Below are 47,462 nucleotides of genomic sequence, written 5' to 3' on the forward strand. Positions count from 1 at the left end.
CTTCGCCCAGGTTACCGGTGAGGGTGAGTTTGCCGTTGCCTTTGCTGATACTACTTTCCACAAACAGAATTTCGCCACCGGCGGCCGTCCATGCCAGGCCGGTGACCACCCCGGCAAAGTCGTTGCTGAGCCATTTGTCCTTATTGAATCGAGGGGCACCCAACAATTCCTTAATGGCTTCGGTAGTTACGCTTTTTTTAATTGGCACGTCGGTGGCAATTTTGAGGGCGATTTTTCGGCAGATGCGCGAGAGTACTTTGTCGAGTTCTCGAACGCCGGCCTCGCGGGTGTACCCGTCAATAATGGCGGCCAGTACCGGCTTGCTGATGGTGAAAGTGCCCGGGGTAATGCCATGGTTTTCCATGGCTTTGGGCAGCAGATGGTTGCGTGATATTTCTATCTTCTCTTCTAGTAAATAGCTGCTTACTTCAATCACTTCCATGCGGTCGAGCAGGGGAGGAGAGATGGTCGAGAGCGAGTTGGCTGTGGCGATGAACATCACCTTCGACAGGTCGAAGTCGATGTCGAGGTAGTTGTCGTGGAAGGTTTCGTTTTGCTCGGGGTCGAGCACTTCGAGCAATGCTGAAGCCGGATCGCCATGAAAGCTGTTGCTGATTTTGTCAATCTCGTCGAGAATGAAAACGGGGTTGGCAGCACCGGCTTTTTTGATGTTTTGGATGATGCGTCCGGGCATGGCTCCGATGTAGGTGCGGCGGTGTCCGCGTATCTCGGCTTCGTCGTGCAGCCCCCCCAGTGACATGCGCACATATTGGCGCCCTAGGGCTTCGGCCACCGAGCGTCCCAGTGAGGTTTTGCCCACACCCGGAGGGCCCGTCAGACATAGGATGGGTGATTTGAGGTCGCCCTTGAGTTTGAGTACGGCCAGGTGTTCCAAGATGCGTTCTTTCACTTTGTCGAGACCATGGTGGTCGCGATCCAGGATGCGTCGGGCCTGTTTCAGGTCGAAGTTGTCGGTGGTGTATTCGTTCCAGGGCAGTTCGGTGAGCGTTTGCAGGTAGGTGAGTTGCACCGAAAATTCACCTGTCATGGGGTTGATGCGTTGAAGCTTCCCGATTTCTTTCTCGAATATTTCGTTGAGTTCGGCACCCCAGTTTTTTGTAGCGGCTTTTTTTCGTAGTTCTTCAGCTTCCTGTTCGGCCGGGTTGCCACCCAGTTCGTTTTGGATGGTTTTAATTTGTTGCTGAAGCAAATATTCGCGTTGCTGTTGGTCGATGTCCACCTTCACCTTCGACTGAATGTCTTTTTTAAGTTCCAGCAGTTGCAGTTCCTTGACGAGCATTTCCAATAAGTCCATGCCTCGTTTGAGCAATTCGTTGGTGCCAAGGAGGTTTTGCTTTTCGGGAATGGTTGCATCGGTGTTTGAGCACACGAAATTGATGAGGAAGTCGCGGCTTTCGATGTTTTTGATTGAGAAAATGGCTTCCGGCGGATAGTTGGCCGATGTTTTGATGATGCGCAAGGCCATGTCCTTGATGGATCCGGCCACGGCTTCGTATTCACGTTGTTGTTCTTCGGTGGGTTCTATGTCGGTGAGTTCCATCACGTCGGCAACCAGATAGGGATCCGAGCTGACGGGGTAGGTCATGACAAATCTTTTTTTACCCTGTATGATGACCGAGGTGGTGCCGTCGGGCATTTCGAGGACTTTGATGATTTTAGCCATGGTGCCCACGTCGTAAAGGGAGCGGAAGTCGGGGTTGTCTTCGCGGGCATCGCGCTGTGCCACTGCGCCAAAGTAGCCTTTGGCATCTTGCAGGTCGCGAATCAGGCGTAATGATTTTTGGCGTCCGAGGGTAATGGGCATAATTACGCCTGGAAACAGCACCGTGTTGCGCAGCGGTAAGATGGGCAACGTTTCGGGCATGGGGACGTCGTCGTTATTCATCATCAGGTCTTCGCCAATGATGGGAATCATGCCTTCGTTGTTTGATTCTTCGTTGTCGAGATCTTCGGGGGGCAGTAAAAAGTTATTCATGTCCATGGGCATCCGGGTGCATTGCGGTCGTGAGCCGGCGGGGTGATACTTAGTAATGTGAAACATCATTCCCGACCAAATGTTATTGCAAAGTGGGTTGAAAATGTCATTAATCAAAAAAAGCCCCGGATTATCCGAAGCTTTTTTTGTATTAGGTTGGTTCGACAGCAATTATTTGCGATTGTCGAAGTGTTTTTGGTAGCGGTTCATGAACTTGTCTACGCGACCGGCAGTGTCAACCAGTTTCATCTTACCGGTGAAGAAGGGGTGCGAGGTGTTTGAGATTTCGAGTTTTACAACCGGATACTCTACGCCGTCAACTACTTCTGTATCTTTTGTGTTTACAGTAGAACGTGAAATGAAAACCTCTCCGTTCGACATGTCTTTAAATGCGACCAATCTGTAGTTGGCCGGATGAATTCCCTGTTTCATTATCTTGATTTTTTTGTCTGTTTCAATAATTTTCGGACTGCAAAGGTATAGATAAAAATGAATCTTGCAACAGAAAAAGGTTAAATTTTTGGTCTAAAGGGGTTCGGTAGTGTCGTCATGGTGAGTGGGTTGGCTCAGCGATGGGTGTTTGTGGGCTTGCCCATGGGGATGATGGGGGATCGGTGAGCTTGTTTTTGGTTTTCAAATAGATATCGCCATGTGATGTGCCTTTTGCCGAAGTCGGCCTCCATGGCTTCCATCAATGCTCGCATTTTGGGATTGAAGTCGCCTACCCACGACAGCTCCAGTTGCGACAGTGAAGGATGCTGTGCCACCACGTCTTTAAACTGACGAAACAGTGCTGACTCAATGCCCATTCGCTGATAGTGAGGTTTGACCCCCAGCACTGTGACGCGAGCCCGGGTGAGGGGTTGCATGTGGCGATACCACAAGAAGCGCAGCTTGTTGAGGAACCCCATTTTGCCATTGAGGTGGCGGATGATTTGATTGGCGTCGGGAAACATCACCAAAAAACCGATGGGTTCCCCTTGCCAATAGGCGTACCAAATGAAATTTTCCCGCAAAAAAGGTTTGGCTTTTTGTAGCGTGGCGTGCAGGTAAGCCGGTTGCATGGGGGTGAAATTTTCGTGAAACTGCCAGGCATCGTTGTAGATGTTGATGAAATCGTCCGCAAACCGGGGGGCTTCTTTCCATGTAAAATGACGGAAGGTGAGTTCCGGTTTTGCCATCACGCGTTCGGCGATTTTCCAGAAACGTTCCGGGAATGGTTTTTTTAGGTTCAGATGGCTGGTGATTTGTTCGTAATAGGGCTGGAAGCCGTATTCTTCAAACAGTTGTCTGTAATAAGGCGGGTTGTATGGCATTCCAAAACCGGGTGGCGTGAAGCCGTCGACCAGTAAACCCCAAAAATTATCGTTTTCACCAAAGTTGATGGGGCCATCCATGGCTTGCATGCCTCGTTGCGCTAACCAAGCTTTGGCCGTGTCGAAAAGGCGTGTGGCGGCTGATGGTTCGTTGATGCATTCAAAAAAGCCTATGCCACCGGTCGGTTGTTCGTAGCCATAGGCTTTGTTGCGGTTGATGAAGGCCGCTATTCTCCCGATGGGGTGCATTGCTGCATCAAAAAGGACAAAACGAGTGGCTTCGCCGTTGGCAAACAATGGATTGGTGGTTGGATTAAATATTTCGTCAATCATCACATCCAAAGGACGGATGTAATTGGGGTCGCTCTTATAAATGATGTCCACCAGGTTGAGGAATGTTTCTTTAAGGCTCGTGGTGTTGACTTCCTGTATGATCATTTTCGGTTGGTTTAGTTTTGAGAGGCGAGGTGATTCAAATTTAGTTAAAAACACCGAAAAGTCAAGCTTGACAAGTATTATGATTGGGTTGACCCGTTATTTTGCAAAAACTTAAACTGAAATCAAGGTTGGTTTTAGAGGTTTTGTTAAGTTTGCATCTTAAATAATTCAATAATTTGTGTAGTTGTGTTAATGTGGAGATGGTTTTTGTGTAGTGTCGTCTGTGTGTGCTTGTGTCAGTCGGTGTGTTGCAAGGTGCTGAGCGATGGTGAATTTGATGTATTCCGTTTGTCTTCGTTGCATTTGGCGTTCACCCGAGAGAGCGATGTTAGTGTTCGTTTGGATTCATCAATGGTGCCGCTTGCGTCGGTCATGGTGAGGGATGATGCTGCAAAGGGATGTTGGCAGCAATGTCGGGCAGTACGTTCGGCTGTGGTGCCGGCGTTGTTTTTCGCGGGAAGCGCCCTGTCGTGGCCCTATCGGGAGGATTATAGGGAGAGCCGAAACCGCTATGTAAACGATTTTGAAAACCATTACGATGATTTTTTGCAGCACGTACCCACATTGGGGGTGGTGGGGCTCAATTTGGCAGGCGTCAAAGGGCGGCATACGCTCTCAAGAGCTGCTGTGAATATGGCCTATAGTAATTTGCTGATGATTGCTTTTGTGAATGTACTCAAATATAACACCCACGTGATGCGTCCCGATAATACCACCGATAACTCTTTTCCGTCGGGGCACACAGCCACAGCCTTCGTGGGGGCTACGGCCTTGCACAAAGAGTACGGCACGTATCGCGATCCCATGTACAGTGTTTTTGCCTACTCCATGGCGTTGGGCACGGGCATGGGTCGTCAACTCAATAATCGTCATTGGATTTCGGATGTGCTGGCTGGAGCCGGCATCGGCATTCTCTCTACCGAACTGGGTTATTGGCTGGCCGAGAAGCTGCACGGCAATTGGGGGTTGAATGGGGCTCCAGTAAAAAACGGATTTGTGAGCAATAATTATCGACCCTCATTTATTGAAATGAAACTAGGGATGGCGCATGCACTCAGCAATTCAATTAATGGACAGGAGTGTCAGTTTACCGGCAGGGGTTTTGTGACCGGTATGGAGGGGGCGTGGTTTTGGAACCGATACTTTGGGGTTGGCGGGCAGTTTATGGTCTCCAATTTTCCCTTTAAGGAAAAAGGGCTGGAGGCCGTGAGCAATCGGTTTTTGTTGATTTCCGATGGTGCCGAAACGCAAGCGCTTGGTGTGAAGGCGGTTTGTGTGGGGCCTTATGCCGATTATCCCCTCAATGAGAAGTGGGCGCTGATGGGTAAAGTGAATATTGGATATGCACAAGGGTTTAAGGGGAAGCATTTTGTTAGTGTTAAACCAGATTATCAAAAGTTGTTTGGCGAGCGCATGGAGGTGGCCGAGTTCAATCCCGGGCAGTCGTGGATGCTTAACGGGGGGCTGGCTTTGCGCCGTATCATCAGTCAAACGGTTAGTGCCAAATTTTTTATCGAAAGTGGTTATAGCAATGTCGATTGGCAGGTAGCTCGCATGGAGAGTGTCAATGTTGATACCGGTGAGCGAGTGTGGTCTGAGAGTGAAAGTAAAGGGAATATCCGGTCTTTGTTTTTGGCTTATGGATTTGCCTTGTCGGCCATCATTTGGTAAGGACGCGGTTCCTCTCGATGCGGGTCTTTTGGGGGTGTTGCATAATGACGAATAGGGCGGGTATGACCCCACTTTAATGGGGTTGACATTGTGAGGCGTTTGTACGTACTTGATTTCCGCTTGAATGGCCGGAGAATGACGTGTGTTCGTGCTGATTATTTTTTTGATGTTCATGCCCTGCATAGCCGGTTGTTGAGCCCCTAAACCTTACCCGGATGGAACGTCAATTGAAAGAAATTGTAAGGGTCGATGCCGATAAATGCGTCAATTGTCATGCATGCATTGCGGTGTGCCCCGTTAAGTTTTGTAACGATGGCAGTAGCGATCATGTGAGCATCAATGCCGATTTGTGCCTGGCCTGTGGCAATTGCATCGATGCCTGCACGCACGAAGCGCGTTATTTTGTGGATGATAGCGAGGCGTTTTTTGATGCTCTCAAGGCAAAGACTCCCATGGTGGCCGTGGTGGCTCCCGCTGTGGCTGCTAATTTCCCCAACCGTTATCTCAAAATTAATGCCCTGCTCAAAAAACTGGGGGTTAAGCCGTGTTCGATGTGAGTTTTGGAGCCGAGCTCACGGTGAAATCGTATCTGCATCATTTAAAAACGGAGCATCCCCAATGCATCATTGCTCAGCCCTGCCCGGTGTTGGTGACTTATGTGGAAGTGTATCGTCCCGAGCTCATTCCTTATTTGGCGCCGGCTGATAGTCCCATGGTACACACCATGAAGATGATTCGAACCTACTACCCGCAATATGCTCATCACCAAATTGCCGTGTTGTCGCCCTGCATCGCCAAGCGGCGCGAGTTCGATGCCGTAGGCATTGGCGATTACAATGTCACCATGGCATCGCTTCAACAAGTGATGGACTTTAACCACCTTCAGCTCGATTCGTTTCCCGATGTCGTTTACGATAACCCGCCGGCTGAGCGAGCTGTGCTGTTTTCTTCGCCCGGAGGCTTGCTGGAGACGGCCCGGCGTGAAATGCCCGGCATCGAAAACTTAGCCCGAAAAATTGAGGGGCGGGAGATGATTTACCCCTATTTCAATCGTTTGCACGACGAAATTCAGCAAGGCAATGCTCCTCTGTTGGTCGATTGTTTGAATTGCCACATGGGCTGCAATGGTGGCCCGGGAACCCCATCGCGTCATGCTTCTGTTGATCATTTGGAAGCGTTGGTGCGACATCGTAGCGAGGCTCTCAAGCACGAGTACCGGCAGGATGCCCTGGCGACCGAGCGAGAGTATTCGGTGGTGCTCAACGATTACTGGCAAGAGGGTCTTTATGAACGACAATACGTGGATCGTTCGTCGCTCAATCGACTCAGGATTCCCGACGATAACCAGCTGGCGAAGGTATATGCCGACATGAAAAAGTTCTCCGATGAGGATTTGATTAACTGTGCTTCCTGTGGTTATGGGAATTGTCGTGACATGGCCATCGCCATTTTCAACGGGCTCAACCGTAAAGAGAATTGCCACCATTACAAAGGCACCGTTATTACCGATGTGGCCGTGAACCTTAGCAATGCCATCGGTCAGATGACACAGTTTAACGATGCCATTCACCAAATGATGCAGGATCTCTCGCGGATGAGCGTGATGATGCAAAACGATTTTACGACGCTCAATGGCCGCATTGATAAGGATAAACAATTATTGGACGAGTTTGATGCCATTGCCCAATCCATTGCCACCATTGCCGATAAGACCGATATTCTGGCCATTAACGCGGCCATTGAGGCTGCCCGTGCCGGCGAGGCCGGGCGGGGCTTTAATATTGTGGCCGGAGAGGTGCGCAAACTCTCGGAGCAGTCATCGGATGAGACCGAGAAAATAAAGCCTCGCCTCAAGCTGATTGAACAGCTCTTTGTTGACATCTGCCAAAAAATTGAAACCGCTTTGCCTCACTTTGCGCAAACCAACCGGCTCACCGGTGAAGCCGCTGAGATGATAAGGCAATCGAATCAGATTCAAATGGAGAAGCTGCGCAGCATTGGCGACGAATTCAAGGGATTGGTGAAAGGACGTGACGAAGTGGTGGCCGATGAGGAACTGGAGGATTTTACGGAACGGTTTTGATGGGTGATTTCAAGTATCAAGACGCAAGTATCAAGATGCAAGACGTTGGAGTTCGTTTTTCAATCAATCGTTGGATGAGACACGAAACCCCGAAGCATTTAAATAAAGGTTTCGGGGTTTTTTGATGTGTTGGTGGCAGTCATTAGTTTTTCCCAGCCCGCTCAATCTCGCGCAGGTTCTCCATCTTTTTCTTGGCCAGGAAACCTTTGATGTCTTCGAGGTGTTCTTTGACTTTTTGGTTGCCAAATTCAAAGACTTTGTGTGCCAGACCGTCGAGGAAGTCGCGGTCGTGCGACACCAAAATGAGGGTGCCATCATAATCGTTGAGGGCGCTCTTGAGGATGTCTTTGGTTTTGAGGTCGAGGTGGTTGGTGGGCTCATCGAGGATGAGCAGGTTCACCGGCTCGAGCAACAACTTGATCATGGCCAGGCGGGTGCGTTCGCCTCCAGAGAGCACTTTGACCTTTTTTTGAATGTCGTCGCCGCTAAACATAAAGGCGCCCAGGATATCTTTGATTTTGGTGCGGATTTCGCCCACGGCCACATCGTCGATGGTTTGGAATACCGTGGCTTCGCCGTCGAGCATGGCTGCCTGGTTTTGGGCAAAGTAACCGATTTGCACATTGTGACCCACGGTGAGTTTCCCCTCGTGGTCAATCTCTTTCATGATGCACTTTACCAGCGTGGATTTTCCTTCGCCGTTGCGTCCCACAAAGGCTACTTTTTCGCCACGGGCAATGGTGATGGAGGCATCTTTAAACACCACGTGCTGGTCGTAGGTTTTGCCCACGCTTTCGAGAATCACAGGGTAGCTGCCCGACCGGGGCGAGGGTGGGAATCGCAGTTTCAGAGCCGAGTTATCCTCTTCGTCCACCTCCACCAGTTCGAGCTTTTCGAGCATACGCACGCGGCTTTGCACCTGGTTGGTTTTGGAGTAGGTTCCTTTAAAGCGTTCGATGAAATCCTTGTTGTCGGCAATCATCTTTTGCTGGTCTTCGTACTGGCGCTGTTGCTGTTCGCGGCGCTCCTGACGCAGTTCCAGATATTTGGTGTAGTTCACCTTGTAATCATATATGCGACCCATGGTCACCTCGATGGTGCGGTTGGTGATGTTGTCCACAAAAGCGCGGTCGTGCGAGATGACCATTACCGCCTTGGCGCTGTTGATGAGGAAGTCCTCGAGCCACTGGATGGACTCGATGTCGAGGTGGTTGGTGGGCTCATCCAATAAAATGAGGTCGGGCTTTTGAAGCAGAATTTTGGCCAGCTCGATGCGCATGCGCCATCCCCCGCTGAAATCGGTGGTGGGTTTGGCAAAGTCCTCGCGTTTGAATCCCAGTCCCAAAAGTATTTTTTCCACTTCGGCTTCGTAGTTGATGTCCTCAATGGCGTAAAACTTCTCACTCAGGGTCGAGACCCGTTCAATGAGGGCGTAATAGCTGTCCGATTCGTAGTCGGTGCGGGTAGAGAGTTCGTTGTTGAGGGCTTCTATTTCGTGCTGCATTTCAAAGATGCGGGCAAAAGCCTGCGACGTTTCTTCAAACACGGTGCGGTTGTTTTCGGTGAGCAGGTGCTGGGGCAGGTAGGCAATCACCGAGTCTTTGGGCGCCGAAATACGTCCGGCCGAGGGAGCGCGTTCCCCGGCAATGATTTTCAGCATGGTCGATTTGCCTGCTCCGTTTTTGCCCATCAGGGCGATTCTGTCCTTTTCGTTAATGGCAAACGAAATGTCCTTAAATAAAGTCGTCCCTCCAAACTCAACCGTCAATCCGTCAACTGAAATCATTGTGCTATATCGTTATATATTTTGCGCCGCAAATATAGTCAGTTATTTGTCCAAATTGATTTCCGGGGGTGATTAATCTGTTGTTGAGTTTTAAGGAATAGTAATAGTGGGATGTTGTTTTTTATGCTGAAACCATTCAGGTCGATAAAACCTGGATGGTTGGGAGAAATATTGTTTTTTAAGACAAATCAGCCTTGATGAATTTTTTTAGTCAAATGTCTAGGCTGTTTTAAACTCGTCTGTTTTCGCCATCAGCCCCAGCTTTCCTTTACCACACTGCCCGTTTCCTCGAGGTTGGTCACCAGCAGATAGGTGTCGATTTCCTGCTGCATCTCTTCGACGTGTGAGATCACGCCTACGATGCGATTTTCTTTGCGTAGCGATTTGAGGGTGTCGAACACCATGTTGAGCGCCTCCTTGTCGAGGGTGCCAAAGCCTTCGTCGAGGAAGAAGAAGTTTTCGGAGCCGGGCGTTTTGTGCTGAATGCTGTCGGCCAGCGCCAACGCCAATGAGAGGGCGGCCTGAAAGGTCTGTCCGCCCGAGAGGGTTTTGACGCTGCGGGTTTTGCCCTCATTCATGTAGTCGCGCACCACAAAGGTGTTGTCACTCGCCAGTTCCAGTGCCAGGCGCTGGCGGGTGAGGTGAAAGAAGCGTTCGTTGGCACGGTCGGCCAGGTTTTGCAGGTACACGGTCGAGACATAGTTGACGAAGCCGCTGCCCCGAAACAGGTTTTTGAGTGTGGCCAGGTTGGTGGCACGCTTTTCTAATCGGTCGATTTCCTGCCGCAGTGTACCTTGTTTGGCCAAATGCGTTTCTGTTTGGGCAATTTGTGTGGTGATCGTGCCCAGTTGGCGGTTTTGTTCCTCCAGTTGGCGGGTGAGGGTGTCCTGTTGGGTCACAAGGGCGGCGTGTTCTGCCGCATTGTAATGGCGGTCGCCAATGTCGAGGCGTGTTTGGCGGACGAGTTCGCGGTGAGTGGCCACCTCGCGATGCCAATGGTCGATGCGCTGGCGGCTGGCAGCCACGTCGAGTTGCTTTTGCAGCACCGCTTCGACCTGCAACAGGGTGGTGCCGGGATGTTGCTGCAGCTTATCAGCGATGCGAGCCTCGGTTTGCTGCTGCTGTCGGGTTAGGGCGGCGAACTGCTGTTGGGTGGCTTCCAGTTGCCCCGTTATGCTGTGGCGGGTTTTTTCGAGTTCGATCTTTTGCGTGTCAAGCGCTTTATACTGTTCAGTCAATTGCGCGTGTTGATGTTTTAAATCCTCGGCACGGGCAGACAATTCTTGCGATGATAGGTGACCCATCGTTGCTGCATCGACCAACATTATCTGCCCCGACAGGGTTTCGATGAGGGTGGTGAGCTGCACCTGCTGTTGGGCAAGTTGGGCGATGGCTTCGGCATATTTCTCTTTTTCCTGTTCCGATTTTTCAATGGCTTTGTCGAGTGCTGCCAGGCGGGTGGCCTGCTCTTCGATGAGCTTGGTCAATAGGCGTGCCTGTTCGAAGGCATCTTCCAAAGCCTTTTCATTTTCTCTGGGATAGGCCGGCCATTGGTGAGCCGTTTGGTGTTGTTGCAGTTTTTGGCGGGCGGCGGCCAGTTGAGCGGCCAACAGGTCGTGCTGTTTTTGCGATGCCAGTGCCGAGGCCGTTAGTCCGGCCATCTGTTTTTCAACGGTCAGCAGGGTTTTGAGGCGGGCATCGACATCGTTCATTTCCCGGGTGAGCTGTGCCAATTGTTGCGACACGTCTTTGGCATCGGGGATGTGAGGGTGTTGGGTTGCGCCGCACAGCGGGCAGGGGGCGCCATCTTCGAGCGCGGTGGCGTATTGGTTGAGTTGCTGTTGCACCTGCAGATGGGTACGTGCTTCGGTGCGTTGTTGCTGTTGGAGGGCGATGCGTTGTTTTTCCTGGTCGATGCAATGGTTGAAGGCTGTCTCGGGATGTGTTTCGGATGGCTTGTGGTCGGGAAACGTTTGTTGTAATAAGGCGTGCATCTGCTCCGTCAGGTTGCGGCTCGACTCATCAGCCTGTGTCAATTGTTGTTCAATGTCGGTTACCGCCTGCGCGTAAAGGCGATGATGGGTAAACCACTCGCGGGCGGCCGTGAGCAGGTGCATGTCGGGCTGCGAGGCGCGGGTGGCCTGATGAGCCTGATGCAGTTGCTGGCGCTCGGTCTTGAGGCTGCTAAGTTGTTCAACCTTGTTGGTGAGGGCATCCTGACCTTTGGCGGTGCGTTGAGCCAGTTCGGTGAGCCGTTGTTGATGGTTGCGAATGTCAATGAGCTTGGCCAATTCGTCAGCCTGACGCAGCAGTTCGTCGCGTTTGTCGTAACGGGGCAGCAGTTCGGCGTGTTGCTGCACCACGAGGGTGTGGCGGGTTTTGTTTTTTTCGATGTCGCCCTGCAGGGTTGCCAATTGTTTCGCCGATTGGGCAATGGTTTCGCGCTGGTTTCGCAGCTGATCAATGTCCGATTGGAACTGGTACACCATCTGCTCATACTCCTTAAGTTCGTTGTTGAGCAACGTCATGTTTCCCTCCTGTTGCAGCAGTTGGTCGAGTTCTTTGGTGAGGATGTGCTGTCGTTCCGTCAGGTTTTTGAGTTGTTCGCAGGCTGCGACATGTTTTTGCAGCGCCTCCGATTGTTGTTTGCGGGTGTTGAGTTCGATGGCCAGGGCGGTTTGTTGTGCGCGCAACTGCATGAGTTGTTCGGGGGTGACGGTTGCCACGGCCTGCATTTGCCCCTGTAGATTTTGAAGGAGGGCGTTGTTGTCATTCTCCAGCGCCATCACTCTGCCGGAGAGTTCAAACCGTTCGAGGTTGAAGAGCTGCTTGAGCATGTCGGTGCGTTCCTTGCCGGTGAGTTGCAAAAACTCCTGAAACTTGCCCTGAGGGATGATAATGGTGCGCCTGAAGTTGTTGTACGACAACCCTGTGACCTGCTCGCCATCGGTGTGCGACAGGGGCATCCAGGTGCCGTCGAGGTATTTGTAGGCGGCACGATCGACCGACTTCACCTCTTCAAACTTCTTGCCGTTGCGACGTGCCGTTACGGTAAAGCGGTAACGGTGCTCCTGACCCACGCGAAACTCGAAGTCAATGAGCAGATCGTTCGACTTCAGGTTCATCATGTTGTAGTTGCGGCTGTCGCGAGCGTTGAGGCGTTCGCTCTCGCCATATAGGGCAAAGGTGATGGCTTCCAAAATGGTGCTTTTGCCACTGCCCACGCCGCCAAACAGGCCAAACAGCCCGGCGTTGGTAAGGGTGGCAAAGTCGATGGTTTGCGTGTGGCGGTACGAATAGAGGCCGCGCAGGGTCAGTTGTATGGGAATCATTTTGTTGGTTTGGGGTTGCGTCGTAGAGACAGGGCAAGCCCTGTCTCTACAAAAAAAAACGGAAAATCGGTTGGTTTTTATTCGTCCTTCGCCAGCACCTCTCGCAGCAGTCCCATCAGTTGTTCATTGGGTTCCTGCCCGTTGTTGCGCGAGCGGAAGTAGTCAATAAACAGGGCATCGGTGCTTTGGGCGGGGTCGATGGCCGCGCGCTGACCGGTGGGGTTGAGGGCTTGGTGACTCACTTCGGGAATGAGGGTGACGATGTGGGGATGGGCGGCGTAAAGGCGTTTGCGGTCGTCGGCCGTCAGGTAGGTGTCCGACACCAGGGTGAGCTCCACGTACACCTGCTGATGCTCGGCCAGCCAGGCCACGGCATCATCCACGCTGGTGAAGCGTTGGCGCAGCAGGCGTTTGCCCGATGTGAGGGGCAGGGGGGTGACCACGGCCTGCGCCCCCGGTTGCACATCCACCAGCATTGCGTATTTATCCTGATTGGCTTCGCTGAAGCTGTAGGCCAGCGGGCTGCCCGAATAAACCACGGGGCAGGGCGCCGTGTCGATGGTTTGTCGGCGGTGCAGGTGCCCCAGCGCCACGTATTGCACCCCTTGGGGCACATCGGCGGTGAACACAGGTTGCGCGCCTCCTACGTACAGAATGGGTTTTTCGTCGTCGGGCTCCTCGGGCAATGGGGCGCCCTGCTGAATCATAAACAGGTGCGTCATCAGCACGTTCACCCCATGGGCATCGCAGTGCGTTTGTGCCATGTCGAGCCAATGGCATCGCAGCACCTCGCGCAGCGCCTGCTCCTTGTCGTCGACGCCCAGACAGGTGCGCAGCCGCATCTCGTTGGCATAAGGGGTGAGCAGCAGTCGCAGCGGATGGTCGCACCCGGGGGTGGTCAGTTCCACAAATCCCGGCAGGCTACGGGTGATGCGCACGCCGTTGTCGGTTTCCAACGCCGGCACCGTGGAGTGGGGGTAGCCGGCCAAAACGATGCCGCACTCGCCTGCCAGCGGGTGGGGGGCTTCGATGCGGTCGGGCGAGTCGTGGTTGCCGGCGATGGCCACCACGGCGCGACGGCCATCGTGGGTGAGGCGCTTGAGGGTTTTGTACAGCAGGTGGGTGGCCTCGATGGGTGGGTTGATGGTGTCGAACAGGTCGCCGGCCACCAGCACGGCATCGACCTGATGCGTGTCGGCCAGGCGGACAATTTCGTCCATCACGGCCACCTGCTCGTCAAAGCGCGAGAGGGTGTCGAGGCGTTTGCCCAGGTGCCAGTCGGAGGTGTGGAGGATGCGCATGGGAGGGGTTGATAGAAATGTGAGTTGTCAGTGCAGTGTTGCTTTGTTATGATAAGAAGATGTCAGGCCATGAGACAGATGATGCGGTAATGCAAGACTTTGGATAAGGCCAAAGATATTTGAATATTTAGGGATTCTTGTTTTCTTTTTCTCAAATGAGCATGAGATGATGCATGTACATGCAAAAAAAAAAGGGGGCTATATGGCCAACAAGCAAGCGCATCTTCGGAAAAAGCTGTGGCAGGAGGAGTATGATGAATGTGTGAATTTGTACGGGTTTGGGGTTGTGAAGGGCTAAAGCCCGATGATCATTTCGTGGGATCGCCCCAGCCTGAAGGCTGGGGTTGAGAGTAGAGATGATCCTTAGCCCCAGCCTGAAGGCTGGGGTTAGAGTAGGGATGATCCTTGCCCCCAGCCTGAAGGGTGGGGTTGGGAGTAGAGATGATCTTTGGCCCCAGCCTGAAGGGTGGGGTTAGGAGTAGGGATGATCCTTAGACCCAGCCTGAAGGCTGGGGTTGATGGAAGAGCTGATCCTTGCCCCCAGCCTGAAGGGTGGGGTTGGGAGTAGAGCTGATCCTTGACCCCAGCCTGAAGGCTGGGGTTGATGGGAGAGCTGATTGTTGTTTGGCATAGCCTTTTTTCCTTACCTTCAGGTTTGGGGATATACGGCAAATAGATACCGTCATTCCTAACCCCGGCCTTCAGGCCGGGGCATCTGTCACAGCTTAACCCGGGCTTTAGCCCATAAGTTCATGAATATATGTCATATGTGCGTAATTGGCTCCATTGTGTATGGGGCACCAAAAGCCGATATCCTTTTTTGACACCGGATGTGAAGATCATACTTATCGAACACATCAGGCATAACGCCAAGACAAAGTCGATTTATATCGATTGCATCAATGGCGATGTGGATCATTTACACTGTTTGATCAATCTGCATCCTGATCAATCGTTGTCCAAAGTCATGCAGTTGATCAAGGGTGAGTCGTCGCATTGGGTCAATAAAACAGGGGCAGTGGGGAGTGATAAGTTTGAGTGGGCCGATGAATATTTTGCCGTTTCGGTGAGTGTGTCGCAACTTCAAAAAGTACGCGATTACATTGCCAACCAGGAAGCGCATCACCGGAAAAAGTCGTGGCAGGAGGAGTACGATGAATTTGTGAATCTGTATGGGTTTTGTGTTGTGAAGGGCTAAAGCCCGAGGATCATTCCGTGGGATCTGCCCCAGCCTGAAGGCTGGGGTTGGGAGTAGGGATGATCCTTAACCACAGCCTGAAGGGAGGGGTTAGGAGTAGGGATGATCCTAAGCCCCAGCCTGAAGGCTGGGGTTCATCACAGAGTTAGTCCTTAGCCCCAGCCTGAAGGCTGGGGTTGATGTTAGAGCTGATCCTTAACCCCGGCCTTAAGGCCGGGGTATCTGTCACTGTTGACTCTCATCTGTCAACGTAGTGTTAGTTCATCGACTCATGTTCGCCTTCAGCGATGTCGATGGATGCTTTCACGCTCACGTTTTGATGTGCTTGTTGTTCGAGTTTCTCCCGTTTTTTGCGGGCGCGACCTTTGCGCTGTGCCATGATGAGTTTCAGGCGGTCAATTTCGGTGTTGATGCATCGCACGGCATGTTCGTAAGGCTCGGGGCCGTTGAGCAGCATCAGGGCATGCAGGTAGTTGCGCACCTGGCGATAGCCCTCGTCCACCTCGTGGCGCAATTGTTGGGTGGTGTATTGGGGACGATAATTGAGGCGTTGTTGCTCCCGGAGGTCTTTTACCTGTTCAATTTCCTGATTCATTTGGTCGATGTGATCCATCCAGGGCTCCAGTTGCAGTTGCGACATGTGGTCGGCCAGTTTTTCGCGGGCATGCTTTACCATTAGAATCATCATGATGCTTTCGTCCAATTCGCCCCGTCGTTTGTTGCGATAACCGGCATAGGTGATGGCGTGCAAAAACAGGCGTGCGGCCTCGTGCTTGTCGGCGTCAAAGCCGTTGAGGTGCGACTGCAACGCGTGATGCAGCCCCCGGTAATGCTGTTGGCGTTGATGTCGGAGCTGCTGCAGCTGCTCTGCATAGTGACGGGTGCTTAATGGCTTGGGTTGCCATTTTTCGCGAGCTACCCATTCGATGTAGTTGGCCAACCGTGGGATATCGGGAAGATATTTTGCCTCTATTTTTTGGAGATTCTGCACCACGGTACAGTGGAAGCTGCAGTGTTGGGCGTTTTTTAGATGTCCGTGCTTAAGGTTTTCGAGTTGAGTCATGAGTCGAACATGGGGTTGAGGTGATTTTGGTCGGACGATGTCGTGATGCATCATTGCACACCACCATCGTCTTGCGACATAAAGATATAAAATCTTTGCATATCGTCATCGTCTTGCGACGAAGCTATTTAAGAGAACTGCATACTGTAATCGTCCGGGGACGAAGAGATGTTGCATCATTACACGCACTTTTCGTCCCGGGACGAAACAGGCGTGTAATGGTGCAGAACACTTTCGTCCCGGGACGAAATGCTTATGCATCGTTACATCTTACTTTCGTCCCGGGACGAAACGCTTGTGCATGGCTGCATCATACATTCGTCCCGGGACGAAATGGCTGTGCAGTGATGCACAACTCCTTCGTCCGACGTTTCCATCCTCCCGCAGGCTTGTGGCACCTTGTTGATGGGTGTTTCAGCGCTGCTGCCACATGCCGGCACCCGATTGTTGGGCGTTTTTGCAGCTGCGCGATAGTTGTTCCCGGTATTTTCCGTTGGGTTTGTAGTAAATGGCCTTTGCGTATCCCTTTTGCACCAGCAAATCGTTCACAAACGTGCCGTCTGCCAAATACACATAGGCCAGGGTTCGCCCGTAGCGATCGCGGGCTGATTTGTCGTAGGCCAGCCGCACGCGCTGGTTCATCAGCAGCCGGGTGAGGTAGGCCTTGGCCTCCTTGCCGTAAAATCCCTCGGGCTTGTGGCCCGTTTTTCGCGACTCGGGCGCATCTACGCCAATAAGCCGCACCTTGATGCGCTGTCCCCCGGCATCGGTGCCCCAAAAGGTGTCGCCATCCACCACCTGGGTCACGGTGAGGGTGGCGGGGTTCTCGGCCCTAAGCACGGCCGGCATCAGCATCATCAAAATTAAAAAGTGGAGGGTGCGCATGGGGATGATAAAAAGCCCCTCCCGGTCTCCTGCAAGGGGAGGGGGGAGGGGTGTGTTTCTGTTTAGTGAAGAAAAGAAGGCTTTATGACGAGGAGGCAGATGATGAGTTAAGAAACGATTTTTAGACCGGTCTCCTCACTCTTTTCTATCTGTCTAATCTCTTCTTTTCTTTATGATGCATCGTTTTGCTTGTCGATGAATGTCCGGTTCATCTACTATTCCAGTGCCTGATACACCAGGTTGCGGAACGTCTCGTGAATGCCGGGGCCGCGGTAGGGCTGCACGTTGGTGTAAAACAGCAGGATGAGGTTTTCGGCCGGGTCTATGACATAGTCGGTGTAGTACATGCCGCCCCAGCGGTAAGCATCTTGCGATACGGGGGTGCCGGTGGCGCCGGGGTGGTTAATGATTTCGAACCCAAGGCCAAACTTGTTGCCCTTGCCATTGATGGCCAGCGTGCCGATGTGGTTGGTGGTCATCATGTCAACGGTTTTGCGGCTCAATATCTTTGCCCCGTTAAAGGTGCCGTGGTTGAGCATCATTTGGCAAAAGCGGGCATAGTCTTCAATGGGGCCGCACAATCCGGCACCGCCCGACAGGAAGGTTTTGGCGCCATTCACCGGGTAGGTTTGGTACGAGGGGTTGCTATTGACCACCATCCCTTTGGGGGTCGATGAATACAGGGTCACCAGGCGGTTGGCCTCGCTTTGGGGCAAATAAAAGTAAGTGTCGTTCATGCCCAGCGGCCTGAGCACCCGCTCGGTGATGAACACATCCAGCTTTTTCCCCGACAGCACCTCAATGAGGTAGCCAATCACGTCGGTGTTCATGCCATATTGGTACTTGTCGCCCGGGTCGAACATCAAAGGCATTTTGGCGATGCGCTTCACGACTTCTTCGCAGGTGATGTTTTCGAGCGAGTTCACCGCCGGGATGTGTTCTTTGGCGTACATCATGCTGCCCTGTCCGCCGCCCAATATGCCGTAGTGAATGCCCGAAGTGTGCGTAAGCAGGTGGCGAATGGTGATGGATCGTTTGGCATCGCGGGAGGTGTAGGTGGTGTCGGCCTCGTTAAATGTTTCCAACACTTGCGGGTGCGCAAATTCGGGGATGTATCGTTCAATGGGGTCGTCGAGTAAAAACTTACCTTCTTCAAACAGGGTCATCAGCGCCACGCTGGTGATGGCTTTGGTTTGCGAAGCCATGCGGAAAATGTCATCCTTTTGAAGCGGAATTTGTTCTTCGATGTTGCGGTAGCCGTAGGCCTTGTGATGCACTATCTGGCCGTTGTGGGCGATAAAGGTCACGGCATTGGGCAGGAGGCCGGCCTTGATGGCCACCGGAATCAGAGAGTCGATGCGCGCCAGTCGTTTGGCATCGAAACCCGCCGCAGCCGCACTTTTGGGAGTGATGAAGGTTTTAGGCATTTGCGCCGTTGCGGCCAGCGCCATCAGGGCGAATAGTCCCGTCAATAATTGTTTGTTTCTCATGGATTGGTATTGTTGTAAATCCCCTCCATCCCCATCGGGCATGTTGAAGAATTGGATTAAAAAATTCAAGCGCATCAAAAATAAAAAAACCAAACCGGCTGGCCACGCGGTTTGGTTTCTGTGTTGCGAAATAAATCAAAATTGAATGGCTGTGGCGGATGATAATGCCACCCTTGTTTTTAGTCTAGGCTCCCTATTGGAGAGGGGCTTCACCCCTTGTCGAGCCATTTGAGCATCAGCCTCACGGCAAAATAACTCACCACAATGCTCAATGGCCACGACATGAAAAATAAAAATACGGCGGTATGTGACATGGTTCTAGTTTTTTTATGGATGATGGTAAATGAATGGTTCAATGTCGTTAAGTGAAGTCCCATTGGGGTTAACTAAACCACATTGATATCCGTTCTCTTCGTCTCTTCAGTCTAATCTATCTGTCTTTTGTCTAATCATCTTCTTGTCTCTTTCTATTATAACTCTTTTACCGAGTGGCACTGAGGCTTCTTCTCCTCACTGGTTCTCATCTTATCTCACTGCAACTCAGCGTTAGTTCTTTGTTAGTTAAGTAGAGGACGATGATTAAATGCTGAGTTATCTGCTTTCATATTTAAACGCAATCTATTTATCAAACCAACTCAGCGCCTACGCGCCTCAGCGTTTATTTTGACTCTGTGAATTGCTCTACTTAAACGACATTGAAACCGCCCCCCTTAATACACGTGCACATCGTCGGAGTGAATTTCTTTGCTGTCAATCTTGTTCCGGTTGATCGATCGCCAGGTAATCCAGATGTAGCCCAGCACCACCGGGATGAACAGCGACACGTAACTCATGGCCGTGAGGGTGAAGTGGCTCGATGACGCATTTTCGATGGTCAACGAACTTTGCAGATCCACCGTCGACGGGTAAAAGGAGGTGTGGTTGAGCCCCGCGATGAGGAACAGCGCCACCACCGTGAGCACCGTGCCCACGCCCGCGTACCAAATGCCCGACGTTTTCCTGCTCAGCAGACCGGTGCCAATGCCGTACAACACCGCCAGCACCCCGCCCAAAAACACCACCAGCACCACCGGCATGGCCAGCAGGTTGTTGAAGTATTTGAAGGCCTCCATGGTTACCTCTTTGGTGGTGGGATGCACGGCAAACCCCTCGCGCAGCATCAGCCACGTGACAAACGTGAGAAAGAGCACCACAAAGGGCACCGCGTTGTACCACAAGTGGCGACGGCAACGATCAATGAGTTCATGACTGTCGATGCTGTTGATGAAATAGAGCAGCCCCAGCGTGCGCGCCAGAAAAAATACCGTGAGCCCCAGCGTGAGGTTGTGCACGTTCAGCGCCAGTTCAAGCCCGTGTGTGGCGGCCTGCCACTTCGAGTGGTTCATGTCGGTGACGATGAAGGGTGACCCCGTGAAAAAGGTGGCCACCGCCGTTCCTATAAACAGGGTGCCGATGAGCCCGTTGATGAACAGGAATACCTCGTAGGTGCGCCCCCCCAACAGGTTGTTGGGCCGGCTGCGGAACTCATACGACACGGCCTGTACCACAAAGGCAAACAGGATGATCATCCACACCCAGTAAGCCCCGCCAAAGCTGGTGCTGTAAAACAGCGGGAACGAGGCGAAGAAGGCTCCGCCAAACGTCACCAGCGTGGTGAACGTGAATTCCCACTTGCGCCCCAGCGCGTTGATGAGCATGGTGCGTTCGTCGCGCGTTTTGCTCAGTGTGAAAAAGAGCGTTTGCCCGCCCTGCACGAACATCAAAAATACCAGCAGACCTCCCAATAGCGATATCAGGAACCACCAATATTGTTGCAGTGTTAAGTGTGATAGTGTTTCAAACATGGTCAGTGTCCTCCATCGTTAGGTCCGTTTTTAATTTGTTTTAGCATGATGCGGATTTCGGCCGTGACCAGTGCCGCAAAGGTGATGGCAAACAGCCAAAAGGTAATCATCACTGAGGTGGTGTCGATGTGCGATACGGCAGTCATGGTGCTCATCAAATCCTGAATCACCCAGGGTTGGCGTCCCACTTCGGCCACCACCCAGCCCGATTCGCTGGCCAGATAGGCCAATGGGATGGTCCACACGGCTGCCCATAGCAGCCAGCGGGTGCGGTCAATCTGCTGACGGTAAATGAACCACAGCACCAGTGCAAACAGCATCAGAAACCAAAATCCCAGCCCCACCATGATGTGAAAGGCGTAAAAGGTCATTGAAATGTTGGGCACCAGGCGGGTGATATTTTGCTTCAGCACCTCCGGGTTTTCATCGTAGTAGGCGCCGTATCCAAAATATTTAAAGGTACTTTGCATCCATGCCGGGTCTTCAAAGCGCGACCGTAGCTGTAGTGCCTGCAGTGTGTCGCCCGCCTGTTGGGCATCTTTGTATGCCCGCAGTGTTTGCTGGGCTTCGTAGCCCAGTTTTATTTTTTCAACGGCCGGCATCACGCCCTGCGCCTTATTGCCGTACAGCAAATCCTTGATGCCGGGAATGTAGGTGGTGCGGTCGCCATGGGTCATCAGCGACAGCAGTGCGGGGACTTCTATTTTAAATATCATGTCCTCCTGCGTGTCGGGTGTGATGGGTTGGCTGGTGTTAGGCCCCAGCACCCCAATGGCAATCAGGGGCACGTCGCTTCCCCCGTCGAGGTGGGCCTCCATGGCCGCGAACTTCATGGGCTGTATGCGTGACAATTCGCGCGACGACGTGTCGCCCGACCCGATGAGAATCACCGAAGCAATCACCCCAAAGGTGCCGGCCACAATCATGCTGCGGCGTGCCAGCAGTTGGTGCCTTTTTTTGAGTAAAAACCAGGCGCTGATGCCAATCACAAACACCGATGCCAGCACAAATCCCGATGTGGTGGTGTGTATGAATTTGTTGGCGGCCGTCTCTGACAGCAGCACATCCCAAAAATTCACCATCTCGTTGCGCGCTGTGTCGGGGTTGAAGCGCATGCCTTGCGGGTTCTGCATCCATGCGTTGGCCACCAATATCCACAGAGCTGACAGGTTGGCTCCAACGGCCGTCAGCCACGTGGCGATGAGGTGAAAACGTGGCGATACCTTGTTCCATCCAAAAAACATCACCGCAATAAAGGTGCTCTCCAAAAAGAAAGCCATGATGCCTTCGATGGCCAGTGGCGCTCCAAATATGTCACCCACAAACCATGAGTAGTTCGACCAGTTGGTGCCAAACTCAAATTCCAAAATGATGCCCGTGGCCACGCCAATGGCGAAGTTGATACCGAAGAGCTTCATCCAGAACTTGGTAATGGTTTTCCATTCCGGGTCGCGGGTTTTGTAATACATCGTTTCCATAAAGGCCAGGATGAATGCCAGACCCAGGGTGAGGGGGACGAATAGCCAGTGAACCATGGCCGTGAGCGCGAACTGCGCCCGCGACCAGTTCACCAGCGCGAAATCAATGTGCTCCATTGTTGTGATGATTTTTAGGTGTGGTAATTTGTTCTATGACGTGATTCGACCGCTCCTGGTCGGTGGGGAATCGGTTTTTGAGCGTGTCGCGGAAAAAAAACAGCTTAAATATGACAAACATGATGAACAGCTTGATGAGAATGATGGCCCACATGTTGCGCGCCCATGGCGACAGGGTTTTAAATCCGTCGGCGTAAAAGTCGTAGATGCGCCGGATGGTGCTTTTTTGTGTTGTCATCGTGCGTGGTGTGAAGTTCAGGTTTGTGGCTGTGAATGGGTCAATAAATATATATAAATCACCCCATTTGTGCCACTCCGTTTCATTAAACAATTTTTTCGTCATTTGGTTGAGGGGGTGTTTACATTTTTTTGCACTTGGTGTGATTTTTTATTTCGGAGTGATGTGTTTGTAATGTTCGGTTAGAGAGTTGTTTACGTGGGTTGACTAAAAAATAACACGAAAATGATGAACAGATGTTTGGTGTTTAAAAAAAACACTCTATATTTGAACAAGCAAAAAGGTAAACAAATACCAAAATAAACCAACACGGGATTTGCACCTTTCAAATGATGTTTAACCCAAAAACTCAAATGCCATGACTGCAGTACAATTCAACAGCCGGGTCATCGATATTCAACCCAAACTTATGCGTTACGCGATGACATTAACCTATAACTTGGATGATGCCAAGGATTTGTTGCAGGATTCCATTATTCGAGCCTTGAATTTCAGGGATAAATTTGCCGAGAATACCAATTTTAATGCCTGGATGCACGTGATTATGCGCAACACCTTTATCAACGACTATCGCCGCAAGGCTCGTACCTCCAAAAAAGATACGTCGATGGATGAAGTGCCTTATCTGAGTAATTTTCATTCTACCCGCGAAACGCCCGAGATGTTTATGAACGAGGGAACGCTTCGCGATACCATTCAGCGGCTCGAAAAAGAATTACGCGTGCCCTTCGAAATGCATGTGTATGGATATAAATATAAAGAGATCGCCGAAAAACTTGATTTGCCCATCGGGACGGTGAAGAGCCGCATTTCGTTTGCCCGCAAAAAGTTACAGTCTATAATAGCCAATTAAATAAGTGTTTGCAATTGAAACGCCCCGTCTGATGCTTCAGACGGGGCGTTTTTTTTGAGCTGAACCTATTATTTGGTTTTGAAGAATGCGATCATTTGGCGGAGTTGATCGGCTTGTGCCGATAGCTCCTGCGAGGTGCCTGCCATCTCCTCAGCATCGGCCGCATTTTGCTGAGTGATGAGCGATAGTTGGGCGATGGCGTAATTGATTTGATCTGAACCCGATTTTTGCTGAAGGCTCGAGGCGGCGATTTCTTCCACCAGTTCGGCCGACTGTTGAATGTCGGGCACGATGGTGTTGAGCAACACGCCGGCCTCCTGCGAGATACGGATGCCCTGAGCCGATACCTTCATGATGTCGTCGGCCGCATGTTTGGAGAGCTCTGCCAGTTTGCGGACTTCCTGTGCCACTACGGCAAATCCTTTCCCGTGTTCGCCGGCGCGAGCTGCTTCCACGGCCGCATTCAGCGCCAGAATGTTGGTTTGTGCCGCAATGTTGTTGATGACTTTTATTTTGTTGCCGATTTGCTCCATGGCCTCAACGGTTTCCTGCACGCTGCGGTTGCCCTTGGTGATGCTTTCGGTCGATTGATGCGTGGTGTGACGCGTTTTGTTGGCATTTTCGGCATTTTGGCTAATGCTGCCGGCCATCTCTTCCATGGCGCTCGACACCTCTTCGGCCGACGAAGCCTGTTCGTTGGCGCCGGTTGAGATGCGTTGTGAGGCATTGCTCATTTCACGGCTGGCATGGGCGATGGTAAGGGTGCTTTCGGTGATGCCCGTGATGGTTTCGTTAAGTTTCTTTCCCATCTTATCCAACGCTTTGCTCAGTCGACCGATTTCGTCACCGCGCGACAGGTCTTCATGGCTCACGTCGTGTGATAAATCTCCGGCGGCAATGGCTTCGGCAATGGTCACGCTGCGGTTGATGCCCTTGCTGAGTGATGCTGAAAGCAGAAATGATACCAGCATCCCAACCGCAAAAGCAATGATGAGGGTGCTCCACAAAACCGACACGGCACCAATCATGGATGATTCCGTTTCGATGTTTGAATTTTTGGTGTCTTCTAACGCTTGAATGGCAATGCTCTGGGTGTTTTGATCAATTTGCTCCGAGGCGCTGATAATTTGGTCAAAGAGATCTGCAACTTGCGGATGGGCGTGTATTGATTCTCTGCTTTTATTGACTTCTCCGTTGTTTATCAGGTTGTTGCTGAAATCAACGTAGCGTTGAAATAAAAAACGGTAATCCTTGATGAGTTGAGCCAGATGGCTGTATTTTTTTGTAAGTTCCTCTTTGTGTTCCGAGCTCTCAGCAATTTCAAAACATTTGAGGATGATTTCGTTGGTTGAGTCAATGAGTTCAAACCCTTTGTGTAGTTTGTTTTCGTCGCGTAAGTCAACAAATTGCACCAATTGGTAACGAGCCTTCAGCCAGGTGACCTGTAGTTGCGAAGCGTAGATGACTTCGGGAATTTCTTCCTGGTTAATTTGGTTAAGGGATTGGTGGTTTTTGTTGAGAACCCATAAATTGTACGCACTGCTGCCAATGAAAAATAGCGCCACAATAAGAAAGGCCAGAATCAGCTTGATTCTGAACGATAAATGTTTAATCATGTTGAGTGAGGGGTTTGTCTGTTTTTTTTTGGCGAAAATATCTATGCCTTTGCACACAAATCTAATTTTTTTGTCCAATATTCAAAAACAAATTATCCCCAATGGTTGTTATTTAGAATTTGACAAAAGTGGTTAAGTGTTTTGAATAATAGGGTTATGCAGTGATCTAATATTAACCCGAAGACGTTATTTTATTGCTTATTTAGAATGCACAAAAAAGGGGCTACCCATTGGAAGCCCCTTCTACAATCATAGCGCGATGCCGTTAAAGAATCACAAAAGTTGCACGTTTCAGATCAGTTATAAGCATTTTCGCCATGTTCGTAAATATCGAGACCTTCGGTTTCAACACGTTTGTCGACACGCAGGCCAATAGTTTTCTTCAGTGCGGTGAACAGGATAAATCCGGTTCCCAAGCCCCAGGCTGCAACAGCGCCCACACCAATGAGCTGCGAAATGAGTGAGCCAATGCCATGTCCATAGAACAAACCTTCGCTGGTTGAGAAGAAGCCTACCATGAGGGTTCCAAAAGCACCGCAGATTCCGTGTACCGATGAAGCACCCACGGGGTCGTCAATTTTGAGGGTGTTTTCGATAAAGCTAACTGCGAATACCAGCAGCACACCCGCCATCAAGCCAATCAACAAAGCTCCTGCGGGGCTCACCACATCACAACCGGCAGTGATGGCTACCAAACCAGCCAATGAGCCGTTGAGAGTTAATGACAGTGATGGTTTTCCAAATCGTAACCATGCGGTGATGAGTGTTCCGACCGTACCACCTGCGGCGGCAATGTTGGTGGTCATGAATATCAGGGCTATGGCGTTGGCGTTGTCTGTGCCATGGGCGGCCAGTTGTGATCCGGGGTTAAATCCAAACCAGCCCATCCACAGGATAAAGACACCCAGAGCTGCCAAGGTGAGGTTGTGACCGGGAATCGCGTTGGTTTTACCGTTGAACTTGCCAATGCGGGGGCCTAGAATCAGGGCTCCCATCAGTCCAAGCCATCCACCCAGAGAGTGCACCACTGTTGATCCGGCAAAGTCATGGAACGGGATTTCTAATTGTGACAACCATCCGCCTCCCCATATCCAGTGACCCGAGATTGGGTAAATGACCAGGGTGATGATGAAACTAAACACGAGGTACGAAATAAAGTGCGTTCGTTCGGCCATGGCTCCTGAAACAATGGTGGCTGCAGTGGCTGCAAACACCGTTTGGAAAAAGAGGAATGCCAATCCCGGAACGCCACCCTCAAAACCACCGCTGAAAAACAGATCGGGGGTGCCGATGAAGCCGGCAATGTCTTCGCCAAACATGATGCCAAAACCCAATATGAAGAAGGTGATGGATCCGATTGAAAAGTCCATGAGGTTTTTCATCAATATGTTGACCGTGTTTTTAGCGCGGGTAAAACCGGCTTCCACTAACGCGAAGCCTGCCTGCATGAAAAAGACCAAGATTGCCGCAATCAAGACCCATAGTGTGTCGACCGAAAAGGCTGTTTCGGCCAATACTGTTGTGATATCTACTGTTTCCATTTTTTTCTCTTTGTGTGATTATTTACCCGTTTCCTTGTCGTATAATGACTCATCGCCTTCGTCGCCCGTGCGGATGCGCAGTGACTGGTCGATGGTGGAGATGAACACGCGTCCGTCGCCAACCTCGCCCGTGTAGGCTGCTCTCAAAATGGCTTTCACCGAGCGATCCAGATTGACATCCCGGACCACAAACGAAATCATGGTTCTTTCGATGACGCTGGTGTCGTACACCACGCCCCGGTAAATGCGGCCTTGAAGGTCGGTTCCTACGCCCCGGGCGTCCCAATAAGTGAAAAAGTCGATGCCTTCTTCGTGAAGGGCTTGCTTCACCTCGTCAAACTTGGTTTTGCGGATGATTGCTTCAATTCTTTTCATCGGTTTATAGTTTAGCTCCTCAATCCCCCCACTAAAGGGGGATGTTTGGGATGTTTTGAATTTGATTTTGACATCATTGATAACTCAGCTTTCGGCTTGCAAACGACTATATGTGCCGGGGTGGAACTTATGCACCCATAGTCTGTGCTATCGTAGTGTTGTTACAGGGTAATGCCCAGTACCAAAAAGGCTTCTTCTTTGTTGGGGTTCACCACAAATGAGGCGTAAGGAGCGACTTTCCAGGTTTCGGTCAGTTGTACTTCTTTGCCAACGGTTAAACCAACGTTGCAAATGTTGAAGTCTTCGGTGTAGTTGAGGTAGTACGATTTGTCGCCGGCACCTACAAATAATTTCGCGTTTTTAAATTCATAGGCGGCTTCCACATAGGTGGCTTCTGATTGGTTGATGAATTTATAAGCACCCAGTGATAAGTTGCCGATGGAATAGGTTAAACCTAATTCAATGGAGTGAGCACCGGTTGTACCATCATAGTCAAAATATCTGAAACTTTGATTGTAATAGTCGGTTGCGATGAATCCCAAGCCAAATTCAAAATCGTAGCTTAAATAGAGATCACATTCGGGTGCTGCAGTGGTTTTTGAGAAGTCGAAATCATAACTCCCCCATGCTCCTGCTGTTAATCCGCCAATGCTATATGATAAGCCGGGCTGGATATTGGGTGACCCTCCAATTTCAGATCCGCGCCATACATACCGGCTCACCACATCGGCCGAGATGCTGAATGGGCTGGTCGCCTCTGATTCTTGTGCGAAAGTAGCCATGCATGCGATGGCGGCTGCGAAGGATAAAAATACTCTTTTCATATTCGTATGGTTTTAGTGAATGATTGTTTTTGGCTTGTATGTTGTAAGTAGAAGTTGTTTAAAAAATTCAAACTAACACGAAATAGAATGAAAAACTTTCGATGTGTAAGTTTGTATTGCAAAACTATGAAAAGTTTTTGAATCACGAACTAACTTGATGAATAAATGATGTGAAAAAACAGAAAAAAATTTCAATGCGTCATTAAAAATGGGGTATGACTATGAAAATGGCATCAATACATGTTTGAAAGGCGTTTAAAAATGGGTGAGTGTGCGTAGAAAAGATGATAAAAGGATGGCATTGGCTATTTATGGATCTTTTCGAGGAAGCAGGTGTTTTTGTACATGAAGGGTTCTATGATGTTCGGATTTTCCCATTTCGATATTCAATCCAATACCTTCAGTGTGTATATTTGCTGCGCTATTCCTTAATAATGGGGAGGCATCATTAAAAAAGAGGACAAAGCATCTCCTCGCCAACGAACGATAATAATCACATAAGGATGAAAGGTTTGTTTTCGGTGCTGTTGCTCATTGCCAGCAATATGTTTATGACCCTGGCCTGGTATGGCCATTTGAAATTCAAGGATCTGAAGTGGTTTCAGCACGTGGGCTTTGTGGGGGTGGTGATGATTAGCTGGGGGATTGCCCTGTTTGAGTATTTCCTGCAGGTTCCGGCGAATCGATTGGGATATAAAGGTTATGGTGGCCCTTTTAGTATGTTCGAGCTAAAAGTGATCGCAGAAGTTATTTCGCTGACTGTGTTCACCATCTTTACATTGGTGTTTTTTAAAAACGAAACGTTTCGTTTTAATCACGTCATTGGTTTTGCATTTCTCATTTTAGCCGTGTTTTTTATTTTTAAAAAGTAACCCATCATAATGAGGGGTGTTGCTAAATGAACTTGTTTTTATTGTCTGTTTTGAGGCAAAAAAAAAGCTGTCCGGTTTCGGACAGCTTTTTTTTTGCACACTCATCGAGTGTTATTTATATTCTTCCCAGCTCTTAATGGCAATGTCTTCCATGCCCATTTTACAGAAGGCGTGGATGAAGGCACTGGCCAGTCGTGCGTTTGTAATGAGCGGAATGTTAAAGTCAATCGCGTTTCGGCGAATGGTGTAGCCATTGCTCAACTCCTCGCGGCTCAGGTTTTTGGGGATGTTCACCACTAAATCGAGTTTTTTATCCCGAATGTAGTCGAGCGTGTTGGGGTGTTTATCCTCGTTGGGCCAGTACAGCAGGGTGTTTTCAATGCCGTTTTCGGTCAGGAACTTATGTGTGCCTCCTGTGGCAAACAGGTTGAATCCTTTTTGTTTGAGCAATCGGGCGCTTTCGAGCAGTTCTACTTTTGAGCGGGCAGGACCCGATGAAATCAGAATGTTCTGCTTGGGGATGCGATAGCCCACCGAAAGCATCGATTGAAGCACTGCTTCGTCGTAGGTGCCTGCAATACAGCCCACTTCTCCGGTTGAAGCCATGTCTACACCCAGTACCGGGTCGGCCTTTTGCAGACGGGCAAACGAGAATTGTGGTGCTTTGATGCCCACGCAATCCAGGTCGAAGAGGTTTTTGTTGGGTTTCTCCACTGGTTCGCCCAGCATCACTTTGGTGGCCAGGTCTATCAGGTTGACTTTTAATACCTTTGATACAAACGGGAAGCTTCGTGAGGCACGCAGGTTACACTCAATTACCTTGATGTCGTTGTCCTTGGCCAGCAGCTGCATGTTGAAAGGACCCGAAATATTGAGCCCTTTGGCAATTTCGCGGGTGATGCGTTTCACGCGGCGAATGGTTTCGACATACAGTTTTTGAGGTGGGAATACGATGGTGGCATCGCCCGAGTGAACCCCGGCAAACTCGATGTGTTCCGAAATGGCATACGCAATCACTTCACCATCTTTGGCCACGGCATCCACTTCAATTTCTTTGGCTTCTTCAATGAATTCTGAAACCACCACGGGGTGTTGTTTCGAAACACTGGTGGCCAGGTTGAGGAAGTGTTCTAACTCTTCGCGGTTACTTACCACGTTCATGGCAGCACCCGAGAGCACGTATGAAGGGCGCACCAGCACCGGGAATCCTACCACATCCACAAATTTGTAGATGTCGTCGATGGTGGTCAGGCTTGCCCAACGTGGCTGATCCACTTTTAATTGGTCGAGCAGGGATGAGAATTTTTGGCGGTCTTCGGCGCGGTCGATGTCCACGGGTGAGGTTCCCAAAATGGGCACGTTCTGGCGGTGAAGTTTCATGGCCAGGTTGTTGGGGATTTGTCCTCCCATCGAAACCACCACTCCTTTGGGTTGCTCCAGGTCGATGATGTCGAGAACGCGTTCCAGTGTAAGCTCGTCGAAGTAGAGGCGGCTGCACACGTCGTAGTCAGTGCTGACGGTTTCGGGGTTGTAGTTAATCATGATGGAGCGGTAGCCCGATGCGTTTACCGTGTTGAGGGCATTCACGCTACACCAGTCGAATTCCACACTCGAGCCGATGCGGTAGGCACCTGACCCTAGTACAATGACCGATTTGTTATCGTGTTGGAATTCCACATCCTGCTCGTTGCCGTTGTAGGTGACGTACAGGTAGTTGATTTTAGCAGGGAATTCGCCGGCCATGGTGTCAATTTGTTTCACCACTGGTTTGATCCCTTGCGCGATACGGTGTTTGCGCACTTTCAGCTGGCCGTTTTCGATGTCCTCGCCGGGAGTTTTCAAAATCAGGCGAGCCAGTTGGAAGTCGGAGTAACCCATCATCTTGGCTTGTTTCAGCATCTCGTTTGGAACCGTTTCCAATGAGTTGTGAGCAGCCAGTTGTGATTTTAGGTCGGTGATATTTTTCAGTTTCTCAAGGAACCAGCGGTCGATGCGTGTGAGTTGGTGAATTTCTTCAACCGACATGCCGGCCTGCATAGCATCTGAGATGGCAAATACGCGTTGGTCAGTTGGTTCTGAGAGTTCTTCTTTGATGTCTTTGTCTTTCAACGGGTGGTTGGCCACGAAACCGTGTGCGCCTTGTCCCACCATGCGAAGGCCTTTTTGGATGGCTTCTTCAAAGGTGCGGCCAATGGCCATGATTTCGCCCACACTTTTCATGCTTGAGCCGATTTGTTTGGATACGCCGGTAAATTTGTTCAAGTCCCAACGGGGGATTTTACAAACCACGTAGTCCAATGCCGGTTCAAAGAAGGTGGAGGTGACTTTGGTCACGGAGTTTTTCAGTTCAAACAGGCCGTAACCCAGACCCAATTTGGCGGCCACAAATGCCAGCGGGTATCCGGTTGCTTTTGATGCCAGAGCCGATGAGCGTGATAAACGGGCGTTGACCTCAATCACGCGGTAATCTTCGGAGTAAGGATCCAATGCATACTGCACATTACATTCGCCCACCACGCCAATGTGACGGATGATTTTGATGGCCAATTCGCGCAGTTTGTGATATTCGGAGTTTGAAAGGGTTTGTGAGGGAGCCACCACGATACTCTCGCCGGTATGGATGCCGAGCGGGTCGAAGTTCTCCATGTTACAAACTGTGATGCAGTTGTTGTAGGCATCACGCACCACTTCGTATTCCACTTCTTTCCAGCCTTTAAGTGATTCTTCAACAAGAATTTGATTGGAATACGAGAATGCATTTTCGGCACGCATGATGAGTTCTTCACGGTTCGAACAGAATCCGCTACCCATGCCACCCAGCGTAAAGGCGGCACGCACGATGATGGGGAACCCGATTTTGTCGGATGCTTTCAGGGCATCTTCAATGGATGTAACGGCAAAGCTTCGAGGCGTTTTGACGTCAATTTCGGCCAGTTTGTTTGCGAAAATCTCGCGGTCTTCGGTGTCGATGATCGATTGAACCGGTGTGCCCAATACTTCAACGTTGTATTTTTCGAGGATGCCGCCTTCGTAAAGCTTTACCCCGCAGTTCAACGCGGTTTGCCCCCCAAATGCAAGAAGAATACCATCGGGCTGTTCCCGTTTGATGACTTGTTCAACAAAAAATGGGGTAACAGGCAGGAAGTAAATTTTATCGGCAATGTTCTCCGATGTTTGAATGGTGGCAATGTTGGGATTGATCAACACTGTGTACACGCCTTCTTCTTTGAGGGCTTTTAGTGCCTGTGAACCCGAGTAGTCGAATTCTCCCGCCTCACCAATTTTTAACGCGCCCGAACCCAGGACAATGGCCTTCTTTACGTTTTTCTTCATCGCTTGTGGCTGTATTTATTGTATTTAATTTTCGTTGGATGTTTGCGTAACTGTTTTGATAATAGGTGGTTGAGCTGCGGAAAAGTGGTCTCTAAACAGATTACCCACGTTTTTATCACGGCAAAAATACAACTTTTTTGGAAAAAACATTTTGAGGATTCAAAAAATGAATATTTTTGCATCGTCGTTGTATATATATACAGTCCTTCTCATGAACATCAAGTCAAAAAGGTTGTTGGCCATTAAAAACATTATTTCCTCGCAAAAGGTAAGTAGCCAGGAGGAGTTGCTGTTTCTGCTTCAAAAGGGTGGGTACGTGACTACTCAGGCCACGTTGTCGCGCGATTTGAAGTTTTTGAAGGTGGCTAAAGTGCCTGATGCTCAGGTTGGATATGTTTATGCGTTGCATGAGGCATCTTCTAAGGTGAATGAAGAATTATCGGTTGATGAGTTTCCTGTGTCGGGTATTGAATCGATGGAGTTTTCGGGCAATTTGGCGGTCATCAAAACCAAACCCGGCTTTGCCAATGGCATTGCTTCGGTGATTGATAGTCATGGATTGTACGAAATTTTGGGAACCATTGCCGGTGACGATACCATCCTTTTGATTTCTCGTGAGGGGGTTACCAAGGCCGATGTTGTGAATGCGTTGTCGTTGTTTGTGCCCGGCATTCGATCGAAGGTGGTGTGATTGTTTGTTCTGATTGAATTTTAATATTATTCCGATACCATTATTAATTATCTCAATATTTTCTATTTCTACGAAAATGAGCGTCAACCTTAAAATAATGATTGCCACCGAGGAACATCTTCCTTATGTGGATATTATTCTCGAAACCATTGCCAATGCCGCCAAAATTCGCGGAACCGGTATTGCCAAGCGTTCCCCCGATTATGTGGCGATGAAGATGAAGGAGGGAAAGGCCATCATTGCGCTTGATGGCTCTGAGTTTGCCGGTTTCTGCTACATCGAGTCGTGGGGACACGACAAGTTTGTGGCCAACTCGGGGTTGATTGTGGTTGAAAAGTATCGGGGTCATGGTTTGGCCAAGAGCATTAAAAAAATGGCTTTTGATCTGAGCCGCAAGAAGTTTCCTGATGCAAAAATCTTTGGTTTAACCACTGGTTTGGCTGTGATGAAAATTAACTCGGAGCTGGGTTATCGCCCCGTGACCTTTTCGGAACTCACCGATGACGAGGCTTTTTGGAAAGGATGCCAAAGCTGTGTGAATTATGATATTTTGATGCGAACCAATCGCAAGCACTGTCTGTGTACCGGTATGCTCTACGATCCCAAGTGGGAAAAAGAAAAGCCTGCCGAAACGATTGAGGAACCTAAGAAAATGTCGGTCTTTGGCCGATGGCTTAAATTTAAGCAGTTTGTACTGCGCAAGTAATTTTATGATTATGTAAGTCAATGTCTTTTAATAAAGAGAAGAAGAAGTGAAATGATGAGACAGGTGATGAGATTTGGAAAGATTTTTAGATCTGTCTTCTCTGTCTGATCTATCTGTATGACGTATAGATATCTACTTCTCTTTTAATCTGTTATCATTAATTAAATGACATTTTATTAGTAATTAACGATTTCGAAACATATCACCATGAAGGAAAAAGTAGTTTTAGCTTACAGTGGCGGATTAGACACCTCTTTTTGTGTGAAATATCTGTCCATCGAGAAAGGCCTGGAAGTGTATTCGGCCATTGCCAATACCGGCGGATTTTCAACCGAAGAACTGAAAAACGTTGAAGAAAAGGCTTATCAGTTAGGGGTTGCCAAGCATGCCACCATTGATGTAACGGATGTGTATTATCGCAACTGCATCCGTTATATGATTTATGGTAACATTCTTAAAAATAATACTTATCCGCTTTCGGTGAGTTCCGAACGTATTTTTCAAGCGTTGGCCATCGTCAAGTATGCTCGTGAGATTGGTGCTAAATATATTGCGCATGGTAGTACCGGTGCCGGTAACGACCAGGTTCGTTTTGACCTGACGTTTCAGATTTTGGCGCCCGAGATTCAAATTATTACCCCCATTCGTGACTTAACCCTTTCGCGTGATGAGGAAATTGAATATTTGAAAAAACAAGGTGTTGAACGCGATTGGACTAAGATGGCTTATTCCATCAATAAAGGTCTTTGGGGAACCAGTGTGGGGGGGAAAGAGACATTGACTTCGCACATGTCGCTACCCGATGCGGCTTATCCCAGCCAATTACAGGCCGATGGTGAAGAGGATATGACCATTGAGTTCGTAAAGGGAGAAATTAAGTCGGTGAATGGAAAGGTGTTTGCCAATCCGGTAGAAGCCATTCAGGCCATCGAGGCTATTGGAAATCGCTATGCCATCGGTCGCGATACGCACGTGGGCGATACCATCATTGGTATCAAAGGGCGCGTGGGTTTTGAGGCTGCTGCACCGCTGATGATTCTGAAAGCGCACCATACCCTTGAAAAGCACACCCTCACCAAATGGCAAATGTATTGGAAGGAACAGCTGGCCAACTGGTACGGGATGTTACTGCACGAAGCTCAATATCTGGAGCCGGTGATGCGCGACATCGAGAAGTTTATGGAGCACAGCCAGGAAAATGTCACAGGTAAGGTGTTCCTGAAGTTGCGCCCTTATCGTTTTGAGGTGTGCGGTATTGAGTCAGCTCACGATTTAATGAAGTCGGGTTTTGGCGATTACGGCGAGGTGAACAAGGCCTGGAGTGGTGACGATGTGAAAGGGTTCACCACCATTTTGGCCAACCAGTTGAAGATTTTCAACCATGTCAACAAAGGGCAGTTAGATATTGAATAATTAATTTGATTTAGGGACATGATAGAGACGCACAATTTGTGCGTCTCCCCTTGTTTTAAAACATTTCCCATCCTAATTCAATCACCATGATACAAGCAGGAATTATAGGAGCCGCAGGTTACACCGCCGGTGAATTGATTCGTATATTGATTAATCATCCGCGGGTGAACATTGCCTATGCGCAAAGCACCAGCAATGCAGGGAATCCGGTTGCCGAAGTGCATACCGATTTGGTTGGCGAAACCGATTTGACGTTTTGTGCCGAGCCCTCTTTCGATAACGTGAACGTGATATTCCTGTGCATGGGGCATGGCAAGTCGGCTGAGTTCATGAACAAATATAACGTACCGGCAACAGTGAAGGTGGTCGATTTGAGTACCGATTTCCGCATGTCGGGTTCTCACGATTTTGTGTACGGATTGCCTGAAACAAACCGTGATCTGATTATAAATGCCTCGCGGGTGGCCAATCCCGGTTGTTTTGCAACCGCCATTCAGTTGGCTTTTTTGCCGGTGGCGGCTTCCGGTCAATTGGGCGAGGTGCACATTCATGCCATCACCGGTTCAACCGGAGCAGGACAGGCACCCAGCCCATCAACGCATTTCAGTTGGCGAAGCAATAACATGTCGGTTTACAAAGCTTTTTCTCACCAGCATCTGAACGAGATTGGGCAAACCATTCGTCAATTACAGCCCGATTTTACGGAGTACGTCAATTTTGTACCTGTTCGAGGCGACTTTCCTCGCGGCATCATTGCATCGGTTTATTTCGAAAGTGATTTGACCAAGGAGCAGGCGCGCGAGTTGTATAAAAATTTCTATCAATCGCATTTCTTTACCGTAGTGGTTGATAAAAATCCTGACCTTAAACAGGTTGTCAATACCAATAAAGCCGTGGTGTATGTGGAGAAGCATGGCAATAAATTGCATGTCATTAGTTTGATTGATAATCTTTTAAAAGGTGCTTCGGGGCAGGCGGTTCAAAACATGAACCTGATGTTCGGCTTTGACGAAACTGAAGGGTTGCGTTTGAAACCGGTTGCTTTTTAATGTTGATGATCACAAACTCCTAAAAATTCAATTACCGTGAAACTATTTGATGTCTATCCGCTTTTCAATATAACGCCCGTCAAGGGCGAAGGCTGTTATGTGTGGGACGATGCCGGCAATAAATATCTCGATTTGTATGGCGGTCATGCTGTGATTTCTATCGGGCACAGCCATCCGCATTACATTCATCGATTGACTGAGCAGCTTAATCGTATCGGATTTTATTCTAATTCTGTGCAAAACCCTATGCAGGAAGAATTTGCGGCCAAGTTGGGGCAAATGTCGGGAATGGATGATTATTCGTTGTTTTTGTGTAATTCGGGAGCCGAAGCTAACGAGAATGCGTTAAAGCTGGCTTCTTTCCACACCGGACGCAGTCGGGTGATTTCGTTTCAGAAAGGTTTTCACGGGCGTACATCGGCTGCTGTAGCGGCTACCGACAATCCCAATATTGTGGCACCTGTCAATGCAGGACATCAGGTGACCATTTTGCCGTTGAACGATCTGACCCGATTGGCCGACGAGTTAAAGAAGGAAGATGTGGCGGCTGTGATCATCGAAGGCATTCAGGGCATCGGGGGCATTATTGTGCCCGATGGTGCGTTTTTGGAAGGTGTTGCCGATTTGTGCAAAAAATACGGAACCGTGTTAGTGCTCGACGAGATTCAGTCGGGTTACGGGCGTAGCGGCAAGTTTTTCGCCTTTCAGTATACCAATGTTAAGCCCGATGTGGTGACGGTTGCCAAAGGCATTGCCAACGGTTTTCCGGTGGGAGGCGTGCTCATTGCGCCACATTTTCAGGCCAAACACGGTATGCTAGGAACCACTTTTGGTGGTAATTACCTGGCTTGTGCAGCCTCCTTGGCTGTTTTAGAGGTGATGGAAAAAGAAAATCTCATTGCTAACGCTTATGAGGTAGGGAACTATTGGATGGATTTGTTGCGTCAGGATCAGTCGATTAAGGAAGTGCGTGGCTTGGGGTTGATGATTGGATTATCTTATGAAAAAAATATTCAAGATATCCGGAAGCAATTATTGTTTAAAAAATGTATTTTTACGGGTGTCTCCGGTACTAACGTTATCAGGTTATTGCCGCCCCTGACCCTCACCAAGCAGATGGCCGATGAGTTTGTGGTTGCCCTGCGTGAGGTCTCTGAATCTTCCTAATACATTTTTTATTGTCATGATCCGATTTTTCTGGAATGAAGAGTGGAAAGAATTGATATTTGAAGCAGGTGCTTTGCGCAAGCGTTATGCTGTTTCCAATTTTGGACGCATTGCCAGTTTTTCCGATAGCATCGAAAACGGGGATCTGATTAAAGGTGGAGTGTTGCAGGGGTACTCTACGTTGCCCATGCGACCTTACGGTAAATCGAAAACCTTTTACGTGCACAAGCTGGTGGCCGAATTCTTTGTTGCGAAGGAGAATGACGATCAGACTTATGTGATTCATTTAGATTACAATAAGAAAAATAACTTTTATAAGAACCTGAAGTGGGCCGACAAACACGAAATGTTGGCTCACCAAAAGGAAAACCCGGTGGTGATAGAGTCGCGCGAGAAGCAGAAAGGGCGCTTGTCGGATCAGGGCCATAAGCTGACGGCCACGCAGGTGATGCGATTGAAGATGAAGATGAACGATCCCAATCGTAAGACGCGCCTGAAGATGTTGGCTAAGCAATTTGGCATTAGTGAGATGCAACTCTATCGCATTAAGTCGGGCGAAAATTGGGGACACATCACTGTTGAGACGGAACCCAAAAAACAATAGCCTGCGGTAATTGGCTGAAAATGCTAAATTTGTCTGCGGGTTTTATTGTTAATCCCGACTCGCATTTTTAAATAGCCATGACCATGAAAAATCTCAAAATAGCCATCATCGGTGGCGGTAACCTCGGGAGTGCCATTGCCAAAGGTTTAATCACAGCCGATCGCGTTTCTCCTTCCAATATAACCATTACTCGTCGGAACCTCTCCGCCATTTCGCACCTGTCGGAATTTGGTGTGGAGTTCGAGAGCAATAACCCCAAGGCTGTCGCCGGCGCACAATTGGTGATGCTGGCCGTGAAGCCCTATCTTATCGACGAAGTGGCTCAGGAAATTTCACCTTATGTGGCACCGGGTACTATCGTGGTGTCGTTGGCTGCCGGTATCACATCGGCCAGGGTTGCTGCCCATTTTAACCAAGTGCTTCCGGTGTTTTGCGTGATGCCTAACACAGCCATTGCCATTGGTGAATCCATGACTTTTGTATCATCATTTCAAGCCACCAAAGAGCACGAGGCTCTGGTGATGGATTTGTTTAACCAAATGGGAACCGCATTGTTAATACCCGAGGCGCAAATGGCTGCGGCTACTGTGTTGGCTTCGTGTGGCATTGCCTATGCCATGCGTTACATTCGTGCTTCAATGGAGGGCGGCGTGCAGATGGGATTTACCGCGGCTTTATCGCAACAAATTGTGACACAAACCGTCAAAGGGGCTGCTCAGCTCATTGCTCATAGCGGTAATCATCCCGAAGCGGAAATTGATAGGGTGACCACACCCGGCGGTATTACCATCGAAGGACTCAACGAGATGGAACACAAAGGGTTTACGTCGTCGGTTATTAAGGGATTGATGGCGGCATTCAACAAAGTTAAAAACGCAAAATAAGCTTATCCGTGTTTCAAACCATCACTATAAAAATTGGGTCGAATGTGCTGGCTGCCGGTGGCGGCATGCTCAACGAGCAACGTATTGCCCACTTGGTTGATCAAATTGCGCAGTTGCATCGTGAAGGCAAAAAGGTGATTCTCGTCTCTTCCGGGGCTGTGGCTTCGGGACGGAGCATGGTGAAACTACCTCCCAAGACCGATACTGTGGCGGCTCGTCAGGTGCTCTCGTCGGTGGGGCAGGTAAAGCTACTCAATCTTTACACCGCCTTGTTCGAGAAGCATGGCATGACCATCGCTCAGGTTTTGGTCACCAAGGAGGATTTTCGCACGCGCGAGCACTATCTGAATATGAAAAACTGCCTCACGGCTTTGCTCGATAATCACATCCTTCCAATTATCAACGAAAATGATGCTGTGTCGGTGACCGCGCTCATGTTTACCGACAACGATGAACTTTCCGGACTCATTGCTTCGATGATGGATTGCGATGCCCTGTTTATCCTCACCAATGTGGACGGCATTTACGATGGTGATCCCAAGAGTGGCAACGCCAAAGTGATTGAACGCATTGAAAATCCCGAGCACGATATGTCGCAGTACATCTCTACCACCAAGTCGGATTTTGGCCGTGGCGGAATGCTGACCAAGTGTCGCATCGCGCAAAAGACGGCGTCGTCGGGTATCTCGGTTCACATTGCCAACGGTAGTCGCGACCGCATTTTGGAGACGCTGGCCAATCAGCCGCAAAGCGTGTTGCATACCCATTTTCTGCCCGGCGAAAAACGCGATGCCATTAAAAAATGGATTGCTTATTCCGATGGTTTCACCAAGGCTGAAGTGACCATCAACGAAGGGGCTGTGGATGCACTGCACAGCCACAAAGCCTCCAGCTTGTTGCTGGCGGGGGTGACCGCCATCCATGGTGAGTTTAAAAAAGGAGATTTGCTTCGAATTCTGGCGCCTGATGGCGAGGTCGTCGGCATTGGCAGGGCTCAGTTTGATGCTGATAAAGCGCATAAACACCTTGGTGATAAGAAATATAAGCCGATCATTCATTACGATTATTTGTACCTTTACCCCAAAAATTAAGTGCTTTATTACATTTCAGTTTTTTGTTTATCAACTGCATTATCTTTTTGCATGAAGTGAAACAAAGTGCCATTAATTTTATGTCTTGATACTTGTGTCTTAATACTTTATTTCGTCCCATGAAGTGTCTTTCCCAATTTGAAAAGGTTCGCGAAGCCTCGCGTGATTTGGTGAAAATCAGCCCCGAAACCATGAGCAACGTGTTGTTGCAATTGGCCGATGCTGCCGTTGCCAATTGTGCTGCCATTCTGTCTGAAAATCAAAAAGATTTGGAGCGAATGGATTCTGCCAATCCCAAATACGATCGTTTGCTGTTGAGCGAAAAACGCATCGAAGACATCGTTGCCGACATTTGTAATGTGGCCAATTTGCCTTGCCCCATTGGTGAAAGTATGGAGCAGCGAATTCTGCCCAATGGATTGGAACTAAATAAGGTGCGTGTGGCCATGGGGGTGGTGGGTGTCATTTACGAGGCTCGTCCCAACGTCACCTTCGACGTGTTTGCATTGTGTTTCCGTTCGGGCAACGCTTGTGTGCTCAAGGGCGGGAGCGATGCCTGGTATTCCAATCAGGCCATCGTGGCCATCATTCACGATGTGCTGAAAAAGAATCAAATCAACCCCGAAATATTGCAACTGTTACCGCCCGATCGTTACGCGGCCGATGAGTTGATGAATGCCGTTGGCTACGTGGATGTGCTCATTCCTCGTGGTTCACAGGGACTTATCAACTCAGTGCGCGACCAGTCGAGGGTGCCGGTGATTGAAACCGGTGCCGGAGTGGTGCATACTTTTTTTGACCCAACAGGCGATGTGGCTTTGGGCAAGAAAGTCATTTTTAATGCCAAGACACGACGCGTGAGCGTTTGTAATGCATTGGAATGCCTGATTATTCACCGTTCGCGATTGAACGATTTGGCTGAACTGGTATCACTCATGGCCGACAAACAGGTTGAATTGCTGGCTGATGATGCCTCCTTTGCCGTGCTCGACGGGCATTATCCAACCGATCTGCTCCGGAAAGCCGGTGCCGACGCCTTCGGAACAGAATTCCTGGCTTATCGCATGTCCATCAAAACCGTCGATTCGCTCGATGAGGCGCTTGAGCACATTTACCGTTACAGCACCAAGCACAGCGAGGCCATCATTTCGGAAGATGCCCATGCCATTGAGCGTTTCTTCAACGAAGTGGATGCGGCTGCTGTTTATGCCAATGCTTCCACTGCTTTCACCGACGGCGCTCAGTTTGGATTGGGTGCCGAAATCGGCATCAGCACTCAAAAATTGCATGCCCGCGGCCCCATGGGATTGCGGGAACTCACCAGTTACAAGTGGCTGGTGAAGGGGAACGGGCAGGTGAGACCAGCATAAGGCAATGAATGTCGTTTTGATACATGAATTAAAATCTTGATACGTATTACATGAAACGTTTTTTAAAAGTCGAAGATATTGGTGATTTGAACGCTGCTGTCAAAGAAGCGTTGTCGTTGAAACAGAATCCTTATGCTCATCAGCATCTTGGGAAAAACAAAACCATCGTTTTGATATTTTTCAATTCGAGCCTTCGCACGCGTTTGAGTACGCAAAAGGCCGCCATGAATTTGGGCATGAATGTGATGGTGCTCGATATCAACAAAGATGGTTGGAAATTAGAGTCGGAATTGGGGGTGGTGATGGATGGCGATAAGCCTGAGCACATTCGTGAGGCTGTTCCTGTCATTGGGCAGTATTGCGACATCATCGGGGTGCGTTCGTTTGCTCAGTTCGAGAATAAGGAGGACGACTATTCTGAGAAAATCCTCAACCAGTTCATTGAGTTGTCGGGTAAGCCTGTTATCAGTCTTGAGTCGGCCACGCGCCACCCTTTGCAGTCGTTTGCCGATTTAATTACCATCGAAGAACATAAGACCAAAGCACGTCCCAAGGTGGTTCTGACATGGGCGCCTCACCCCCGTGCGCTGCCGCAAGCCGTTCCTAACTCGTTTGTGGAGTGGATGAAAAATGCCGATGTGGAATTTGTGGTGACGCATCCCAAGGGGTATGAGCTGGCACCCGAATTCATGGAGGGCGTGACCGTTGAATATGACCAAAAAAAGGCTTTTGAAGGTGCCGATTTCATCTATGCCAAAAACTGGGCTTCGTACACCGAGTATGGCCAGATTTTAAGCAAAGATACCAGTTGGACTGTTGACGAGGCTCACATGGCCTGGACCAACAATGCCAAATTCATGCACTGCTTGCCTGTGCGTCGTAACATGATTGTGACCGATGGGGTGATTGAAAGCCCTAATTCTATTGTGATACAGGAGGCTGCCAATCGTGTCTTCTCGGCTCAAACGGTCATTAAGCGGATGCTGGAGTCGATTTAATCCATTTAATTGTCCATATTTTTTGTAGAGAGGTTGTCCCGAATGACGATTTAGAAATTTTCAACGCAAAGGCACAGAGTCGCTGAGTTTTTGGATGTTAAATTTTTTGATAGTGTGAATAAATCTGGGGTATCTTCTGAGTCTATGTTCGCACCAAAAATATTAAGGAATACACCCGATTGTTGGTGTGATATTTATTATTCACCTCCGCGTCTTAGCGTCTCTGCGTTTAATTCCTTTTTCGTTTCATGTCGAATTTTAGATGACTTCTTGTAAAACATATCCATGATGCAACAACTTACCATCATCAAAGTGGGCGGAAAAGTGGTCGAAGAGGCCGAATCGCTCAATGAATTGCTCAACGATTTTGTACAGTTGCCCGGACTCAAATTGTTGGTTCACGGTGGTGGCCGAAGTGCTACCAAAATATCGGAACGCCTGGGCATTGAAACCACCATGGTGAAAGGTCGTCGGGTCACCGATGCCGAAACCCTCAAAGTGGTGACCATGGTATATGCAGGTTTGGTCAATAAAACCATAGTGGCATCGCTTCAAGCTCGCGGTTGCAATGCCGTGGGACTCACCGGCGCTGATATGGATTTGATTCGATCGAAAAAGCGGGTCGGTGGTGAGGTTGATTACGGTTTTGTGGGGGATGTGGTCGCGGTGCAAACCCAACAAATAGCCCAACTCATTGCCGATGGCGTGATTCCGGTGGTGGCGCCCATCACCCACGACGGCAACGGCCAGTTGCTCAATACCAATGCCGACACCATGGCTTCGGCGCTGGCAACTGCTTTGGCTGCCGTTTTTGAGGTGAGTCTGGTGTATTGCTTCGAGAAGCCGGGCGTGATGATGGATCAAAACGATGAATTGTCGGTGATCCCCATGCTCGATAAAAATGCTTTTCAAAAACTCACCGCCGATGGCGTGATTGTCGAAGGCATGATTCCCAAACTCGACAACGGTTTTGCAGCCATTGATGCCGGTGTACGCAAGGTGGTCATCACCAATATTGAGGGGATGAAAGGTGGTCACTTAGGCGGCACTGCATTGATTTAATTTTTTAATCCCAATTCAATGTCGTTAAGTTAAGAGAAGAAGACGTAAGACTATGAGACAGATGATGAGATTAGGAAAGATAGTTAGCTCCGTTCTCTTCGTCTCTTCAGTTTATTCTATATGTCTTTAGTCTAATCATCATCTTTTCTCTTTTTGAATCGCACTAACATAACGACATTGAATCCTAATCCCTTGATGGAGAAAAATACTATGGCAGCATCGGAGGCTCAGTACATCGCTTTGTTAAAGCAGATGATTTCTATTCAGTCCTTTAGCCGTGACGAAAAAGAGGTGGCCGATATGCTTGAGGGCTGGTTCGTTTCACGGGGCATTTGTCCCAACCGCAAGGGTAACAATTTGTGGATGTGGGGCAGTGAGCGGGATGCAGCTAAGCCAACGCTGTTGCTCAACAGTCACCTGGACACTGTGAAGCCTGGTAACAACTGGACTGCCGAGCCTTTTACGCCTGCTGTTGACGGCGATAAGCTTACCGGCCTGGGGAGTAACGATGCCGGTGCTTCGGTGGTCTCACTCATCGAAACATTTTTTCGTCTCCGGAGTGTTCCGCAAGCCTACAATCTGGTGTTGGCCATCACGGCCGAAGAAGAAGTGTCGGGGCTCAATGGTGTCAGTTCCATTTTGGAGGAGTTGGGCACTATCGATCTGGGCATTGTTGGCGAACCCACAGGTATGAATATGGCTGTGGCTGAACGTGGTTTGCTGGTGCTCGACTGTTATGTGGCCGGACAAACCGGGCATGCGGCTCGTAATGAGGGTGTCAATGCCATTTACAAGGCATTGGCGGCCATCGAGTGGTTTCGTAATCATCCGTTCGACAAGGCCACCGATTTGTTAGGACCCGTGAAAATGAGCGTGACCATGATTAATGCCGGAACCCAGCACAACGTGGTGCCCGACAAATGCCACATGGTGGTCGATTGTCGCATTAATGAGTGTTATTCCAATGTGGAAGTGTTCGAGAAAACCCGCGACAGTGTCGACTTTGAAGTGGTACCCCGTTCGTTTCGCCTCAATAGTTCCAACATCCCACTGAGTCATTCGGTGGTGAAACGAGGCTTGACCCTTGGGCTGAAGCCTTATGGCTCTCCGACCTCTTCGGACATGGGGTTGATGCCATTCACGACTCTGAAGATAGGCCCGGGCGATTCGGCGCGTTCGCACACCCCCGATGAGTACATCCTCATTTCGGAAATAGAAAAGGGCATTGAGATTTACTGGCAATTGCTCAACGGGTTGGAGTTAAAATAGGGGACGTGAGTCGATAACCATCTTTTTATCTTCCCAAACCCTAAAAAGCGTTAACCCATTTGAATTTTGCCGCATATCACCTACATTTGCGGGGCTTTAAGCTGTTGACGGAGGAGCAGTTATTCGTTCTTTGGTTGGCTGGTGGGAGCAAATTTTTTTCAAACGATTTCAGACAAACGTATCCGATGATGAGTTTTGTATGTCATGCTGATAATTATTTGATGATATGTTCAGTGTTAGATGTTTGTGGGGCTAATTCCGTTTTTGCGTTTTGATACTGAAATCTTAATACTTAGAATGAATGAAACTTTGGGATAAAGGCATAAAAGTCAACGATCGTATAGAAGCCTTTACGGTGGGCAAAGACCGCGAGATGGATTTGTACCTGGCACCATTTGACGTGTTGGGAACCATGGCTCACATCACCATGCTGCAAAAAGTGGGCTTGCTGGCGGCCGATGAGCTTCCTGTACTCTTGGCTGAGCTCAAGCGCATTTACGCGCTCACGCAAGATGGTTCGTTTGTGATTGAAGAGGGCATTGAAGATGTGCACTCGCAGGTGGAGCTGATGCTCACCCGCGCCTTGGGCGACATGGGAAAGAAAGTACACAGCGGACGCTCGCGCAACGATCAGGTGTTGCTCGATGTGAAGCTCTTTGTCCGTCATAAACTCAAAGAGGTGGTGGAGTCGGTTGGTGCCCTGTTTGCCGTGTTGCAAAAGCAGAGTGAGGCGCACAAAAACAAACTGATGCCCGGTTACACACATTTGCAAATAGCCATGCCCTCGTCGTTTGGCCTGTGGTTTGGTGCTTATGCCGAAAGTCTTACCGACGACATGGAGATGTTGTTGGCTGCCTGGAATATCACCAATCAAAACCCACTGGGAGCTGCTGCCGGTTACGGTTCGTCATTCCCATTGGATCGTACAATGACTACCAATTTGCTTGGTTTTGCTGACTTGAATTATAACGTGGTGTATGCCCAGATGGGGCGTGGCAAAACCGAAAAAAACGTGGCTTCAGCCCTGGCTTCGGTGGCATACACCGTGGGCAAAATGGCCATGGATGGCTGTCTGTACACCAGTCAAAATTTTAATTTTCTGAAGTTGCCCGATGAACTCACCACCGGGTCGAGCATCATGCCGCACAAGAAGAACCCCGATGTGTTTGAACTCATTCGGGCCAAGTGCAACCGCATTCAGGCTTTGCCGCAGGAAATCGGTCAAATTACCGCCAACCTGCCCATGGGCTATTTTCGCGATCTGCAGATCATTAAGGAGATATTGCTCCCGGCTTTCGATGAGCTCATCAGTTGCATCGACCTGGCCACTTTTGCCATCGACAACATCAAGGTGATGGAAAATTTGCTCGACGATGACAAATATCTGTATCTTTTCAGCGTGGAAGAGGTGAACAAGCTGGTGCTGAATGGAGTTCCTTTCAGGGACGCCTATAAGCAAGTGGGGGGCGACATTGAGCAAGGAATGTTCAACCCTGATAAGCAAGTGAACCATACCCACGAAGGAAGCATTGGGAACCTCTGCACCGCGCAGATAGCTCAAAAAATGGAGCGATTGAGCCATCGTTTTGATTTTGAAAAAGTAGATAACGCCATTTTAAAATTATTGTCATAATGGATCTGTTTGGGGATTACAACAACAATTCAACTTTTGAGGGAGACGACATGAGAATTATTGACTACCTGGCCAAATCGGCCGTCGCAGCCAGTGATATCGATAAAAACTTGTTTGACAAGTTCAATGTGAAGCGCGGATTGCGCAATGCCGATTTCTCCGGCGTATTGGTGGGGCTCACTCGCATTGGCGATGTGGTGGGCTACGAGAAAACCGACGACGGGGTGTTGTTGCCCAAAGACGGGGAACTCTATTACCGCGGCTACGAAATCAAGGATCTTTGCAACGGCTTTCAAAACGAAAATCGTCACGGTTTTGAGGAGACAGCCTTTTTGCTGCTCGCCGGTAAGTTGCCCACCCGCTCCGAGTTGACCGATTTCACTTCGTTGCTTTCGCGCGAACGTGAGTTGCCATCGTTCTTCTCAAAAAACCTGATTCTCTCCATTCGCGGACGCAACATCATGAACATGCTGGCTCGCTCGGTGCTGAGTATGTATGCTTCCGACAACGAGGCCGAAAACTATTCGCCCGAGAATCTCATCATGCAATCGATTAGCCTCATCGCCAAGTTTCCGGTGTTTGTGGCCTATTCGTATTATGGCATGCGACACTCGTATCAAAATAAGTCGCTCATCATTCGCCATCCCAACCCCGAGTTGAGCCTGGCCGAGAACTTCCTTTACATGATGAAGGGCAGCAAATACTCTAAGCTTGAGGCCGATTTGCTCGATTTATCATTGGTGCTCCATGCTGAACACGGCGGGGGTAACAACTCCACTTTCACCTGTCGCCTGGTAAGCTCGGCGCAAACCGACACCTACGCGGCCATTGCGGCAGCACTGGGGTCGCTCAAGGGCGACTTTCATGGTGGTGCCAACCTGAAGGTGGTGGATATGATGGAAAACATCAAAGAAAATGTGAAAAACTGGGGCGACGACCAGGAAGTGGCCGACTACCTCAACAAGATATTGCGCAAAGAGGCTTTCGATAAAACCGGTAAAATTTATGGTATCGGTCATGCCATCTACACCAAGAGCGACCCGCGTGCCGTGCTCCTGAAAGAGAAAGCCCATGAGCTGGCCATCGAAAAGGGACGCGAAGAGGAGTTCAAACTTTACGACGCTGTGGAACGTTTGGCGCCCGAGCTCTTTTACAGTTACAAAGGCGGTGTGGGCAAAGTGGTGAGTGCCAACGTCGATTTTTATTCAGGGTTTGTGTATCAGTGCCTCGAGATTCCGGAGGAGATTTACACCCCCATCTTTGCCATTGCCCGTGTGGCCGGCTGGTGTGCCCATCGCATCGAGGAGGTGACTTTCTCGAGCAAGCGCATCATTCGTCCTGCCTACAAAAACGTGTGCGAGCGCATTCCGTATTTGTCCATCGAGAATCGATAATCATATTATTGATTTCAATGTCGTTAAGTTAAGAGAAGAAGATGTAAGACGATGAGACAGATGATGAGATTAGGAAAGATAATTAGATCTGTCTTCTTCGTCTTCACAGTCAAATCTATCTGTCTGCGGTCTAAAATTCTTCTTGTCATTCGATTGTCACGAACTAAACGACATTGTTATTGATTTTTAACCCACTTTGCAGCTATCCCAAAGCCATCGCCTGTATTTCAATGAATTGTTCATTTTCAAGTTCCGATTTGTGTACTACAGATTTTCGCTTTGTAAAGGGAGCGTATTTGTATTTTAGGGCATCGTAAAGCTTGCGGACATTTTGGTTTGGCTCAGAGCATCGACGAATCATGATTACTTGATCCTGCTGATTTTGCGCCAATGTGGTCACCGCTTTTTGGGTGTTCATGGTACGAACGATCTCACGCCAACCGCTATTGATGCCATGTGGCTTTAGTTGATGTCGGATCGT

The 47,462-nt window shown here is 49.5% G+C and carries 37 protein-coding genes and 2 pseudogenes (1 of these 39 running past the window's edge); 21 read left to right on the forward strand and 18 right to left on the reverse strand.

Annotated elements, in window-relative coordinates:
* The 3 genes from lon to LX69_RS07315 form a co-directional block, all read right to left on the reverse strand.
* Positions 1-2,065 carry the 5' portion of an endopeptidase La gene (gene lon, locus LX69_RS07305; RefSeq protein ID WP_245934963.1) on the reverse strand. 434 nt of this gene lie to the left of the window's left edge, so only the first 2,065 of its 2,499 coding nucleotides appear in the window; the start codon lies at positions 2,063-2,065; its stop codon lies beyond the left edge, outside the window.
* A gap of 102 nt (positions 2,066-2,167) precedes the next feature.
* Positions 2,168-2,428, reverse strand: coding sequence for a type B 50S ribosomal protein L31 (locus LX69_RS07310; protein WP_111445162.1), 261 nt, complete (start codon positions 2,426-2,428; stop codon positions 2,168-2,170).
* Positions 2,429-2,562: 134 nt separating this feature from the next.
* Positions 2,563-3,750, reverse strand: a complete 1,188-nt coding sequence (locus LX69_RS07315) for a GNAT family N-acetyltransferase (protein ID WP_111445163.1) — start codon at positions 3,748-3,750, stop codon at positions 2,563-2,565.
* A gap of 192 nt (positions 3,751-3,942) precedes the next feature.
* On the opposite strand from LX69_RS07315, the gene LX69_RS07320 reads away from it, so the two are divergent.
* The 3 genes from LX69_RS07320 to LX69_RS18295 all read left to right on the forward strand — a co-directional run bounded on the left by LX69_RS07320 (position 3,943) and on the right by LX69_RS18295 (position 7,504).
* Positions 3,943-5,421, forward strand: coding sequence for a phosphatase PAP2 family protein (locus LX69_RS07320; RefSeq protein ID WP_111445164.1), 1,479 nt, complete (start codon positions 3,943-3,945; stop codon positions 5,419-5,421).
* Between the two features lie 215 nt (positions 5,422-5,636).
* Positions 5,637-5,978, forward strand: coding sequence for a 4Fe-4S binding protein (locus LX69_RS07325; protein WP_111445165.1), 342 nt, complete (start codon positions 5,637-5,639; stop codon positions 5,976-5,978).
* The gene (locus LX69_RS18295) at positions 5,975-7,504 is read left to right on the forward strand and encodes a methyl-accepting chemotaxis protein (protein WP_170124283.1); all 1,530 of its coding nucleotides are present in this window, start codon (positions 5,975-5,977) and stop codon (positions 7,502-7,504) included. Before LX69_RS07325 ends, LX69_RS18295 begins: the two co-directional genes overlap by 4 nt.
* A gap of 142 nt (positions 7,505-7,646) precedes the next feature.
* On the opposite strand, the gene LX69_RS07335 is transcribed toward LX69_RS18295, so the two are convergent.
* The 3 genes from LX69_RS07335 to LX69_RS07345 all read right to left on the reverse strand — a co-directional run bounded on the left by LX69_RS07335 (position 7,647) and on the right by LX69_RS07345 (position 13,923).
* The gene (locus tag LX69_RS07335) at positions 7,647-9,290 is read right to left on the reverse strand and encodes an ABC-F family ATP-binding cassette domain-containing protein (protein WP_111445167.1); all 1,644 of its coding nucleotides are present in this window, start codon (positions 9,288-9,290) and stop codon (positions 7,647-7,649) included.
* Between the two features lie 251 nt (positions 9,291-9,541).
* Positions 9,542-12,622, reverse strand: a complete 3,081-nt coding sequence (locus LX69_RS07340; protein ID WP_111445168.1) for an AAA family ATPase — start codon at positions 12,620-12,622, stop codon at positions 9,542-9,544.
* A gap of 77 nt (positions 12,623-12,699) precedes the next feature.
* Positions 12,700-13,923, reverse strand: a complete 1,224-nt coding sequence (locus tag LX69_RS07345; protein ID WP_111445169.1) for a metallophosphoesterase family protein — start codon at positions 13,921-13,923, stop codon at positions 12,700-12,702.
* Between the two features lie 133 nt (positions 13,924-14,056).
* Between LX69_RS07345 and LX69_RS18345 the strand changes: the two are divergent.
* Both LX69_RS18345 and tnpA read left to right on the forward strand, forming a co-directional pair.
* A pseudogene (locus LX69_RS18345) lies at positions 14,057-14,119 on the forward strand (DUF4160 domain-containing protein); the annotation flags it as partial.
* A 564-nt stretch (positions 14,120-14,683) separates the two neighbouring features.
* A complete protein-coding gene (gene tnpA, locus LX69_RS07355) occupies positions 14,684-15,121 on the forward strand; it encodes an IS200/IS605 family transposase (RefSeq protein WP_111445171.1) in 438 nt (145 codons plus the stop codon).
* 256 nt (positions 15,122-15,377) lie between these two features.
* Here the strand turns inward: tnpA and LX69_RS07360 are convergent, their stop codons facing one another.
* The 6 genes from LX69_RS07360 to LX69_RS07385 all read right to left on the reverse strand — a co-directional run bounded on the left by LX69_RS07360 (position 15,378) and on the right by LX69_RS07385 (position 22,236).
* The gene (locus LX69_RS07360) at positions 15,378-16,184 is read right to left on the reverse strand and encodes a DUF6261 family protein (protein WP_111445172.1); all 807 of its coding nucleotides are present in this window, start codon (positions 16,182-16,184) and stop codon (positions 15,378-15,380) included.
* A 414-nt stretch (positions 16,185-16,598) separates the two neighbouring features.
* Positions 16,599-17,069: a thermonuclease family protein gene (locus LX69_RS07365; RefSeq protein ID WP_111445173.1), complete on the reverse strand. Its 471-nt coding sequence runs from the start codon at positions 17,067-17,069 to the stop codon at positions 16,599-16,601.
* Positions 17,070-17,284: 215 nt separating this feature from the next.
* On the reverse strand, positions 17,285-18,559 hold the full coding sequence (locus LX69_RS07370; protein ID WP_221621302.1) for a serine hydrolase domain-containing protein: 1,275 nt from the start codon (positions 18,557-18,559) through the stop codon (positions 17,285-17,287).
* A gap of 710 nt (positions 18,560-19,269) precedes the next feature.
* Entirely contained in the window at positions 19,270-20,403 is a 1,134-nt protein-coding gene (cydB, locus tag LX69_RS07375; protein WP_111445174.1) for a cytochrome d ubiquinol oxidase subunit II, read from the reverse strand.
* Between the two features lie 2 nt (positions 20,404-20,405).
* Positions 20,406-21,998 carry a cytochrome ubiquinol oxidase subunit I gene (locus LX69_RS07380; RefSeq protein WP_111445175.1) on the reverse strand — a complete coding sequence of 531 codons (1,593 nt, stop codon included), beginning with the start codon at positions 21,996-21,998 and terminating at the stop codon, positions 20,406-20,408.
* Positions 21,985-22,236, reverse strand: a complete 252-nt coding sequence (locus tag LX69_RS07385) for a DUF4492 domain-containing protein (protein ID WP_111445210.1) — start codon at positions 22,234-22,236, stop codon at positions 21,985-21,987. Before LX69_RS07385 ends, LX69_RS07380 begins: the two co-directional genes overlap by 14 nt.
* A 358-nt stretch (positions 22,237-22,594) precedes the next feature.
* Here LX69_RS07385 and LX69_RS07390 point away from each other — a divergent pair, with 358 nt between their 5' ends.
* Positions 22,595-23,089, forward strand: a complete 495-nt coding sequence (locus LX69_RS07390) for a sigma-70 family RNA polymerase sigma factor (RefSeq protein WP_111445176.1) — start codon at positions 22,595-22,597, stop codon at positions 23,087-23,089.
* 68 nt (positions 23,090-23,157) lie between these two features.
* On the opposite strand, the gene LX69_RS07395 is transcribed toward LX69_RS07390, so the two are convergent.
* The 4 genes from LX69_RS07395 to LX69_RS07410 form a co-directional block, all read right to left on the reverse strand.
* Positions 23,158-24,705 carry a methyl-accepting chemotaxis protein gene (locus tag LX69_RS07395; protein ID WP_146260669.1) on the reverse strand — a complete coding sequence of 516 codons (1,548 nt, stop codon included), beginning with the start codon at positions 24,703-24,705 and terminating at the stop codon, positions 23,158-23,160.
* 296 nt (positions 24,706-25,001) lie between these two features.
* Entirely contained in the window at positions 25,002-26,246 is a 1,245-nt protein-coding gene (locus LX69_RS07400) for an ammonium transporter (protein WP_111445178.1), read from the reverse strand.
* A gap of 18 nt (positions 26,247-26,264) precedes the next feature.
* On the reverse strand, positions 26,265-26,621 hold the full coding sequence (locus LX69_RS07405) for a P-II family nitrogen regulator (protein ID WP_111445179.1): 357 nt from the start codon (positions 26,619-26,621) through the stop codon (positions 26,265-26,267).
* 161 nt (positions 26,622-26,782) lie between these two features.
* The gene (locus LX69_RS07410) at positions 26,783-27,445 is read right to left on the reverse strand and encodes a TorF family putative porin (RefSeq protein WP_111445180.1); all 663 of its coding nucleotides are present in this window, start codon (positions 27,443-27,445) and stop codon (positions 26,783-26,785) included.
* A gap of 503 nt (positions 27,446-27,948) precedes the next feature.
* On the opposite strand from LX69_RS07410, the gene LX69_RS07415 reads away from it, so the two are divergent.
* A complete protein-coding gene (locus LX69_RS07415) occupies positions 27,949-28,317 on the forward strand; it encodes a DMT family protein (RefSeq protein WP_111445181.1) in 369 nt (122 codons plus the stop codon).
* 111 nt (positions 28,318-28,428) lie between these two features.
* Here LX69_RS07415 and carB read toward each other — a convergent pair whose 3' ends face one another.
* Positions 28,429-31,650: a carbamoyl-phosphate synthase (glutamine-hydrolyzing) large subunit gene (carB, locus tag LX69_RS07420; RefSeq protein ID WP_111445182.1), complete on the reverse strand. Its 3,222-nt coding sequence runs from the start codon at positions 31,648-31,650 to the stop codon at positions 28,429-28,431.
* 166 nt (positions 31,651-31,816) lie between these two features.
* Between carB and LX69_RS07425 the strand changes: the two genes are divergently transcribed.
* The 14 genes from LX69_RS07425 to LX69_RS07490 all read left to right on the forward strand — a co-directional run bounded on the left by LX69_RS07425 (position 31,817) and on the right by LX69_RS07490 (position 46,981).
* Positions 31,817-32,341 (forward strand): arginine repressor, encoded by a 525-nt coding sequence (locus LX69_RS07425; protein WP_245934964.1) that lies wholly within the window; start codon positions 31,817-31,819, stop codon positions 32,339-32,341.
* Between the two features lie 97 nt (positions 32,342-32,438).
* A complete protein-coding gene (locus LX69_RS07430; RefSeq protein ID WP_245934965.1) occupies positions 32,439-33,047 on the forward strand; it encodes a GNAT family N-acetyltransferase in 609 nt (202 codons plus the stop codon).
* Between the two features lie 207 nt (positions 33,048-33,254).
* Positions 33,255-34,460 carry an argininosuccinate synthase gene (locus tag LX69_RS07435; RefSeq protein ID WP_111445184.1) on the forward strand — a complete coding sequence of 402 codons (1,206 nt, stop codon included), beginning with the start codon at positions 33,255-33,257 and terminating at the stop codon, positions 34,458-34,460.
* A gap of 86 nt (positions 34,461-34,546) precedes the next feature.
* Positions 34,547-35,509 (forward strand): N-acetyl-gamma-glutamyl-phosphate reductase, encoded by a 963-nt coding sequence (gene argC / locus LX69_RS07440; RefSeq protein ID WP_111445185.1) that lies wholly within the window; start codon positions 34,547-34,549, stop codon positions 35,507-35,509.
* A 36-nt stretch (positions 35,510-35,545) separates the two neighbouring features.
* Positions 35,546-36,676 (forward strand): aspartate aminotransferase family protein, encoded by a 1,131-nt coding sequence (locus tag LX69_RS07445; protein ID WP_111445186.1) that lies wholly within the window; start codon positions 35,546-35,548, stop codon positions 36,674-36,676.
* Between the two features lie 16 nt (positions 36,677-36,692).
* A complete protein-coding gene (locus tag LX69_RS07450) occupies positions 36,693-37,280 on the forward strand; it encodes an NUMOD4 domain-containing protein (RefSeq protein ID WP_111445187.1) in 588 nt (195 codons plus the stop codon).
* Positions 37,281-37,363: 83 nt separating this feature from the next.
* On the forward strand, positions 37,364-38,164 hold the full coding sequence (proC, locus tag LX69_RS07455) for a pyrroline-5-carboxylate reductase (RefSeq protein ID WP_111445212.1): 801 nt from the start codon (positions 37,364-37,366) through the stop codon (positions 38,162-38,164).
* An 8-nt stretch (positions 38,165-38,172) separates the two neighbouring features.
* On the forward strand, positions 38,173-39,255 hold the full coding sequence (gene proB, locus LX69_RS07460; protein ID WP_245934966.1) for a glutamate 5-kinase: 1,083 nt from the start codon (positions 38,173-38,175) through the stop codon (positions 39,253-39,255).
* A 119-nt stretch (positions 39,256-39,374) separates the two neighbouring features.
* Positions 39,375-40,625: a glutamate-5-semialdehyde dehydrogenase gene (locus tag LX69_RS07465; protein ID WP_111445189.1), complete on the forward strand. Its 1,251-nt coding sequence runs from the start codon at positions 39,375-39,377 to the stop codon at positions 40,623-40,625.
* A gap of 50 nt (positions 40,626-40,675) precedes the next feature.
* Complete coding sequence (locus LX69_RS07470; protein ID WP_111445190.1) at positions 40,676-41,623, forward strand: N-acetylornithine carbamoyltransferase; 948 nt, start codon at positions 40,676-40,678, stop codon at positions 41,621-41,623.
* A 285-nt stretch (positions 41,624-41,908) separates the two neighbouring features.
* Positions 41,909-42,685, forward strand: coding sequence for an acetylglutamate kinase (gene argB / locus LX69_RS07475; RefSeq protein ID WP_170124284.1), 777 nt, complete (start codon positions 41,909-41,911; stop codon positions 42,683-42,685).
* A gap of 195 nt (positions 42,686-42,880) precedes the next feature.
* Complete coding sequence (locus LX69_RS07480; protein WP_111445192.1) at positions 42,881-43,954, forward strand: M20 family metallo-hydrolase; 1,074 nt, start codon at positions 42,881-42,883, stop codon at positions 43,952-43,954.
* Positions 43,955-44,255: 301 nt separating this feature from the next.
* The gene (gene argH, locus LX69_RS07485; protein ID WP_111445193.1) at positions 44,256-45,587 is read left to right on the forward strand and encodes an argininosuccinate lyase; all 1,332 of its coding nucleotides are present in this window, start codon (positions 44,256-44,258) and stop codon (positions 45,585-45,587) included.
* Positions 45,587-46,981: a citrate synthase gene (locus tag LX69_RS07490; protein WP_245934967.1), complete on the forward strand. Its 1,395-nt coding sequence runs from the start codon at positions 45,587-45,589 to the stop codon at positions 46,979-46,981. The genes argH and LX69_RS07490 overlap by 1 nt, the downstream gene beginning before the upstream one ends.
* Positions 46,982-47,183: 202 nt before the next feature.
* Here the strand turns inward: LX69_RS07490 and LX69_RS07495 are convergent.
* Positions 47,184-47,462: pseudogene (locus LX69_RS07495) on the reverse strand (IS1634 family transposase); the annotation flags it as partial.

Source organism: Breznakibacter xylanolyticus (assembly GCF_003254275.1).
GTDB lineage: Bacteria > Bacteroidota > Bacteroidia > Bacteroidales > Marinilabiliaceae > Breznakibacter > Breznakibacter xylanolyticus.

Excerpts from the sequence above, each read along its gene's own strand:
- LX69_RS07410 (WP_111445180.1), bottom strand. The coding sequence starts at position 27,445 with ATGAAAAGAGTATTTTTATCCTTCGCAGCCGCCATCGCATGCATGGCT.
- LX69_RS07320 (WP_111445164.1), top strand. The coding sequence starts at position 3,943 with ATGTGGAGATGGTTTTTGTGTAGTGTCGTCTGTGTGTGCTTGTGTCAG.
- LX69_RS07470 (WP_111445190.1), top strand. The coding sequence starts at position 40,676 with ATGAAACGTTTTTTAAAAGTCGAAGATATTGGTGATTTGAACGCTGCT.
- LX69_RS07385 (WP_111445210.1), bottom strand. The coding sequence starts at position 22,236 with ATGACAACACAAAAAAGCACCATCCGGCGCATCTACGACTTTTACGCC.
- LX69_RS07435 (WP_111445184.1), top strand. The coding sequence starts at position 33,255 with ATGAAGGAAAAAGTAGTTTTAGCTTACAGTGGCGGATTAGACACCTCT.
- LX69_RS07340 (WP_111445168.1), bottom strand. The coding sequence starts at position 12,622 with ATGATTCCCATACAACTGACCCTGCGCGGCCTCTATTCGTACCGCCAC.
- carB (WP_111445182.1), bottom strand. The coding sequence starts at position 31,650 with ATGAAGAAAAACGTAAAGAAGGCCATTGTCCTGGGTTCGGGCGCGTTA.
- LX69_RS07390 (WP_111445176.1), top strand. The coding sequence starts at position 22,595 with ATGACTGCAGTACAATTCAACAGCCGGGTCATCGATATTCAACCCAAA.
- LX69_RS07415 (WP_111445181.1), top strand. The coding sequence starts at position 27,949 with ATGAAAGGTTTGTTTTCGGTGCTGTTGCTCATTGCCAGCAATATGTTT.
- LX69_RS07405 (WP_111445179.1), bottom strand. The coding sequence starts at position 26,621 with ATGAAAAGAATTGAAGCAATCATCCGCAAAACCAAGTTTGACGAGGTG.
- LX69_RS07490 (WP_245934967.1), top strand. The coding sequence starts at position 45,587 with ATGGATCTGTTTGGGGATTACAACAACAATTCAACTTTTGAGGGAGAC.
- proC (WP_111445212.1), top strand. The coding sequence starts at position 37,364 with ATGAAAAATCTCAAAATAGCCATCATCGGTGGCGGTAACCTCGGGAGT.
- LX69_RS07480 (WP_111445192.1), top strand. The coding sequence starts at position 42,881 with ATGGAGAAAAATACTATGGCAGCATCGGAGGCTCAGTACATCGCTTTG.
- LX69_RS07310 (WP_111445162.1), bottom strand. The coding sequence starts at position 2,428 with ATGAAACAGGGAATTCATCCGGCCAACTACAGATTGGTCGCATTTAAA.
- LX69_RS07325 (WP_111445165.1), top strand. The coding sequence starts at position 5,637 with ATGGAACGTCAATTGAAAGAAATTGTAAGGGTCGATGCCGATAAATGC.
- LX69_RS07315 (WP_111445163.1), bottom strand. The coding sequence starts at position 3,750 with ATGATCATACAGGAAGTCAACACCACGAGCCTTAAAGAAACATTCCTC.
- argH (WP_111445193.1), top strand. The coding sequence starts at position 44,256 with ATGAAACTTTGGGATAAAGGCATAAAAGTCAACGATCGTATAGAAGCC.
- LX69_RS07365 (WP_111445173.1), bottom strand. The coding sequence starts at position 17,069 with ATGCGCACCCTCCACTTTTTAATTTTGATGATGCTGATGCCGGCCGTG.
- argB (WP_170124284.1), top strand. The coding sequence starts at position 41,909 with ATGATGCAACAACTTACCATCATCAAAGTGGGCGGAAAAGTGGTCGAA.
- LX69_RS07395 (WP_146260669.1), bottom strand. The coding sequence starts at position 24,705 with ATGATTAAACATTTATCGTTCAGAATCAAGCTGATTCTGGCCTTTCTT.
- LX69_RS07335 (WP_111445167.1), bottom strand. The coding sequence starts at position 9,290 with ATGATTTCAGTTGACGGATTGACGGTTGAGTTTGGAGGGACGACTTTA.
- LX69_RS07370 (WP_221621302.1), bottom strand. The coding sequence starts at position 18,559 with ATGAGAAACAAACAATTATTGACGGGACTATTCGCCCTGATGGCGCTG.
- LX69_RS07400 (WP_111445178.1), bottom strand. The coding sequence starts at position 26,246 with ATGGAAACAGTAGATATCACAACAGTATTGGCCGAAACAGCCTTTTCG.
- argC (WP_111445185.1), top strand. The coding sequence starts at position 34,547 with ATGATACAAGCAGGAATTATAGGAGCCGCAGGTTACACCGCCGGTGAA.
- LX69_RS07450 (WP_111445187.1), top strand. The coding sequence starts at position 36,693 with ATGATCCGATTTTTCTGGAATGAAGAGTGGAAAGAATTGATATTTGAA.
- tnpA (WP_111445171.1), top strand. The coding sequence starts at position 14,684 with ATGTCATATGTGCGTAATTGGCTCCATTGTGTATGGGGCACCAAAAGC.
- LX69_RS07465 (WP_111445189.1), top strand. The coding sequence starts at position 39,375 with ATGAAGTGTCTTTCCCAATTTGAAAAGGTTCGCGAAGCCTCGCGTGAT.
- LX69_RS07425 (WP_245934964.1), top strand. The coding sequence starts at position 31,817 with ATGAATATTTTTGCATCGTCGTTGTATATATATACAGTCCTTCTCATG.
- LX69_RS07380 (WP_111445175.1), bottom strand. The coding sequence starts at position 21,998 with ATGGAGCACATTGATTTCGCGCTGGTGAACTGGTCGCGGGCGCAGTTC.
- LX69_RS07360 (WP_111445172.1), bottom strand. The coding sequence starts at position 16,184 with ATGACTCAACTCGAAAACCTTAAGCACGGACATCTAAAAAACGCCCAA.
- LX69_RS07430 (WP_245934965.1), top strand. The coding sequence starts at position 32,439 with ATGATTGCCACCGAGGAACATCTTCCTTATGTGGATATTATTCTCGAA.
- cydB (WP_111445174.1), bottom strand. The coding sequence starts at position 20,403 with ATGTTTGAAACACTATCACACTTAACACTGCAACAATATTGGTGGTTC.
- LX69_RS07345 (WP_111445169.1), bottom strand. The coding sequence starts at position 13,923 with ATGCGCATCCTCCACACCTCCGACTGGCACCTGGGCAAACGCCTCGAC.